Raw genomic sequence first — 57,671 nt, 5'->3', positions numbered from 1 at the left:
CGACAGAGGCGAAAAAGGGAATCTTTGAGCTGGCGAATGATGGGATATTATTTTTAGATGAGATTGCTGAAATGCCACTCGCCCTGCAGGCAAAACTGTTGCGGGTGATTGATCATAATGAAGTAAGGCGAATCGGCGGTGTCCAAAATGTGCCAATCAATTGCCGAATTATTACGGCAACGAATAAAGACTTGTGGAAGCTTGTAAAAAAAGGGGTGTTCCGTGAGGATTTATATTATCGCATCAATGTTATTCCCATTCATATCCCGCCTCTCCGTGATCGAAAGCTCGATCTTATCGGTTTAATTTCCTATTTTCTCGCAGAATTCAATGGAAAATATGGGGAAAGGCTCGTCTTAAGTGCAGATGAATTTCAAAAGATGCTGAAAAATGACTGGCCGGGAAATGCAAGAGAACTGAGAAATTATATTGAGAGATTAGTCGTGACCTCCCAGAATGAACCAGACACATCAAAAGAGGATGCGGCGACCGACTGGTTCACACTCGATCATTTTATTAAAAACAATTTGTGTAAACTGAACAACTTAAAAGACTTTGCTGCCGTTGCTGAAGGCCGATATATTACAAACGTGCTTGAAACCTGCAATGGGAAAGGAATCGAAGCCGCCAAAAAGCTAGGCGTAGACCGGTCCGTCATCTACCGAAAATTAAAAAAAATGGACGAAGTCCTCGGGAACTGAGGGAGTGGGACAGGCACCTTGTTTCAGTGCTCTTAACCAATTGATTGCTATCTAGATTTGTAGAGTATTCGTTTAGGATAATCATGGGAAATAACATTCGTAGAGAAAATCAGCTAATCGTTTAACAAAGCGAGCCCCTATTCGGGCTCGCTTTTTCCGTGGTTAGTGGAAGGAATGCTCCTTCTCCTCTCTCCGTTTCACGGGACATTTTCATGGTGAACTGCGCATATAATCCAATGGTCACATTTTCTTAGACCTGTAATAGGTAAAAAGGAGGATACCAGATGAGCGATTTGCAATCAAAGTTAGGTGGAGGGTTAAATAGAATTCAAGATTCTCTGCAACAAGGGAAACAGAAATTACATACGGCCCAGGAAATGAATCAGTATAAACGGGTCATTCAGGAAAATAGTGAAAAGCGGGCGGAAATCATTCAAAAACTGGGAGAAGCCGTTTATAAAAAAGTACGGAGCGGTGAATATGAGGATGCTGACCTAATAACCATTACTCAAGATGTAATCAAGCTTGACCAGCTGGTCTATCGTGCAGAGGTAGAATTAGAAAAATTACAGAAGAAATCCATTCATAACCTTTCGTGCCCAAGTTGCAATACCCCCATTCTTCCAGGCGATAAGTTTTGCGGAGCATGTGGTTCGAAGGTCGAAGAGGCAAAAGGGGAGGAGAACGTAGAAAAGGCTCCCTGTCCGACCTGTGAAGAACATGTACCTGTTCATGCAACATTTTGCGGATGCTGTGGGAATGTATTAGCTGGGTAAGGGAGGTGGTGAATACATGTTTTGTAAAACATGCGGTGAAAAATGTCCATCCCTAGGGAATTACTGTCTAAATGATGGAACGTACTTTTCGCAGGAACGTGTGGACTTTAAATTAAATGGAAAACGAAAATTTTGCCAGGATTGTGGAACAGAAGGAGGTTCGGGGCAAAATTACTGCTTATCCTGTGGGGCCGATTTGAAGCTGTATACAAAGAAGGCAAAGCATGCATATCAAGAACCATCAAACAAAGAGCAGGCTACTAAAAGGAAAAGCCCAACAACACCGGTAGCTTTACCAAAATTCTCGCTTGAAAATTTGAAACTGGCAATCATTCCAGCCTTTATTTCCATCGTAATTTTAACAGTGATTTCATTTGGCGTGTTAAGCATGTCGCAAAGCTATGTGACAGATCTCTTACTCACCGGAGATTCAGAACTAAGTGAAATAACAGAGTTCCTTGGGGTGATGGGAGAAGAAACCGACGCGAACGTACCTGATTTATCAAACATCATTGGGTTGACCGATATTATGATGTATTCAACTCTGCAAGGTTCAACTTTTGAATTCGAAGCAACGAGTAGCGACGGAGTAGATGGGTCAACTCGAGCGAGTATTGACCTTCCAAATGGAACTTTCCTCTATATCCTCATTCCGTTTGTTTCTCTGTTTATTGGTGGCACGGTCCTTGGTGCTCGTAACCGTGACAAACAAGGGAGTTTGCTAGGGTTAAATCTTTCAATGGCAGTGATCGTTGCGGTCATTCTAGCGATTGTTTCCATTTTCGCGGGGTTTTCTTATAAAGCGAAAATGGCCAGTGAGTTTTTCAATGTGAACATTCAAATGGCGAATAACTATTCTTTTATAGGTACGCTTCTAATCAGTTTTCTTTTTGCCTTGGTTTTTGGCGGATTAGGGGTTTTATTTTCACGGAATTACCGTAAAATCACTGGGCACTTACCAGACCTAATGCCTTATGGTGTAGCCGTGCACCAGGCATTCTCGACGATGGTACGCGGAATGACTTTGTTGTTTGTTGTGTTTACGGTTTACTTTGCAACCAAGGTTCATGAGTTGAAAGACAGCCTGGGGATGTTTTTAGCTGGCAGTGGGATCGAAACATTGCTAGAAAAAAGTTCTTTGTTTGTGGTGTCCCTATCCGCCCAGTTAAGTAATTATGTGTGGAACTTGTTGCATGGGGCTCCATTCCACTTAACGGCAAAAGATGACGGTGAAGAGATGTCCCTTGGCTATTCCATTTTTAAAGGTCTGACTAGCAGTGGAGAACAAGAAAGTGAGATTTTCTTCCTCCAACAAATGCTTGAAGGAAGCAGTCTCGGCTTATCTCTCAAAATCGCGTTGCTTTTACCAATTTTATTATTTGTCTGGGCTGGCTATCAGATGGCAAAAGGGCATGAAAATCAGCTGAAACAAGTGGCGGTCTTTAGTCTGGTGTATTCGATATGTATGGGTGGTTTGGCTCACTTCACTGATCTTAGCTTTGCTGTGAAAATCAGCGAAACTGGTTATGGCAGTGAAGAGGTGAGCGCTTCGCTAGGGTTTAGCGGTGTGGGTGTTCTGATTCGGAGCTTCATAGTTGCGTTTTTCTTCTCCTACGCAGGGACATGGGTACGCAAACTTAAATCATAAATTTATTCCTATTTTTTCGGTTAAAAGAATAAAGGAGTGATGGGATGGATTTCTGTCGAGAGTGTGGAGCGAAGCTAGATCATAACCAAGATTTTTGTCCGCAATGTGGGGGAAAAGTGGAGCGGACCCAAGCGGCAGTATCTTCTAAAAGCGAAAATACCAGAACCTCCAGCAACCCTAGGCAGCCTATTTTTAAAAATAAAAAATCAAAGCTTTTCGCATTAGTAGGGGTCCTTGTATTAGCGTTATTGGTCTCGGGTTATTTTATCGGCAGGCATATGACTGCACCAATGACTGTTGCCGATGCCTTTATTGAAGCAGTTAAAACAAAAGATAGCGCTACCGTTGCCAAGATAGTCAATAGTGGCCAGGGTGAATACGAAGAAGTTGACGAAACTCAAATAAAAACGTTTTTAACTTATGTGGATGAACATCCCCGTGTCCTAGCATCGATTTCAGAAGGATTAAGAAAAGATGCGAAGAAGGTAGAAGGAAATGTCTTTTCTAAAAAAGAGTCAGAAACGCCCCCAATAGTCGAGCTAATGGAAAATGGGTCAAAGTGGGTTGTTTTTGATGACTATGCTGTGAAAATCCAAACCTTTTATCTAGATGTAGCATCAGATTTAGACCAAACAAATATATATATTAATAATGAACAAGCAGGAACCATTGAGGATGAGGAAACGTTCGGTCCGCTTTTGCCGGGTGAATACACGATAAAAGCTGTGTATGCGGGGGATTATGGAAAAGTGGAGCAGCAGGAAAAAATCGATACCGCGGATTTCGAGAACGAATCCGCTAGCCTTGATTTTCAGTGGGGAGATTACTTTATTCCAGTTGCTTCGAATTATGAGGATGCCATTTTGTATGTGAATAATCAGAGCACCAAGATGCAAATAGGTGAATTAGCTGAAATTGGACCTGTTCCGCTAGACGGGTCTGTCAAAGTTTCGGTACAGAAGAAGTTTAACGATAAAGTGAGAAAGAGTGATGAAATTCAGTTAACAGAGAAGGTGACCCAAGCCAATTTGGCGATTGATTATCAAGAACCAGAACCGGAGCCAGAGTCAAAGCCGGATCCTAAGCCAGAACCAAAGCCAGCACAAGAACCAGTCAAGGTCGTGATTAACAATCATTCCTCGCAAAATAGTGGGTGGAGTGAAGGAACGTATCCTACTGATGACTATGCCATTCAAGAGGCTATTTTAAGTCATTACAACAGTATTTCGGAAGATAATTATCGCGCAGCTTATGAGTTGTTTTCATCCGAGCGCAAGTCCAAAGTAACCTATGCGGGCTGGGAAAAGGGGTTGAAAAATAATATTCAAGACGTTGTGACCATGTTGAATGTAACGGATATGAATGGAGGTAGCGCAAAGGCATACATGGAGATGACATCTTATGATCATCAATCTGATGGAAGTATATTGGTTCAAGAATGGAAGGGAAGTTGGAAACTGATAAAGGAGAGCGATGGCTGGAAGCTTCATAGTGCAGATATCAAGAAAACAGCATCCTGGACTGAATGATGCAAATAAACCGAAGAACCTTTTTATATTTTATTCTAGGTCTGGTCATGGTGGTTTTGCTGGGAGGATGTGTGGCATCCCAGCAGCCAGACTTTGTTGAAGAAAATCATCATGAGTCAGAGCAGAGTGTAAAGGAACCTGAAACCCAACCCCCTTCGCAATCAAAACCTGAAGAGAATCAAGAAGTGGAGGAGGAGGTCGAGACTGAGGAAGAACCTGAGGAGGCGGAATCAACCTTTTTACCAAAGGAAGACGTAATTGAGAAACTCGTTGCAAAGATGACGCTTGAAGAAAAAATTGGTCAGCTTCTAGTCGTTGGGTTTCACAGCAAACAGGTAAATCCCCATATTCGTAGCATGATTCAGGAATATAAGGTGGGCGGGGTGATTTTATATGACCGCAATATGGAGTCAAAAGAGCAGGTATCGCAATTAACGGAGGACCTGCAGCAGTTGGCGTCTGAAAATGACCAGCCTATTCCGCTCATGATTACGATTGACCAAGAAGGCGGGCAGATTGTCCGAATGAGAGATCAAGTTGCCGTTAAACCGTCCCAGCAGGAGCTCGGTATGCGGGGGGACGCAAGTGCAGTTTACGATACCAATTTCCAAACGGGCGAAGAACTAGTAGAGATGGGAATTGATGTCAACCATGCCCCGGTCCTCGATTTATCTGCGACCGACAGCCGCTCGTTTGGAGAAGACCCAAAGAAAGCTGAAGCACTTGGGACGCAAGCGATTCAGGGGCTGAATGATGCCGGGGTTGCGGCGACAATCAAGCACTTTCCAGGGAATGGCCGTAGCAATATCGATCCGCATTACGAAACATCCTCCGTCGACGCGAATCAATTAGACCTGGAAAACAAGGACATCTATCCTTTTAAAAAGATCATTGAGACCATGGACCACGAACAGCTTTTTGTCATGGTCACACATCTGAAATACCCAGCTTATGACGAGGATAACCCAGCAAGCATTTCACCTGTTATTATCCAAGACCTTTTACGGGGAAAACTTGGTTACAATGGGATTGTCGTCACTGATGACCTCGAAATGGGCGCCGTGAACAAATATTTTACCTATAAGGATTTAGGCTATAGCGCCGTCCATGCAGGAAATGATCTTCTCTTAGTTTGTCATACCTTTGAAAGCCAGAAGCAAGTCATTCAAGGCATCCGCGAAGCGGTTGAAACAAACAAACTATCTGAGGAACGAATCGATGAATCTGTGAAGCGCATCTTGAGGTATAAGATGAGGTGAGACAAGGTTACTTGCTCACGTTTCAGTTGGGGTAGACAGAGACACTGTCCCGTAAAGGGTGAATCGAGAGAACCAAGATGTTTCACTACCTAAATAGAGAGTTTAGATGAAAGGCCTGGCAAGCCAACCACTTGCCAGGCCTTTCATTTTGGAATGACGGGGGAGAAAGGGCGCAGTGTCCAATAGTTTCATAGAATGTTTGAGCCTTACAAGCTCGATAAAACTGGGACAGTGAACCTGTCCCCTTGTCTCAACCATTTATTGTAATCGAGCTGTAGGTTTTATATGATGGATAAAGAGAGTTTACTAGACTTAATGATTCAAGGGAGGATTTTCGAATGAAGTACCGTAGAGTAGGCAATAGTGGCTTGAAAGTAAGTGAAATTGCATTAGGCAGCTGGTTAACCTATGGAAAGACTGTTCAAGACCAAACAGCCTATGATTGTATTAAGAGAGCGTATGAATTAGGGATTAACTTTTTTGATACAGCCAATGCCTATGAACGAGGCAAAGCGGAGGAAGTTCTTGGGGAAGGTTTGAAAGCGTATCCAAGGAGTAGTTATGTTGTGGCGACAAAGGTTTTCTTTCCAATGGGGGAAGGTCCAAATGATCGCGGGCTCTCCAGAAAACATATCATTGAACAATGTGATGCTAGTTTAAAACGATTAGGAATGGATTATATCGATTTATATCAATGTCACCGTTTTGACCCTGAGGTACCGATGGAAGAAACGTTGTATGCACTAGATGACCTGGTCAGGCAAGGGAAGGTCTTGTATACCGGTGTAAGTGAATGGAGTGCTGCGCAGATTGAACAGGCCGCTGGAATTCGTAAAGAACATAAATTAAGACCGCTTATCTCGAACCAGCCGATCTACAATATGCTTGAGCGTTACATAGAAGATGAGATTATCGATGTTTCCCATAAAAATGGGATGAGTCAAATTGTGTTCTCTCCATTAGCTCAAGGAGTGTTAACAGGTAAATACAAACCGAACAGTGAAAAACCTGTGGACAGCAGAGCAGCAAATGATACAACAAATTTTGTGATAAACAGTTATTTTCAAAATGACGTATTAGAGTGTGTTCAAAGATTAAATACGTTAGCGAGTGAGATGGATCTTACATTAAGTCAATTATCTTTAGCATGGATATTAAGTCACCAAGAAATCAGCTCTGCCATTATCGGAGCGAGCAGGCCATCACAGGTTGAAGAAAACGTAAAGGCAGTCGATGTGGTTCTGACAGATGACGTTTTATCTGAAATTGAGGTAATTCTTGAAGAGGTGAAAGACTTTTCACCTGCAAGGTAGTGGATTGGAAGAGAAAACAGCTGGAGTTAGGGATAGCATCAAGAAGAATCTATCCTTTTCCTAGTATAGTAAAGTAAATGCCGGTGGGTAGCCTCACCGGTTTTATTTTTACTTAGGTCGAAAGTATCGAAGGGGTGATTAGATTAGGTCATAATAACCATACGTTTTGTTTAGTAGGTTCTGTGAAAGGGGTTCATCCAACAATTCATAGTCATATGTCCTTCTCTTTACAGGGAAAAAAGTTGTACGAACTAGTTAAGATCAAAAGTGTAAGAAACCATATCTAGACATGCGCATTTTAAAAGTAAGGTAGACAAATGCTGCACCACCCCAGTCATTATATAGTTTCAGTACTTGTTATAAAAAAAGATGAAATATGATATTATACTTGTACGAACAAATTTATTCCTGTGGATGGATGGAGTGTTTTTTTGTGAATGGAACAAAATACAGCAAGGTTAAAAATTGGATAAAGTCCGAAATATTATGCGGTACTTTTGAGTCAAAACAGAAGATACCATCAGAAACTGAGTTGATGGAGCGGTTCAATTATAGCAGACATACAATTAGGCTAGCCTTAGGAGAATTAGTAAGTGAAGGATGGCTTTATAAAGAGCAAGGAGCAGGTACGTATGTCTCTGAGCGAACAGAAACTGAAATCAAGGCTCCCACTACACCCAATAAAAGAAATATTGCCATCATTGTGACCTATATTTCAGATTATATCTTCCCTTCTATTATCCGTGGAGCAGAGAGTGTATTAAGTCAAGAAGGCTACCAGGTGAGTCTATTTAGTACAAATAACGATCATGAAAACGAAAGAAAGATATTAGAAACCATTATCGCCCAACGATTTGATGGCGTAATTGTTGAGCCGACAAAAAGTGCAATCTCTAATCCTAATATTATTTATTATTTACAATTAGAAGCCTTAAAGATTCCTTATGTCATGATTAATGCTGCTTATGATGAGTTAGAACCAGTAAGTGTTTTATTAGATGATGTAAAGGGAGGATATATTCAGGCTAACCATTTAATAGGTTTAGGTCATAGAAATATAATAGGTTTCTTTAAAACAGACGATTTACAAGGGTTAAAAAGGATGAAAGGTTATTTAAAGGCTATGCGTGAAAATGGAGTTCCGATTAATCCGAAACATATTGTAACGTATTCAACAGGCGAAAAAATGAGTAAACCTATTAAAGGATTAGAAACTATTATTAAAAAGTCATCAGAGGTTCCGACTGGCATTGTTTGTTATAACGATGAACTTGCGTTGAAATTAATCGATGTGCTAAGACAAAATAATCTACGTGTACCCGAGGATCTATCCATTATAGGGTTTGATGATTCGTTTTTTGCTGATATTTCAGAGGTGAAATTAACAACTGTAAGGCATCCCAAGAATGAACTAGGTGAGATGGCAGCTACAAAAATCATTCAATTAGTTGAAGGGAAATCCAATCAAAAAGCGGTCGGTACAATGGATGAATCCTTTCATTTTGAGCCTACCATTGTTCATCGAAATTCGATAAAAGAAATGACGAAGAACCTTCAGTTGCCCCTTAGTTACTCTAATTAACTTACGCATGAACATATAAACGAACTCTTAGGCTTAGATGAAAAGGCCCCAATAGAAGATCTTATTGTACAATATCTTGTACGTACAAAACTATCATACTTATTCGTGATTTATAATTTCACGTTCATATTACCTATTTATAGTTGACATGTACGTATATGTTATTTAAAATATCAGTAAAGGTGAATGCGTTTTCATAATAATATCTGAAGATTGCATTTATACATAAAGTGAAGGAGTGATTCTGCAGTTTAATTATTTGGTAGATTGTTAGTTTTTTCACTGAACGAAAAAAGTAAAGGTGGGAATGATCATGAATAGAAAAGGTCTTTCAATTTTTAGTGCCCTGCTATTATCCTTAGTGCTTGTACTTTCTGCATGTAGTGGCGGAGGGAACAGCTCGGAACCTGCAACAACTTCTGATGATACAAAAACTGCTGGTGAAGATATTGAGAATGCAACAGAATTAAGTTTTTGGACGTTTGCTGGAACACACGCTGATTTTTATGTAAATGCAGCTGAAAGATGGAATGAACAACATAAGGATAAGCCAATCAAATTAAAGGTTGAAAATTATCCGTTTGATCAAATGCATAATAATCTATTGATGGCATTACAATCTGGATCTGGCGCACCCGATTTAGTAGATATCGAGTTAGCTAAATTTCCAAACTTCTTAAAAGGGGATATTCAGTTAGAACCTCTTAATGATTTGATTGAGCCTGAATTAGATAAGTTTACTGAAAGAATCAATATCTATCAAAAAGATGGAAACTTCTACGGAGCTCCAACGCACTTAGGTGCTTCAGTCGTGTACTATAATACTGAAATCATGGATCAAGCTGGTGTAGATATTGACTCGATTATTACTTGGGATGATTATGTAGAAGCTGGTAAAAAGGTAGTTGAAGCAACAGGTAAGCCAATGACAACAATCGCTACAAACTGGTACGGAATTTGGCCATATGTTGCACAAAGAGGCTCTGATTTCTTTGATGAAAATGGAAAAATCACATTAGATAGCGAAAAAAATATCGAAACTTTAGAATTTATTAATGACATGGTGAACAAACATAAAATTGCGGAACTTACTCCAGGAGGAAATTATCATACTGAAGAATTCTATGGAGCTATGAATCAAGGTTCCCAAGCATCATTAGTAATTCCAATGTACTACATGAAGGATTTCACAACATACATGCCTGACCTTAAGGGCAAAATGCAAATCCGTCCTATGCCAAAATGGTCTGATTCTGATTACCAATCTGTAACGATGGGTGGAACAGGTACTGCTGTAACAAATCAATCAGAACACGTTGAATTAGCGAAAGAGTTTTTATACTTTGCAAAATTGTCTAAAGAAGGGAATATCCAGTTGTGGAAAGAATTAGGATTTGACCCTCCACGTTGGGATGTTTGGGAAGATCCACAAATGAGAGAAGATAACGTATTCTATCAGTACTTCCACGATGATATTTTTGATATCTTACTAGATATTAGGGAAAATATCGCTCCTATTCAATTAAACGAGTTTACACCTGACATTTTAACAGAAATTGACTCTAATGTTATGCATAGCGTACTTAGAGAACAAAATCTAACTCCAGAAGAAGCATTGAAACAGTCAGCAGATACTGTACGGCAGAAAGCTGGGGAGTAATATTAAAGAATAATAAAGATGATTATGGACAGGTTTATCCTGTCCATAATATCTAATTTACAATGTAAGAAGGGATAAAATGGCCGAATTAAAAGCGAATAACAGGAATAACACTGTGCCTTTAGGAAAAGAAAAAAAGCCGAATAAAGTACTGGGATTTTTGAATTCCAAAAAGGTAGTGCCCTATGTTTTTGTGTTACCGTTTATTGTCTCCTTTGCAGTCCTGACGTTATATCCTACAATACAAGCGATTATTATGAGCTTTCAGAGGATTTTACCAGGGCAAATTGAATTTATTGGCTTGCAAAACTATCAAAGGATCTTAAATCCGGCTTTTTACAAGGCATTAACGAATTCTACCGTCTATATGCTTCTTACTGTTTTGATTCTAGTCACGATACCTATTATTCTAGCAATCCTGTTAGATTCTAAGTTAGTTCGATTCAAAACATTCTTTCGTTCTGCATTATTTATTCCGGCATTAACTTCAATCGTCGTTGCTGGTGTTATTTTTCGATTGGTTTCTGGGGAATCAGAGTTTGCAGTTTTGAACCAAATCATCGGGTTCTTTGGTTTTGAACCGATAAGCTGGCAATTCAACGCATGGTCTGGGATGCTTTTGATGGTTTTCATGGCTTCTTGGAGATGGATGGGAGTCAATGTCTTATACTTTTTAGCCGGTTTACAGAGCATTCCTAAGGAATTATATGAATCAGCTGAAATGGATGGGGCAAACATGTTCCACAAGTTTAGACACGTTACTCTCCCATTTTTAAAACCAATTATTATTTTCGTTACGACAATTAGTATCATTGGTGGTTTCCGAGTGTTTGAAGAAAGTTATGTGATTTGGGAAGGGAACTCACCAGGAAATATTGGTTTGACACTTGTTGGATTATTATATCAGCAGGGGATTCAGCAAAATGATATGGGATTTGGTGCTGCGATTGGGGTCGTGCTTCTACTTCTAATCTTTATCGTAAGTATTATTTATTTGTTGCTGACAGGTGCATTTAAAAGAGGTGACGAGTAGTATGAAAAAAAACACAACCTTAACAAAATGGATAGTAAATATATTTTTTGTAGTGGTATCTCTCATTGCCTTATTTCCACTATTAAGCTTAATCATCTCCTCGTTCCGTCCATCATCAGAGCTAATGAGAAACGGGATTACTTTTTCAATCAATTGGAGTGAACTCTCTCTATACAATTACATTCATATCTTTACACAATCACCTGCCTACTGGGAATGGTACGGAAATAGTTTGATTATTTCCACATTAACCATTGTATTATCCTTGTTTTTCTCTTCTATGGTTGGCTATGCAATGGCGTTGTATGATTTTAAAGGGAGAAATTTCCTTTTCCTATGTGTTCTGGTTATCATAATGATCCCGTTTGAAGTCTTAATGTTGCCACTTTATCAATTAATGATTAATGTGAATTTAATCAATACGTATACCGGTGTGATGTTACCGTTAATTGTTGCACCAACGGCTGTATTTTTCTTTAGACAATATGCAATGGGGCTTCCTGCAGAATTGATGGACGCTGCAAGAATTGATGGATGTACAGAATATGGGATTTATTTTAAAATCATGGCGCCATTGATGTTGCCTTCTTTCTCAGCAATGGCCATCCTACAGGGGCTAAACAGTTGGAATAACTTCTTATGGCCATTACTTGTTATCCGTTCGAATGATTTATTTACATTACCAATCGGATTGGCAACATTGTTAACACCATATGGAAATAACTATGATACCTTGATTGCCGGGTCGGTCATGACCATCATTCCGATCATTGTTCTCTTTATTTTCTTCCAACGATATTTTGTTGCAGGTTTAGCTTCGGGTAGCGTAAAAGGATAATTTAAGCGAGAAATAGAAAGGTGAAAAAAGATGAAGAGCCAGCAGATTGTTACAACTCTAGACAGAATCTTTACATGGATCACGCGGTTGGTCGTCTTAAATGTATTGTGGTTTTTTTATACATTGATGGGTCTAATTGTTGGGGGGATTTTCCCCGCAACGCTGACTGTACTAAAAATTTCTAGAAAGTGGATCATGGGAGAGGATCAATTTCCGATTTGGGGTACCTTTAAGCAAGAATACCGTAAAGAATTTGTTAAATCGAACCTAGTTGGTTGGATTCTAACGATTGCAGGAGTGATTCTTTATTTGAATTACCTGGTCCTTAAAGGGATGGGCGATATGAACATTGTTTTTTACGTTGCTTTCTATCTTATCATTCTATTCTATTTGAATTTAGTCATATGGTCATTCCCGCAATTAGCCCATTATAATGGAAAGGTTAAACATTTTTTTAAGAATGCAATCATTTTAGGCTTCGGGCGATTCCACTTTACGATCGCGATCATGGTTTATATTTTTATCGTATTGTATATTTCGTTAAGGTTTCCTGGTGTTCTTCCTTTTTTCACAATAAGTATAGCTACATATGGTTGGATATGGATGTCAATGAAAGTGTTTCAGAAGGTGAATATCAAATTAATTGACTAAAAGCTAGTTAGAAAGGTGAACGAAATGACTTTGAATACTACTTCCAAGGCAAAGATGATTATCGATAAATCTTTTAAAATATCTGAAGTGAACCCAAGGATCTATGGGTCTTTTATCGAGCAGTTAGGTCGTGCGGTTTATGGGGGAATCTTTGAACCTACTCATGCTACTGCTGATGAGGATGGTTTCCGTCAAGATGTAATCAACCTAGTAAAAGAATTAAACGTCCCGATTATTCGTTATCCTGGTGGCAACATGGTATCCGCATACAACTGGGAAGATGGAGTTGGACCAAAAGAATCTAGACCTAAGCGCTTAGATTTGGCCTGGAATTCATTAGAAACGAATGAAGTCGGCACAAATGAGTTTGTTTCATGGGCAAAAAAAGTGGATGCTGAAGTCATGATGGCGGTGAACTTAGGTACACGTGGCATTGATGCTGCACGAAATTTAGTCGAATATAGTAATCATCCAGGAGGAACGTACTGGAGTGATTTAAGAAAGTCGCATGGCTATCAAGATCCTCATAATATAAAAGTCTGGTGTTTAGGAAATGAAATGGACGGTCCTTGGCAAATCGGCATGAAAACGGCCTATGAATATGGCCGACTAGCTGCTGAAACGGCAAAAGCAATGAGATTGGTTGATCCTACAATTGAACTCGTTAGTTGCGGAAGTTCAGGTTCAGGGATGGAAACGTTCCCTCAGTGGGAAGCAGAAACGCTGGAGCATACGTATGAATATGCTGATTATATTTCTCTCCATCAATATTATGGAAATAGAGACAATGATACAGCGAACTACATCGCGAACACGTTAGATATGGATAATTTCATTAAAACAGTCATTGCGACTTGTGATTATATGAAAGCCAAGAAACGTAGTAAGAAAACAATGAATTTAAGTTTTGATGAATGGAATGTATGGTTCCACTCAAATGATCAAGATAAGCAAGTTGAGCCTTGGTCTGTCGCTCCACCGTTATTAGAGGATATTTACACATTTGAAGATGCCATTCTTGTAGGGAGCATGCTAAATACATTGCTCAAACACTCAGATCGAGTGAAAATGGCTTGTATGGCACAGTTAGTCAATGTTATCGCTCCAATTATGACTGAAACAGGTGGTGGGATTTGGAAGCAAACAATCTTCTATCCATACTACTATACTTCTGTATATGGACGCGGGACTGCGCTTCATTCGATTGTGGATTCTCCAAAGTATGATAGTAAAGACTATACAGATGTACCATATTTGGACCAATCTGTTGTTTATAATGAAGAAACTGAAGAATTGGTTATTTTTGCAGTCAATCGTAATCTAGAAAATCAATTGTTGGTAGATGTTGATATTCGTTCATTTGAAGGATACGGATTAGTCGAACATGTTGTTCTTGAAAATGAAGATCCAAAAGCGATTAACACAATTACAAATGAACAAGTAAAACCACACACGAATTCTAAGTCTTATATCGAAAACGGTACTTTAACGGCGGTATTGCCTAAGTTGTCATGGAATATGTTGCGTCTTAAGAAAAATGAAGAGAAATAAATCTGAACGTCATAAAATAACCCACTTTACATTTCTTTAGAGTTTTGTAGAGTGGGTTATTTTTATTGTGGTGTAGCTACTAAAAAATGGTCGGTACCCTTAGAGGACCGACCATTTATTAATATCTCCATTGTAACTAGTTTTCAATTATAGGCTTTTTCATTTCGGTTGTTGAACTTCTAATTACTAGTTCTGGTTCGTAGACAATAGGCGCTGGAACATCATTGGATGGCCCGTTTTCGATTGCGTTCACGATCCATTTTGCTGCTGCAATCCCCATGTCTTCTTTAGGATGCTTTACGCTCGTCAGTTTAATTTCGGAAGCCTCTGCTAAAAAGGAATCATCAAATCCAACGATGGATATTTCTTCAGGGATTTTGATGTCTAAGTCCCGTAATAAATTGATGATGTTTAAGGCAATCTGGTCATTGTAGCACACAATTGCGGTCGGTTTCTCTCCGAGAGGGGTGAAGAGATGTCTTATTTGCTGTAAAGTACTTTCTTTATTTTCTGTTGAAAATGTAAAAATCATATCTGGAAAAATGGGTGTGTGATTTTCACGGAAGGCGCGAATAAACCCCTGCATTCGGTTGAACCCTTGCAAATCATCGTTTTTAAAAATCCCAATGATTTTCTCGTGCCCTAGTTTAATTAAATGATCGGTGGCAATAAACCCGCCTTTTTCATCATCCATAATAAGATGAGGAGGATTTAATTGAGGGTAATATTGGTTAATCATTAAATAGGGAATCTCATCCTTCTCTAACTCTAAATAGTAGTTAATGTTTGGATTGAAGCTACCGCTTCTAGTAGGTTCCACGATCAGCCCATCAATTTTTCTATTTAACATACTTTGCAAACATTGTTTTTCTGTTTCCACATCGTTATTGGTACTGGCAAAAGTAAGGGTATATCCCTTTTCGGTCAAATAAGATTCAATTCCTCTAATAATAGAGGGGAAAATATAATCGGATATATAGGTAGTAATGACACCGATGTTTTTGCTATTGGTTTTCACTTCTTGCTTTATTGGCTCCGATTGCTGAATGGTTTTCGAACAAAAGGTACCAGCGCCTTGTTCTCGATACAGCCAACCTTCATGAACGAGCTCTCCAATTGCTTGTCGAATGGTATGTCGACTTACCTGAAAAAGTTTTACCAACTCATTTTCGGAGCGTACCTTTTCCCCTGGTTGAACTTCTCCAGTAGTAATCCACTCTTTAATCTTTTCTTTTACCATTATATATTTGGCTTGTCCCGCCATAATTCCACCACTTTCAATTTGTATAACAAGTCTATACGTACAACTTTTGATTCTAATTAGTATGGTATCAAATTCGTACCATTTCTCCAACTTTAAAATTCCTGCTTTTAATATTTTTTCAGGAAGATAGCGCAAGCGAGAAGCCTTGTACGAGTACTTTCGTTCGAACAGTTGGGTATCTGAAATGATTGAGGCCGATAGAAAGGTAAATCATTTTCTTCATGATATGATCCATTCTCTTTCTAGTTTAATAGAGAAAGAGATAGAAAGAAATATAATTCTATTACACTTGTACGATTGTGTAAGGTTTTTTATTGACAAATGTACGTACAAGTAAATATACTTAAGTTGTAAATAACATTTAGATAAAAGCACTTCCTTACCATTCAGAGTAGAAAAAAATCACTAATTAAGAGGGGATTAAATGAAAACGGATACAGTAGGGATGAAACAGGCTATTACCAGCGGAGAGACTTCACTTGGTATTGAATTCGGGTCCACACGCATTAAAGCCATTTTAATTAATAAGGATTTCCAAACGATCGCATCTGGGAGTTATGAGTGGGAGAACCGTTTGGAAGATGGCTTTTGGACGTACAACTTAGTAGATATTATCACTGGCTTACAAACGGCTTATCGTGAATTAAAAAATGAAGTGGAACGACAATATGGCGTCACCATCCGAACAATTGGTTCAATTGGAGTCTCTGCGATGATGCATGGCTATTTGGCTTTTGACAACACAGGGGAGTTACTGGTTCCGTTTCGAACCTGGCGTAACTCAACAACCGGTGAATCTGCTAAAAAATTAACAGAGCTATTCCAATTCAATATTCCTGAACGTTGGAGCGTTGCCCACCTGTATCAAGCGATTTTGAACAAAGAGTATCATCTACCGCGGATTGACTTTATTACCACTTTATCTGGGTTCATTCATTGGTTATTAACAGGCAAGAAAGCCATTGGGATTGGCGATGCTTCAGGGATGTTCCCAATTGATGAATCCACTGGAGACTACAATGAATCTATGGTGAAGCAGTTTGATGAATTAATCGGTGACGAAGGTTTTCTTTGGAAGATAAAAGACATCCTGCCTAAAGTCTACGTTTCGGGCGAGCAAGCAGGAGAGTTAACGGAGGTTGGGGCAAGAATTCTTGACCAATCTAGGAATCTACAAGCGGGTATTCCAGTTTGTCCTCCAGAAGGCGATGCTGGTACAGGGATGGTTGCGACAAATAGTGTAAGGAAACGTACTGGAAATGTTTCAGTTGGAACTTCCGTTTTTGCGATGATTGTTTTAGAGAATGAACTGTCAAAAGTATATCCAGAGATTGATATGGTCACGACGCCAACTGGTAGTCCTGTTGCGATGGTTCATGCGAATAACTGCTCAAGTGATCTCAATGCATGGCTTGGGTTGTTCCGTGAATTTTATGAGGCAATGGGGGAAAAGGCGGATAACAATAAATTATTTGAAGTATTGCTAAACAAAGCTTTGGAAGCGGATCCAGATGGTGGTGGTTTGCTAAGTTACGGCTATTACTCTGGTGAAAATATTACAGGCTTGGAAAACGGCCGACCGTTATTTGTCCGCTCCCCTGAAAGTCGTTTCAATTTAGCAAACTTCATGAGGGCCCACCTTTTCACCGCTTTTGGTGCGTTGAAAATTGGGATGGATATCCTGACAAAAGAAGAGCATGTTGCCATTGATAGCATTTTAGCTCACGGAGGGTTATTTAAAACGCCTCTTGTTGGACAGAAAATGGTTGCAGCGGCGATGAACACGCCAGTATCGGTGATGTCAACAGCCGGAGAAGGCGGGGCGTGGGGAATGGCGATTTTAGCTTCTTATATGCTGAACAAAGATCCACAAGAAGGGTTAGAAGACTTCCTTGATGACAAGGTGTTTGCAGAGGTTGATGGGCAAGAAATTTTCCCGGATGCCGTTGATGTAAAAGGGTTTGAAACATTTATTGAACGTTATAAAAAAGGGTTAGTGATTGAGCAGTCTGCAGTAGATCATTTGGTTTTATAGGTGAAAAACGGGAGGGATTTACGTGTTAGAACAGCTAAAGGAAGATGTCTATCAAGCAAATTTAGACTTACCTAAATATGGACTCGTGAAATATACATGGGGAAATGCAAGCGCCATTGACCGTGAGAGTGGTTTATTCGTGATTAAGCCGAGCGGTGTTGATTATGAAAGAATGCAGCCTAGTGATATGGTCGTGGTTGATTTAGATGGCAATGTTGTTGAGGGAGAGATGAGGCCTTCATCCGATACAGCCACACATGCCGTTCTATACAAGCATTACCAAGAAATTGGGGGCATTGTTCATACACATTCCACATGGGCCACCATTTGGGCTCAAGCCGGACTTGATGTACCCGCAATGGGAACGACGCATGCGGATACCTTCTATGGTTCTGTTCCATGTGCCCGCTACTTGACCCAAGAGGAGATTGATCGTGGGTACGAGGTCGAAACGGGAAATGTGATTATCGAAACATTTGAAGAGCGTGGGTTGGATGTCTTAGCTGTTCCTGGAGTCTTACTTCATGGACATGGACCTTTTACATGGGGCAAAGACGTAAAGTCCGCAGTATTAAACAGTGTGGTGTTGGATGAAGTTGCAAAAATGAATTATTACACACGAGATTTAAATTCATTTGCCAAGGAGTTACCACAAGGGATTTTAGATAAACATTATCTTCGAAAGCATGGTAAATACGCTTATTACGGTCAGAAGTAAAATCAAACTATCAGACAAGGGGACGGTTCCCTTGTCCCGAGGAAAAGAGGATGAATATGTTAACTACTGGAAGAAAAGAATTTTGGTTTGTCGTAGGTTCACAACATCTTTATGGGGAAGAAGCATTAGCGGAGGTCAAGGCGCATGCGCAAGCCATGACGGATGCATTAAATGAAAGCGGTGTTTTGGCTTATCCGATCGTATTGCAAGATTTAGCTGTGACTGCAGATAAAATTACAACGATTATGAAAGAAGTCAACTATCGTGACGAAGTTGCTGGTGTCATTACGTGGATGCATACATTCTCACCTGCAAAAATGTGGATTCGTGGAACAAAATTACTACAAAAACCATTGCTCCATTTAGCCACACAATACAATGAAAGCATTCCTTGGGCAACGATTGATATGGACTTTATGAACCTAAACCAAGCGGCTCATGGAGATCGTGAGTATGGGTTTATCAATGCCCGTTTGAAAAAGCAAAATAAAATTGTTGTTGGCTATTGGGAGCGACCTGAAGTGCAAAAGCAGATTGCAGATTGGATGGACGTAGCGGTTGCTTACAACGAAAGCTTCAACCTTAAGGTTGCTCGCTTTGGTGACAACATGCGTAACGTTGCCGTAACTGAAGGCGATAAGGTAGAGGCACAAATTCAATTTGGTTGGACGGTTGACTATTTCGGAATTGGCGACCTTGTTCAATACGTAAACGCTGTTACGGACGAGGAAATCAATGACCTTTTAGCAGAATACGCAGATCTTTATGATTTCGAGTATGGTACATACAGTCAGGAAGATTGGGAGAAGAGTGTAAAAGTTCAAGCAAGCTATGAAATTGCGATCAAGCGTTTCCTAGATGATGGTGGATACACAGCCTTCACTTCAAACTTCGAAGACTTATATGGGATGAAACAGCTCCCAGGTCTTGCAGTTCAACGTTTGATGGCACAAGGGTATGGCTTTGCGGGTGAAGGAGATTGGAAGACGGCAGCACTTGATCGCTTGTTAAAAGTGATGAGCCATAATCAATCAACTGGTTTTATGGAAGATTACACGTATGAATTAGCTGCCGGCCAAGAATCGATCCTTCAGTCACATATGCTTGAAGTCGACCCATCTTTAGCTAGCTCAAAACCGAAAATTGTGGTATCTCCTTTAGGGATTGGCGACCGTGAAGACCCAGCGCGTCTAGTGTTTGACGGAAAAGCAGGCGACGGTGTGGTTGTGTCCATGGCTGACTTTGGCGCCAACTTCAAACTATTAATCAACGAAATTTCGGCATTTGAGCCAACTGTTCCAGCACCAAACCTTCCAGTGGCCCGTGTGCTATGGGAAGTGAAGCCAAACTTCCAAGACGGAGTTCGCGCTTGGATTGAGAATGGCGGCGGTCACCATACTGTCGTTTCGTTGAACTTAACAACTGATCAAATCATTACCTATGCAAAATTAGTTGGCTTAGAGTATGTAGTGATTAGATAAAGTTTCAATCTCATGAGGTGTGGTGGGACACAGGGACAGGCACCTTGTCCCAAAAGTTGTCTATGAGAGTATTTTTCTATAATTTCAATTGAAGAAACTGAGAGGTCCGGCAGCGTTGCCGGGCCTTTTTTAGCTTGCAAACAAATTGGAACCCCTAATTAGCAGTACTCCTTTACGGAAACAGCCTCTACAATTTGAATAGATTAAATGGTAGGATGTGTAAAAAGGTGTCTAGAGTGGCGGCACAAGGTGCAAATACCACTCAGACCCATTAAAAATGAGTAGGGAATGAAGTCGATGAAATTATTGAACATCCACCACGTAGCAATCATTTGCTCAGACTACGAAAAATCTAAAGATTTTTATGTGAGAATCCTCGGGTTGGTCCCGATTCGCGAGGTTTATCGCGAGGAGAGGGATTCTTACAAGCTTGACTTAGAAGTCAACGGCCAGTATCAGATTGAGCTATTTTCCTTTCGTAATCCACCAGCGCGTCCAAGTTATCCTGAGGCAGCTGGTTTAAGGCATTTGGCGTTTGCAGTTGAAAACGTGGAGGAAGCGGTACGTTATTTATCGGAGCAAGGCGTCGAGGTAGAGGACATACGTGTTGACCCTTATACGGATAAAAAATTTACGTTCTTTGCGGACCCAGATGGGTTGCCTATTGAGATTTATAATAGTTGAACTAATGATCAAGCACTTTAGATAAGAAAAGAAATCTAGGTGATTCCATGAAGAAAGGTTATACGGTTTATTCTATTGCTAGAAAACCACATACTGCTGGAAGTGGGCATGAGGTGCTTTCGTTTGAAGGTACAAAAGAGGACTTTTTAGATTTAATGTGCACCTTCATTCTTTCTGAGTATGGGTGTTATCAGGTGAAAGTTTTACAAGATAAGAAAAACAGTATGCATCTTGTGGGGATTAAAAGGCGAGGCAGAAGAAAGGAGTTTAGGGTTTTTAATAAAAACGCTCAGAAAAAATTCTGAGCGACTTAACCTGCTAGTTAGCTTTTAATTTGTAATCTCAATAGGTTGCTATTAACCAGTTTTAGGGCCCCAATGGCCGTGCTCCTCTTTTACTTTGCCTCTGATTTAGGTTCGCGACGCTCCGGGAAACAGACAATATTTCTTCGCTCTAACTCTCGTGCTAATAACTTCAGGAAGTCCTCTTCTAAGTTCATCTCTATTGCCTTCTTGTAGGCGCTGATCAATTCATGGTCTATTAGAAGTAACATCGATTTCCTCCTGTTGTTTTCCATACCCTTCATCTTGTTTTGTATTCAAAAGCAACAGAATTTTATGAAGTTAAGCTTGCCATTCTTGTTGCAATCTTCCATCGGTAATGCGGTACACCTTTCACAATAATCAATCAAGCGTGTGTCATGGGTGACCACAATAGTTGTTTTATTGTTTTCAGTGGTTACTTTTCGCAGCATTTCCATCACTTCAAAGGCACGCTCGGAATCGAGTGATGCGGTCGGTTCATCTTCTAAAATAGTGCTCGGGTCCGAGTACAAAGCTTTGGCAATTGCCACTCGTTGGCGTTGTCCACCAGATAACTCTGACGGGAAGCTGTTCATTAACTCTTGGATACCCAAGGAATGATAAACCTGTTCCCGCTTTTGAGGGGAGAGATTGTTCTTTTTCACTTTGTCTAGTAAGTTCATTTGCTGTTGAACAGATAAAAATGGAACCAGATTAGAAGATGGGAATAGGGAGATTTTCTGAGACGGTTCTGGGGCAGTTTAAACCGCCCCTAAAAAATGGAGAATGATCTTAACCCAACCTAGAAATGCAATCCATAATGGTATACTCAAAGAAGTTCCCCATAATAGTCCAACTAAGAAATGATCTTGTTTCTCCATTTGAACAACTCCTTTCCTATTCCATGCATTTCTAGAAAGTATATGTTCTTACTAACATACCAAACGATGATGAAGAAATAAGAAGAAGTTTGTCCGGAATGAAATGATTTATTTCGACAAAGGCAGATGTTTAGGTTGGGTTCCTGTGGCCACCCAATTCTACCAAAAGCGGTGAAGGGTCTATAGGGTCATTATGGATTTAAAACTACTATTGAAGGAACCGTGCCACGCGTGAATACTAGCCTTCTACCTCGCCCAAGTCGATTACGCTTCTTTGCATTCTTTTATTTTTAAAATAGCCAAAGCAAGTCGTCATAAATAGTATTCCTACAACCATGATGATGATACTGCTCATTAAATAGGATGAATCAATCCTTAGTAATACATTATTTCTAAACCAAGATTGGAATGGCAATCCTAAGCCGAGTAAAACACCGAAGAACAAAACTTTGCTCTTCCAGCCTTTTCCTTTCATCTTTTTAATTGAGCGGTTGACGAACAACCGTAATAATCCTAACCCCATACCAACGGCAAAGAAAATAAGTAAAAATACTTTAGCCTCTTCATTGAGAATGAACGCCTTCGCAAGCATTCCAACAGCGATTAATAATGTGATAACCATGATACTAGTTGATTTTTTCATTATGATCACCTTTTGTTCGATTTTTTACCACCCAACATGGTGTTGAGTGGTATGTATATCATTCTATTTTGTTGATACAATCTAAGCAATAAACAAAAAACATGATGTTGTTCAGTGGTATGGAGGGAATGACATGGCGTCTATCTATGATGAAATGAATGAAAAGACGAAAGAAAATATTCAGAAAAGCTTTTTGCAGTTGCTAAAGGAAAAGCCTTTCGTGAAAGTATCTGTTCGGGATATTACAACCATTGCAGCGATTAATAGAGGGACTTTTTACTTGCATTATGAGGACAAATACGATCTTCTTCATCAAATGGAGGATACCTTGCTTAGGGGACTCGAAGTGCACTTGCAGCGTCTGAAACCGGATGTCTTACTTTTAGAAGCAGAAAAGGGGAACATATCAAGGTTTTCCGTTGAAGTATTCCGTTACATACAAGAGAATGTGGAACTCTTCCAAGTGCTATTAGGGGAACATAATCAGTTTGGTTTCCATAAGCGGCTCAAACACTTCTTCGGCAATCACTTTATTGAAAAAATCGTACAGAACCAGCACTTCTTTCAAGACTTAACCATCCCAAAGGATTATTTGTCATCGTTTGCAATTTCGGCTTTTTTAGGATTGGTCGAGCAGTGGCTTGATAATTCGTTAGCTGAATCTCCAGAAGAAATGGCCGATATGTATATTCAGATTATCTTTTTTATAAGGAAGATGTGATCTCTCTATAAGGGTTTCATCTGGATTTATTTTAGAGAATAGTGAGATCATTTGATCTTCACAACTGAACGAGAAGAGGATGTTCAAAAAGGTAGGGCTACCTTGTTTGAACATCCTCTTCTTTATCATTGGGAATGCACGTTGAACCTTAAAAATCTGGCAGAAATAAGTTGGTGAACATGTCCCTAAGTTCTGCTTTAATCGTGTGATTATTTGTATAATTATGGTATTATTAAAGGATAGAACTAGATTTCCAAACAAGTAGATTTGAATTCTTAGTGGGGAAGAGAGACAGCTTGTCTCACTAGATCAAACCAGGTGTAAAACAAGTGTTTATAGTAGAAATCTACAGCTAAATAATTACATAAGGAGAGTTTCCGGTGGATAAAATTCGATGGGGTATTCTAAGTACAGCACATATTGCAAGAACACAGTTGATTCCTGCAATTTGGAGGGCTGACAACGCGGAGGTTGTAGCAATTGCGAGTCGGGGCAGTAAAGTTCATGAGGTTGCCGCAGAGCTTCAGATTGCCAAAGCATATGAAAGCTATGAGGAATTGTTAAATGATGCTGAGATCGATGCAGTGTACATTCCACTTCCAAATCATCTACATAAAGAATGGGTTCTAAAGGCAGCGCAAAAAGGAAAGCATGTTCTATGTGAAAAGCCAATCGCGTTGACAGCTCAAGAAGCGGAGGAAATCGTTCAAGCTTGTGAGGAGCATGGAGTGAAATTTATGGAAGCGTTTATGTATCAGCTTCATCCTCAACATCAACGTGTGCGCGAAATCATGGAATCTGGTGAAATTGGCGAAATTAAATTGTTTAAATCAAGCCACTCCTTCTTTTTACAAAACCGTGAAGGAGATATCCGGATGAAGAAAGAGATGGGCGGAGGCGCACTTTATGATGTAGGATGTTATTCTCTTCATGTGCTTCGTACCGTTCTCCAATCCGAGCCAGTTCAAGTCAGAGGCGTGGGTCAACTAGATTCCAAAACGGCAGTGGATCTTTCCTCCTTCTTGTATCTAGAAATGGAAAATGGGATTCCCGCTGTGATTGACTCCAGCTTTGATATGGTTAGCCGCAATGAGTATGAAGTGGTTGGGACGAAGGGAAGCATTAAAGTACCATACGCGTTTCGCCCTGATGTAAATGGGGGAATTGGCAAAGTTGTGGTCAAGCATAACGGGATGACTCGTGAAGAAAGCATTCCTGGGGATATTTATCGATTGGAAGTAGAACATTTCTCACAAGCTATCTTAAATGACCATCAACCTGTTCAGACCGGTGCTTCATCGATTCAAAATATGCGCGTCATCGATGCCTGTTACAAAGCCATTCAGACCGGGGAGATTGTTACCCTTTAAGGCTCAGCAGGAACTCCTAGATAGGGGAGTGCAGCTTAATCCTTTTAAGCTCATTACAATGCTTTTTAATCTAGAGAAAATAAACCGGTTGGGTCCCCAACCGGTTTCTTCTTTCGTTAAAGGCTGCTTCTATCAATAACAACCAATTAATAGATTTGTGAATAAGCTCAGGTGCGGGGCAGGGAATCAGTTCCGTTGTCCCTCTCCATATTTTTATACTCTTCCTCTAAATCAGTTAAAGATAATTCGTATAAATGTTTATTCCCCTTTTTAAAGATCCCTGATTGGATCATCTTATTAATCAATTTTTCCTTTTTTATTTGAACTGTATATCGTAGTGTGTGATTCATTTGTGACACCTCGTTTATTGTGTTATTGAGAATTTATTATGTAGGAGTTGGTTTAGAAGCTTTAGAGGAACTCCTTTATACAACTCCTTACCCTTTCACTTGGCTAGTATAAACAAGGTTATTAAATAAAGCTGTCGATTGAAATCGAAAATAAAATTCTTAACGAAAACGTTACCTTTTTATTATGAAAGTAAAGAATGAAATAAATGAGACAGGGGGACAGATACTTAATCACTTTTGTCCCGGTAGGATAGGTAGACAGCCACGTAGAAGATTGGTTTTATAATAAAATAGCAAAAACGAAGCGATAACCTCATTGGTGATGATTAATACTTAGGGACAAAGTCCTGTAAGGCTTGATAAATTAAGTTGGTTTTGATCAAACGTTTGATTAATAGAGTTGGAAAAAGGTATGCCGAGAAAATAGTGGAACAAATGAATCATCCCGAGACTCCTAAAATGCAAATCATACGAAGACCGATGTGGGCTATTAAGAAGAAAAGGGTGGGGCTTCCAAGGACAGATGAAGCCGAGATCAAGGTAGGAATCACCAAGAAATCCTCTTCATAAGGTCGATGAAGACGGAATAAAGCTAGGAATTGCTAAGAAACCTGCTTCATAAGGTCGATGAAGCTGAAATCTTGTAAGGTATCGAAAAGAACCCAGATTCAAAAACCGATGACCCACGAAATCTATACGAAGTGACTTTTACAGTGGTTTTGGACCATTTCCAGCTTCCCTAGATGCAAAGTGCCTGTCCCCTTGTCTCACCGTTATAGTTTTTAGCTATAACAACTTACAGCTTTTATCAGTTACGCTATAACTCTTTTTTCATGGTAGTATACAACAATAGTATTACATAAGAGAAAGAGGGATTTGAATGAAAACAGCTAGTCAATCAATTTTCCGTGCGGATCAGGTTGGAAGTCTATTACGATCCGATGCAATTAAAAATGCGCGCTTGCAAAGAGTGGAAGGGAAAATCTCTGCAGAACAACTTCGTCAGGTTGAGGATACTGAGATTGCAAGAATTGTGGAGAAACAGAAAGAAGTGGGTCTAGAAGCGGTGACCGACGGTGAATTCCGCAGAGCTTGGTGGCATTTTGATTTCCTTGAAAACTTAGTCGGTGTGGATGGCTATTGGGCAGGGAACGGAATTCAGTTCCAGCAAAAGCAAACAAAGTCTCGGGCAATTAAAGTTACTAGTAAACTAGATTTTGGACATCATCCAATGCTGGAAGATTTTAAGTTTCTCCATCAAGCAGCTGGAGATCATACAGCGAAGTTTACGATTCCAAGTCCGAGCATGCTTCATTTCCGTGGTGAAGTTGATCGATCCGTTTATCCGGATGAAGCGGAATTCTTCGATGATTTAGCTCAAACGTATAAAAAAGGGATTCAAGCATTTTACGATGCTGGCTGCCGTTACCTACAGCTTGATGATACAGCCTGGGCTTATTTATGTTCTGAGGAACAAAAACAACAGCTTCGCGCTAAAGGATTGGATCCTGATTATTTAATCAAAATGTACCTAGAGACACTGAACAAAGCGGTTGCGGACCGTCCAGATGATTTGAAGATCACAATGCATATCTGCCGCGGGAATTTCCGCTCTACTTGGATTTCTTCAGGCGGATACGAACCGATAGCGGAGCAATTATTTGGACACTTAAATATCGATGGCTTCTTCCTCGAATATGACAATGATCGCTCAGGTGGATTTGAACCACTTCGTTTTGTTAACAGACCAGATTTGAGCATTGTTTTAGGCCTTGTTACTTCAAAATTTGGCGAACTGGAAGATAAAGATGTCATTAAAAAGAGAATTGAAGAAGCAGCACAATATGTTGATTTAAATCAACTTGCGCTTAGTCCACAATGCGGATTTGCTTCTACTGAAGAAGGAAACTTGCTAACAGAGGAACAGCAATGGGCGAAGCTTCAGCACGTTGTAGAAATTTCAAAGGATGTCTGGAAATAAAAATGTAAGAGAATACAAGCAAGATGAGGAGGAAGCCAATGCGTATCGTTCAGACCTCTCAGGTGATCGCTGAAAGCAAGTTTAATAAGTTTCATCTAGTCGTTTTTCTATGGTGCTTTTACGCCATTGCTTTTGATGGCTATGATATTGCCTTGTACGGCATCGGCTTGCCGATGATGGTGGAGGATTTTCAACTAACTCTTGTAGAAGCGGGCGCAATTGGAAGTTACACGCTGGTTGGGATGATGATTGGTTCCTTCCTCCTTGGTTCGCTAGCAGATGTAATTGGTCGAAAAAGAATTCTTGCCATTTGCATGGGAATATTTAGCGTCTTTTCTCTTTTAGCAGGGTTCGCACCCAATGCACTTATTTTTACAATTATGCGTTTTATTGCCGCTTTAGGGATGGGTGGTTTGATGCCCGCTGTTATTGCGGTCATGACCGAATACTCTCCTAAGAAAAACCGGGCACTGATTGTCGCATCCATGTATACTGGCTACTCAATCGGGGCGATTCTGGCTTCACTCATCGGAATGTACCTAATGGAAAGCCTGGGATGGAGATTTTTATATTGGATCGGGATTATCCCGCTCTTTACACTTCCATTTTTCCTAAAATTCTTTCCTGAATCGATGTCCTTTCATATTTTACGGAATCAAGGGGATAAGATTGCTGGGATCCTAAATAAAGTCAATCCGAAAGGGAAGTATCAGGCTACAGACGATTTTGAATATGCTAGTGTGAAGGAGCGCACAAAAGGTTTTCCCGCCAAAAAGCTGTTTTCCGACAATCGGGCCGTTAGTACGCTAGCGTTTTGGGCGGTTGTATTGAGTTGCCTTCTCATGATCTATGGCCTTAATACATGGCTTCCGAAAATCATGCAGAGCTCAGGATATGGGATATCTTCCAGCTTATCCTTCAGCCTTGTACTGGGAGTTGGCCAAATCGGCGGATCCTTGCTGGGCGGTTATTTAGTGGAACGATTGGGGCATCGAAAAGTGTTGATGTTCATGTTTCTAATCGGGGCAATCTGCTTTGTGTCTTTAAGTGTTACGACCCATGCGCTGTTGTTATACGTGTTAATCGCGATTGGCGGGGCGTGCACAGGCGGGACGCAAAACCTGGTGAACCCCTATATATCAGAATTCTACCCGCGGGAAATCCGCACAACAGGACTTAGCGTCACAGTTGGGATTGGTCGAATTGGAGCCATCATGGCTCCTCTCATCATTGGACTCCTGCTCGCAACAAATCTGGAGCCACAGCAGGCGTTCATGGCATTCGCCATCCCTAGCATAATCGGCGGCCTAGCCCTTATGCTCGTCCAAGAAAAACATGGAAGCTTCGACAGAGTTGGGACAGAGGGACAGGCACCTAGTCCCGGTAAGGGGATTATGAATTATTCCGAGAGGGCAGGGGGATCCTTGTAAAAGAATCCTCGCAGTTAAGCTCCACCTGTTAAAGTAATACGCAGCTACGCAGCCTACCAATTTATAGAAAAAATAACAAAACCGGTTGGGTTCCCCAACCGGTTTTGTCATAACTTTTATTTAAATTGTTAACGAGTTTGTCTTATAAACGTTATGCTTTATAGTAGATGCTTGAAAGAGATTTAAGAGCAGGGGGACAGGACACGGTGCCTGTCCCCTTGTCTCAAAAGTTAATTTAATATTTACGCCTTATAATTCAGAATGTAAACTATAGGAGTTGCCTATTGTTTGTTCTTTTTGATTATGTCGGAACTTAAAAGATTAGGAGCCAATATTATGGGGTTTGTTTATATTAATCACCATGTTTTAGATAATCTTTTTTATATTTTAGTAGGTTTGTTTGCTTATTTTATCTTAATCGATCATTCAAAAAGATTGAAACGGTATAAAAGGACGCTGATAACTGCGTGTATGAGCGTTCCAATTATTCTATGTATGAGATTTTCCATTTATATTGATGAATATTGTGTTCACGATTTAAGGCAGATTCCTCTTTTCATCGGAACCCTTTATGGCGGATGGCCTGTAGGGGCCGTTTTGTTAGTCATCACATTAATAGGAAGGTTTTATCTATATGGATTCAATTTTCTTACACTGATTGTTTATCTTGTGATTTTTGTCGCAACGGCCCTTTTTGCCAATCAGTTCAATGGGTTCAAACGTAAGGGGAAAGTGCTGGGATCCTCCCTGCTTGCTTTCGTGGTTGGAGTCCTGACCACGCTTATAGCAGTTTCATTCTCTGACTTCTTTCAAGTAACAGAGGCTTATTTATTTTATTTTGTCCTTATGCCTCCATTCGTTATGTTTACTTTCGTCTATTTGGCTGAAATCATGCAAGACGCCATTAGTATTAAGCCCAAAATGGTAAAGTTAGAAAAAATGGAAGTGGTCAGCCAGCTTGCTGCAAGTATTTCCCATGAAGTTAGAAACCCATTAACAGTAGTGAAGGGATTTATTGATTTATTAAAGGACCCAAATCTGTCTCAAGATAAGCGGGACGAGTATATTGAACATATCAACCGAGAGGTCCAAAGTGCTGAATCGATTATTAGTGATTATTTAGCATTTGCGAAGCCCGCTACTGAACAAAAGGATCCTATTTTCGTCGACCGTGAAATAAGTAGTATTCTTCAAATGATTAAACCTTGGGCGAATATGAAATCGGTCCGCATATCAGATGAGTTGTCTCCTGGAGTGATCTACGGGAATACACAGCATTTTAAGCAATGCTTTTTAAACTTAATTAAAAACGGGATAGAAGCGATGCCTGAAGGTGGAGAGCTTCGAGTCATTACTTCTACAAGTAAAAACCATATAACGATTAAAATAGAAGATTCCGGGGTTGGAATGACAAAAGAACAGCTTACCCGCTTTGGTGAACCTTATTACAGCAGTAAAGAAAAGGGGACAGGCTTAGGCTCTATGGTCGTCGTCCGCACGATACAGACCATGAACGGGACTCTTGATATCAACAGTGTCCTTCATAAAGGAACCACCATTACAGTAAAACTACCAGAAATGGCAATCAGACGTCCGCTGAGTTGAATGGGACAAGGTGGTACCTATTCCCGACGTAAAGGAATGAACACCCATATGAATTGTGAGGGAAATCGTTTAAACCGGCAGAGAGGTATAGAGGGGGAGCGATGATTTATATCTTTTTTGAATCATCCTTTTCGGTTAAGATACAATATTATCTCTGAAAGATAGTGTTGTAGCATCGGTTATTAATAATAGAATTCTAAAAATCACAAACCGGTTGGATTCCCCAACCGGTTTGTGATTTCAATAAGGTAAAAGATTGAAGGGATAAAATTCTTATCCAAGACAAGCCTTAAACCGTAGAGTCCTAAATAAGCATAGGTGCGGGGCAGGGTGACAGGGTGCCTGTCCCCTTGTCCCACTAATTTTTTACCTTCTCCCGCTTTTTCTTCATCTGTTTTTCATGTGCACGTTGGTGAGCGCGATGGCGGTCTTCTTCTACCTCATTGGATATTTGGATCCCCATTGGGACTGTTGAAGTAGCGATTTCTTGTATTCCTTTTTGGTTCTTTTCATAAATAAAGGAAGCTCGAGTGGATATATCCGCTCCTGGCTGTTTGACGTAAGGAAGTACACGGTAGTCAGCACGCCACTGTTGCGGAGTGACCCGGCAGCGTACATAGCCCCGGAAATTGTTAAAGAACTTGATATTTTGATTTTGCGCTAACGTTTTCTCTGTATCAGCTCGCCAGTCGGACCCATCTGCCCCAGAAGAAATTGAGGTACCCACAAATTCTGCTCCGAAGATTGGCGCATCTGGATTATTATAATCGGTCATGAGATTGGAGGCCCAGCTTGCATGAACATCGCCTGTCAAGACAATCAGGTTGTTCATGTCTTTCTCGGTGACGAAATTGGTGATTCGTTCACGGGCAGCTGGGTAACCATCCCAAGAATCCATGCTGAATGTTGGAGCATCGCTTGTCCCAAAGTTCCGCTGGGCAAAGAAAATTTGCTGTGCGAGCACATTCCACTGGGCGGAAGAGCCTCCAAGATGATTGAGTAGCCATTTCTCTTGTTCTGTACCTAGGAGTGTCCGTTTAGGATCTAATGATTCAGGAGAATGGGGTTTGCTTCCATCGCCATTTGCTTGATCATCGCGGTATTGGCGCGTATCTAAAACATAGAAGGAAGCTAAATTCCCATAATTGAAATCCCGATATAATTGCATGCCGCCTTCATGTGGAAGGGAGGACTTGCGAAGCGGCATATGCTCGTAGTATGCCTGGTAGGCTGCGGCTCGGCGTTTGACGAATTCCTCCACAGACTGCCCTTTTTCAGGAGTCACATTGGCATAGTTGTTTTCAACCTCATGGTCATCCCACGTCACAATCCATGGAAATGCCGCATGTGCCGCTCTCAAGTCTGCATCTGAGCGGTATTGTGCATATCGGTTGCGGTAATCTTCAATACTGATGATTTCTTCGCCATTATGAGTGCGGACATTGCCGCCGGATGCTACATATTCATTTGCCCCATATTCATAAATATAATCGCCAAGATGGAACACTAGGTCTAAGTCTTCATTGGCCATATGTTTATAAGCTGTAAAATAGCCATGTTCAAACTGCTGGCAGGATGCAAACGCAAAGGTCAGGCTTGAGACAGGGTCGCCTTTGGCTGGAAGAGTTTTAGTTCTTCCAACGGGGCTGAGTTCGTTTCCACTTTTAAAACGATAATAATAAACTGTTTTCGGCTTCAAGCCGGTGACTTCAACGTGAACGGAATGGGCAAGAGCTGGAGAGGCTTGTTCGGTCCCACGCTTGATTACATTGCGGAAGTTTTCATCCGTTGCAAGCTCCCATTGAACAGGAACCACATGAGATGGCATCCCGCCGCCATTCAGCGGATCTGGAGCCAATCTTGTCCATAACACAACGCTGTCAGAAAGTGGGTCACCGGAAGCCACACCTAAGGTAAACGGGTATTGGCTGAACTTCGGTGCCGCATCAACGGAAAACCCACCTAACGACTGAGCAATCGTTAGACCGAGGGAAAGCCCCGCAATCTTCCCGGTCGTTTCGAGAAACCTACGGCGGTCCATATTCTTGCTTAACGTTCCTTCATTCAATTTCTTCATCATTTCTTCTAAAGTGCGATCATTTGTCATTTGGTATCCCTCCTTGAAATTCACTAACTGGTAAACAGTATAGAGGGGAAATGTTAATGGGATGTAAATATATGTAAAGAGGAATACGAGACTTTAAGAGAAAGGAGAGAAAATAGAATTAGTACATAAGTAGCGAATGAATCAATTTCAACATTTCGTTTAAAAAATACCCACATTCCCAGCCCAATGGCACACGACAAAATAAGTCTTTATTATTGTCATTCTTCATAAAATCTTAAAAAAACATTAAAACTTGGGACAAGGGGACAGGCACCTTGTCCCAAAAGGGATTTAATCGTTTACGAGATATAAACGTTTTCTCCCATTTTTCCTGACTGCTATTTATCTATCTCCCTCAGCTAAGCGCCAAATCAGACCTAAAGATAGAGTTGAAGCACTTCGAAACCTTTCGATCATAGAAAATCAAAAACCGGTTGGATTCCCCAACCGGTTTTGTTTATTGCTTTAAAAGAATTTTATTAGAACAGGCGACACGCTGTGCCTATCCCCTTAAGATTTCTTCTTATTGATAATATCAAACGCAACTGCTGCTAGTAGTACTAAGCCTTTAATGGCTTGTTGCCAGTCGATTCCTAGACCAAGGATGGACATCCCGTTGTTCATGACACCCATTACTAGACCACCGATGACGGCGCCAACGACTGTACCTACACCGCCGTATGCAGATGCCCCACCGATGAATACAGCTGCGATTGCATCAAGTTCAAAAAGGTTACCAGCTCTTGGAGTTGCTGCATTTAGACGAGCTGCGAAGATTAAACCAGATAAAGCAGCGAGCACACCCATGTTTACGAAAACACCGAAGGTTACTTTTTTCGTTTGAACACCAGATAGGGAGGCAGCTTTTAGATTTCCACCAACAGCGTAAACATGACGACCAATAATGGTCTTTTTCATTACAAACGTATACGCGACAATGATTGCAAAGAGGATAACTAAAATGTTTGGAAGCCCTTTATACGTTGCTAATACGTATGTGAACGTATTGACTACTGCAAAGATTGCGACAAGCTTTGCATAAAATAACCCTTTTGAACCTACTTCGAAGTTATATCTCAATTGGTTGTTACGACCTTTGATCTCTAATCCAATCAAGATGAGGGAAACGGCCACACCAATGATGATCGAAAGGATATGAATGTCAGTTCCACCGAAAAAGTCAGGAAGGAAACCGTTACTGATTTTTTGGAATGACTCTGGATATGGCGCAATGGATTGACCTTGTAAGACAACTAATGTTAAACCTCTAAATAGTAACATCCCCGCAAGGGTTACGATAAAGGCTGGGATCCCAACATAAGCAATCCAGAAACCTTGCCATGCACCGATTAAGGCACCAACAGCAAGACAGATGATTGTAGCAAGAAACGGGTTCATTTCCATGTTAATCATTAGAATCGCTGATATCGCACCAACAAAGGCAGCAACCGAACCAACGGATAAATCAATATGACCGGTGATGATGACGAGCACCATTCCAACTGCTAGGATGAGAATGTAACTGTTTTGTAGAATAAGGTTGGTAATGTTTAAGGGCTTTAATAGCGTTCCGTCCGTTAAAACTTGGAACAATAAGGTAATTAAGACTAAAGCAATGACCATACTAGATTGCTTTAGGTTCTTTTTTAATAAACTAGTAATTGAATTCATTATGAGTTACCCCCTACTATTTGTCATATACTTCATGAGAACTTCTTGTGTTGCGTTAGCTTTCTCCACTTCACCAGTGATCTGTCCTTCACTCATGACGTAGATTCTGTCACACATCCCGATTATTTCTGGGAGTTCGGATGAAATTACGAGAATTCCTTTTCCTTGACTCGCTAACTCATTCATAATCGTATAAATTTCATATTTTGCGCCAACGTCAATTCCTCTTGTTGGTTCATCTAAAATCAGAAGGTCTGGTTCAGAGAACATCCATTTACTTAAAACAACCTTTTGCTGATTCCCACCACTTAAATTCCCGACTGTTTGGTTTACACTAGGGGTCTTAATATTCATTTTCGTACGGTATTCTTCAGCTACGACATACTCTTTGCTATCATTGATTACATTTTTACTAGCAATCTTGTTTAAGCTTGCGAGAGAGATATTTTCTTTTATATCATTCATTAAAATTAATCCGTATTCTTTGCGATCCTCGCTCACATAGGCAATTCCTTCTTTAATGGCTTTCGAAACAGTAGATAAATCTAATTGTTTGCCATCTTTATAGACTTCGCCAGTTGTCTTTTTGCCATAGGATTTCCCAAAGATACTCATCGCAAGTTCGGTTCTTCCTGAGCCCATTAACCCAGCAATCCCAACAATTTCGCCCTTTTTAATATGGAGATTGACGTCTTTTACGATTTGTCGTTCACTTTGGATTGGGTGGTACGTATTCCAATGTTTCACTTCAAAGAAGGTTTCACCTATGTTTGGTTGTCTTTCTGGATAACGGTTTGTTAAGCTACGGCCAACCATCCCGTTAATAATTCGATCTTCTGTAATATCTGCTGTCGCGATCGTTTCAATGGATTGACCATCGCGGATGATGGTAACAGAATTCGCTACTTTTTTAATTTCATTTAATTTGTGAGAAATAATAATCGATGTCATCCCTTGAGTTCGTAATTCCATCAAGAGGTTTAAGAGATTCTCACTATCATTTTCGTTAAGTGCAGCTGTTGGTTCATCTAGAATGAGGAGCTTTACATTTTTCGACAAAGCTTTCGCAATTTCAACTAATTGCTGCTTTCCAACACCAATATCTTTGATTAACGTATTAGGTGATTCCTGCAAGCCAACTTTGATTAGTAATTCTCTAGCTTTGCTAATGGTTTCATTCCAGTTAATTACACCTTTACTCGCTTGTTCATTGCCAAGAAAGATATTTTCAGCAATGGATAGCTCAGGAATCAGTGCTAATTCTTGGTGGATAATAACGATCCCTAAATCTTCACTTTGTTTAATATCCTTAAATTCACATAGTTGGTCTTTAAAGAGAATCTCTCCCTCATATGTTCCGTAAGGATAGACCCCACTTAGTACTTTCATTAAAGTGGATTTACCTGCACCATTTTCCCCGCAGATGGCATGAATTTCCGCTTCGACAACTTTTAAATTCACGTTATCTAAAGCCTTTACACCAGGGAATTCTTTTGTGATGCTTTTCATTTCTAAAATGGTTGATTCCGATTTCATATCATCACACCCTCTTGTTTTTCAGAAATAGTAGTCTATATCGCAACTAGTAAGATCGAACAGTTACCAGTGGAAATTCCTAATTTATTGAATCATTTAGCATTCGGTTGAAATGCGTTCAAGTATTTATAAAAATAAAGAATGATAGTAAAAAAAGTTCTTTATTAATTTGGGACTGTGTTAAAGAACATGTTGATTGGAGCGGAAGGCACGAAGACTCCTGCGGGAGTACGGGGCAGGGGAGACCCACAGGCGCTTATAGCGCCGAGGAGGCTCCACGGGCACGCCCTAAGGTGCGCGAAGTGCCTGGAGCGGAAATCAACATACTCATCTAACACAGCCAACCTATTATCGATTCTTTTCAATTGAGTATTTAGTTACCTAATAACATTTCTTCATAGTCCTTATCTAAAAAAGGAGTAATCACCACCAGGTTAATTACTCCAGCATATCCTTTTGTTCAATGATCAATTATTGAAGCTGATCTTCTGTATAATATCCGCTGTCAATGATGACTTCTTTATAGTTTTCAGCATCTACGTATACTGGCTCTAATAGGAATGAAGGAACTACTTTTTTACCGTTATCGTATGTTTTCGTATCATTCACTTCAGCTTCTTCTCCAGCAACAATCGCTTGAACCATTTCTACTACTTTTTCTGCTAGTTTACGAGTGTCTTTAAATACTGTCATAGACTGGTCACCAGAGATGATTGCTTTCAATGATTGAAGCTCAGCATCTTGTCCAGTGATGTATGGCAGGTCAGTGTAGCCAATGTTCTTAAGTGCAGAGATGATTCCAATTGCTAGTCCATCATTTGGAGATAATACAGCGTCTACTTTATCGTCTGTGTAGTATGTGCTTAAAAGGTTATCCATTCTTGATTGTGCGTTTGCAGCACTCCAAGTCATCGTGGAAACCTTATCCATGCCAACTTGTCCACTCTTCACCACTAATTTACCTTCGTCAATGTAAGGCTGTAATACAGACATTGCACCATCATAGAAGAAGTATGCATTGTTATCGTCCGGAGATCCGCCGAATAATTCGATGTTGAATGGACCTGCTTGGTTTTCTAAATCTAACGCTTCAACAAGGTAATTCCCTTGTGTTACACCAACTTTGAAGTTATCAAATGTTGCATAATAAGAAACGTGCTCAGAACCTTTGATTAAACGGTCGTAAGCGATTACAGGAATTTCCGAATCAGCAGCCATTTGAAGGACGTTTGTTAATGCCTCACCATCGATGGCAGCAACGACAAGAACGTCAACGCCTTTTGTAATCATGTTTTCAATTTGTGATACTTGCGTTTCAACCACATCTTCTGCATATTGCAAATCGACTTTATAACCAGTTTTTTCTAATTCCTTTACCATGTTGTCTCCGTCGTGTACCCATCTTTCAAGAGACTTAGAAGGCATTGATACACCGATGAATCCAGCTTCCTCTTTTGAACCAGAAGCTTTGTCGCCTCCGCCACAAGCTGTTAAGACCGTAGCGATTACAACTGCGATCAATAATAGACTTAGTTTCTTCATGTTATTTCCCCCTCTTTATAGGTTTAATGAAATCGCTTACAGTCTTCATTTTATGGTACAAAGGTCATTAATAAAATCTAAAAGTATAGCAAATTAATATGTCTTTCTTGAAAATATTAGATTTGCAGAATGTTAATTGTGCTAATCTTCAATATTTATAGGACTATTTTAATGATGTAGCATTTTTTTAATCAAACCTTGGCGGTAAACATAAAAAAGTTCTAGCCAAATGCTAGAACTTTACTCTGCAATGATGAAAAACTTTTACTCTAGTAAACGGATTGTCGAAAATCACTTGGGGTAACTCCTGTGTATTTTTTAAACACTCGACTAAAGTAATTAGGGTCTTTATAGCCAACATGAAAACAGACTTCTTTTACACTTTTTTGCATTGAACGAATGAGTTCTTTTGCGTGTTCAACCCTTAATTCTGTTAAATAATCAATAAATGAACATCCTGAACGCTCTTTAAAGGTTTTACTAAAATACTGAGGGCTGAGATTCACAGCCTCGGCTACTTCTTCTAGCGTGATGGCCTTGTCAAAGTGATCTGCAATAAATTCCTTTGCCTGGACCATGATATCCCGAGATTGTGAGTAATACATCGAATGAATGTGATTCGCGATACTCAATAGTTCTTCCTGAAGTTTAAACACACTGTTTCCTTCTAATAAATGTCGGTTAACGGCAATCGAAATGCCTGAGTCCATAATTTGGCGGCTTAATAGAACTAAAAACTCAGAGATTTTCTCTTCCATTTCTTTTGTATTTTTCGTATAGGCAACAAGGGAGTCGAGATATTTTTTAAAATGAGTAGGTACGTCATCGACATGCCCCGAAGTAACACCATCCAATAATTTCTTCTCCAAATCGTAAGGGTAGGTATTCTCTTGCTGATTCTCTTGATCTGCTAGTAGTTGACTATAGAAATGAACTTGATAGGGACGTTTGAGAGAAGAAAGAGTATAGAGTGCTTCATGGTAGGATTGTACAAACTTTTCAACTTCATCATATATACGCCCAATCCCAATCGAGAACTTGAAGTCTGGAAAGGCTTGTCTCATCTTAGAAATCAGTTCCCTTCCAGACGCCGTCGCCAACTCCTTCAACTTTGGTTTCTGACCTATATTTTTTTCATCTACCTGAATCAAGATCGGGATTTTATTCATCGTTTCCTCTCCCAAGAAATAGCTTGGAAAGTAGTGGTTCAATCCTGATTGGATATAAGAGATAAATTCACTAGGTTCATGTTGGGTGAGCGTTTCATTCTTTTTCAGCCATTCTACGACCATCACAAAGCTTTCCTTCTGGAATGTTTCCTCTAAATCTAGTGCGATGACATTTTGTTTGTTCGAAGCTTGCATGAACATTGATGTGATGACGCGTGACTGGACAATCGATAACGCACGGCGATAATTATCCTTTAACGTGAGTTCTTCCGTTCTTTTAGCTTTTTCCTGTTCAATTTCCTGTATGGCTTTCTGAAAGGGCTCGATAATTTCTTCACGGTTATAGGGTTTAAGGATATAGTCCTGTACGCCAATTTTCATCAACTGTCGCGCGTATTCGAATTTGTCAAACGCGGTTAACATAAAAATGTTAACGGAACGATTCATCTTCTTCATTTCTTTTGCCGCTTCTACGCCATCAATACCAGGCATTTTTATATCTAAAAAGATGATATCTGGTCGAAATTCTTCTGCTTTTAAAATAGCGGAACGGCCGCTGTCTGCTTCCTCAATTTCAATGGAGGGGAAGTTTCCCTTAAGAATCATTTCCAGTCCTTTTCGCTCGATTGCTTCATCATCCACGATTAATACCCTATACATGGTTAGTCAACCTCCAACGTAAAATTTTTAGGAAATACTAACTCAATGGTGGTCCCTCTTCCAATCTCCGATTCAATGGAAATTCGTTCTTTTGATTGATAAAATAATTCTAATCGTCTAAATACATTTTTCACTCCTAAACCTGTGGAATGCCCAGTTGACCGTGACGTACTCGTAGATTTATCTAAAAGCATACGGTTGGTTTCAGGATCCATTCCAATTCCATTGTCCCTTATTTTCAACACAACATTATCCTCACGTGCGTACCCTTCGATTTCGATCACTCCTTTTTGCTCATACGGTTCAATTCCGTGAATAAACGCATTTTCTACCAAAGGTTGTAGGGTAAGAATCGGTAGCTTTAGAGATAAGCATTCATCGGAAACGTTTACAACAAAATCCACTCGGTCCTGGAACCTTGTTTTTTGAATGTAAAAGTACTCTTGAACCACACTAATCTCGTCTGCTAGAGTGACAGGTTTGTCCATTGATCCAAGATTATATCGTAGTAATTTTGAAATTGAGTTAATAAGTTTATAGATTTGTTCTGACCCATGAATCAGGGCATACTTTGAAATGGTATTCAGCGTATTAAATAAGAAATGAGGGTTGATTTGACTTTGTAGACTTTTCAATTCCATTTCTTTCAAAAGTTTTTCTTGTTCTGACTTTTCCTTTAGTTGACGTACATTATGTTCTAAATCTCGGCGCATTTTATTAAAGGTTTTCGATAAAAAGCCAATCTCATCGTTTGATTCAGGAAGGGTGGGGCCGTCTAATTTTCCCCGAGCTACTTCTCGAGCAGCATGTGTTAATCGATAAATGGGACGAGTAATATTTTGACTGAACAAATAAGTGATGATTAAACCAAAAGACAACGCGGCAATCGTCATAAACACCAAGGTAAGCTGCACATAGTCATTTCTTTTGTTAATCGCATTATAATAAGTCTGAAACATCGATAGGTCTTCATTTAATAGAGTTAAGGTCTGATCCTGAATAAAACCAATTAGCATGAAGGCTTCTTTTTGGCTTGCAGAATAAGCTTCGATGTCCCCCTCTAATAAAGAATAGACAGCAGAATCACTTTCTTCTATAAAGCTATCAATGATATTTTGGTAATTTTTCGTTTCGATAAAGTTGAGTTCATTTTGAAAGTTCGTTTCTAATCTGCTCTTTGCAGTGTTAAGTTCTTTACGGCTAGCTTGGTATTGGTCTAAATCGGTTGGAAGCTGCCTGATCAAAAAGGTTTCCATCGCTTCATACGTTTGTGCAGACTTTTGCGAAACATCGTTTAGCAAAAAAAAGCGTTCCTGAATGGTTGTATATTGCTGGATGGTTTGATTGTTATTGTAAACGACAAACAAGGAAAAGCTAATCATGATTAAAAATAAGATAATGAAAAAGAAGATGAATTTCGTTCTGACGGAAATGGATAGGTTAGGAAACGGTTTCATTCTCAACATCTTCTTTCGTTAAAATGCTTATTGGAGTATAAATATTGTCCTCAATTTCTTTCCCTTGAATAGTGTCCAGCAGTAAATTTACACCTGTGTATCCCATTTGGTAGGGTTCCTGCTTAAGAGCAGAATGAATTTCCCCTGTTTTTAATAGATCAATCGTTTCTTCAAGGACATCAAATGCGTAAACTCGTACCTCTGAGGCGTGGTTCGCTTTTTTAATCCCCTCAACAATGCCAAAGCTATCTAATGCGCTAGTCCCAAACATGATGGAAATATCCGGGTGGCTCTTCAACATACGATACGTTTTTTCAGCTCCCTGAATTTTACTTAAATTGGAACTTTCAATCGCGACCACTTGCATTCGATCTTCTGTCCCTATGGCATCAAGGAAGCCTTGTACTCGTTCTTCTAAATTGCTATTAATTAAATTTCCGTTCAAAATTCCAACCTTTGTTTTACCAGAGGTTTCCTCAAGCACGGTTACCCCCATCTCATAACCAGCCTGGTAATTGTCGGTACCAACATAAGTACGCTTATCATTATTCTCTATATCAGAATCCACATAGATAACCGGTATCCCACTTTCCACAGCTTTATTAATAACAGGCTCAAACTCGTGAGTGAGACCTTGCGTTAAAATTCCATCCACCTTCGAAGCGATAGCCATTTCAATTAGCTTAATATGATCATCCACATTCGTTTGTGCTGTACCCCAGAACTCAATTGTCACATCCTTCTCCCCAGCCGCAGCCTTTGCACCTGCATAAAGTTCCTGCAAATAAGGATTTTCTAACTCTTGTATGATCAGAACAAAATGCTTATCTCCCTCGCTCGCCACACCCTTTCCGTTCATAGGTGTCTCAATATGAATCGTCTCTTTAAAGAAATAGAAAGTCAGAATCACAGAAATAAACAAAACGATGATGAGGGAAGGGACAAGGGCCCCTTGAGGGACAAGAGTTCGATGGCTCAAGTTATAAAAGTGCTTTCGTGACTTCATCAGAAAAATCTCCTTCGATGTATGTGTTCCATAAGGGTCTTGGCAGAAAACGCTTTCCGTTCACCGCTTCCTCTAGTATAGAGGGGAGAAGGAGGTGGGACAAGGGGACAGGCACCATGTCCCAGAATTTTTTTTGATCTCAAGTTCCTAGGAAAAGTCAGACACTGTATTGCTCTGCTCTAAAATAGTTTTAATTGAAGGGAGGTACCAATAAAAAAACCTTCATCATCTCAATGAAGGACAATAGAGGGTAATTGGTAACTTAGTTAGGTGCTTATGACTACTACTACAACCAAGAAAAATCCCTAGCAAGAGTGTGGAGAGTACAAGTTTGAAAGATTCACATCTAAAATGAGCTAATTCCTAAAGAATTGTTTGGGCGTTTTGTCCCTAAGTCCTTGAAGAACTGGTACAAGGCACAACTCCCTCAATTTATGACTATCCCGCTTCTAACAAACCTGCCATATATTGTATCAATCGATTTATTTAAATGAGGTGGGCTATGTGAACGCAATTCCAGATGATATCCGATCTGTACAATTCGCTTTTTGTAAACATTCAAAAGGGAGGAGGCTTGTTACCTGCGCCTTTCTCGCATGTATGGCTACTATTCTTCAAGCAGCAGGTGGCTTTTTACCGGGAATCGGCTATATGATTAGCCCATTTGCCACTCTGCCAATTCTTATTGGCGCAATGTTTGCCTTACGGATGGGAGTGTTGTCTTACTCTCTTACCACCTTATTGCTTCTGATTCTGGTTCCAAGTGAATTATTTATTTTTCCTTTTACAACAGGGCTGTTAGGGATTGGAATCGGCGCGGCTTTTTCCCTTTTTAATAAAAAATCAAGCATTATTGTGACGGGAGCCAGCTTTTTAACGGTTGGGATAATGAGTCTGCTCTATCTATTCCATTATCCCGTTCTTGGTCCAGTATTATCTGGATCCTTTTCCTTCCGAGCTTCAGTTGGGATCTTTTTATTTTCCTTTTTTTATAGTTGGATTTGGGTAGAGATAGGATTATTCTTTTTTATAAAATTAAAGTCCATTTTCGCATAAGGAATCGGCCGAGTAAAAAAACTGGACTTACTGATAATATTTCAGGGAACAATCTCAAAAACTGTACCTTTGTAGGAATCTGTTACTCTCATTGATTCATAGACCCCTAAAAATAGCCTTGTTTGATGTTGATTCGCTCCCAAGCTAACATAATAGGCAGATTTAGTTCCATAATCATAATCGGTTTGGATTACTCGATAATCGTTTGGTCTGCCATCAGCTCTTATGGTGGTAAATGCCAAAGCCCCTCGCTGAGGGTGAGCATCTTTCCGAGCAAGATCGGTAAACACAAGTTTTCCGCTAAGAGCAGAAATGCTATTCCCGCTATAGGCTTGCACTCCGGTCAGAGCAGTTCCAGCAAACTTATCCGATCTAGGATCCTTATGAAAATAACTGGTTAAAGGGTGAAGACGACTTCCGGAAAGAGAGATTGCTTCATTGTAAAAAACCATTGTTTTCTCATCTAAATCTGAGGTTTCACTGCAACCTCTTACCAGAGCAGTTGGTAAATCACCTTCCCATCCTCGCCACCCAAGGTTGATCAATCCACTTTGGTCGGAATGAACATTCATTGCAGCCGCTTGAACAAGCTGAGTAACCAGTAGCGGTTTATAAGTTCTAAATGAAAAAATGGACTCGACCAACTCCTGACCAACATTGCCAACATATTTTCTATACTGCTGATGAAACCTTTGATAGGAAATACCAGGGATGTTGCGAACTCCTTTGACCATAACAGAGAGCGTTTCCTGGATAGGAATGGGAAGTTCATTAAAACGTGTCACAACCGGTGTTTGAAGGTCGGAGGGGTAGTTGTTAACATCGATTTCAATGATTTTACCGGCAATCTCTACATCATTCTGAGCTAGGTTAAAGGGATCAAAGCCAGAACCACCATCTCCGGTCGTTAACACTAGTTTTCCTGTCTCAGGTGAGAAGGTTAAGCTATTGACCCCGTTATGGTTTGAAAACGGGCGTCTCAAGTTAAGAAGTGCCCGGCGCTTTTGCGGTTGGCCATTTCTTTGAATCGTCCATTCTTCTACAGTATCAATATGATCAAAGTCCCTTTCTCGATTTTGCCAATGTAGGTTTAACGTATCAGGATCACACGGGTTCGGTTCAAAACCATCAGAAAGTGCACCAGGACCTTGTGTTCCAGCTACAGAATAATGAAGATAAAATAGACCATTTGAATAAAATTTAGGATGAAACGCAAGCCCCAGCAACCCCCGTTCATCATAGCCGCCTGAAGCACCTAATTTAATAATCCGCGAGGAAAGATCAACAAACGTTCTTACACTTCCGTTTCGTATGTAGAAAATTTCCCCCACCTGTGTAGCGACAAATATGCTTTCAATCGAATCACCCGGAAGAAAGGCTGTTTTGATCACAGTAGGCAAATTAAGCCTACTCACAACTGGCCGCAACCGAACCCTAACGTTCATCAATCCCATTCCACCCCTTCATAGCCTTTTTACAAAAAAGATATGTTTAAAGGAGGCCTATTAGTACGGGGACAAGGGGACAGGCACCTTGTCCCGTGCTTTGTAATTTTATTGTAAAGAATAGATGAACCTTATCGTTTCAACAAAAATTGGTTGTATGATTGTTGTAAAATTGATTAATTTTGCAGCGTATAGGGGATGGTGTAGTGAGTGTTTAGGCAAATATTCATTGTGATGTTGATGGTTCAGCTTTTGTTTTATGGAGGTTTTTCTAATTCTGTTCTGGCTCAGACTTCGAGCGCAATAGACGTTGAAAATCAGGAAGAGGGTCAGATTGGTAACGTTGCGATTGGCCAAGATCAGAAGATGGAAACAGGTAATCATACAGATTATATTGTTCAAAATCAAGACGTCACAGGTGAGGACGAACAGCATGTGTATGATGGTAATGAAGAATGGTCTCAAGAAAATAAGGATAATCACCCAATTAAACAAGAGCAATCCATTGAATTGGCTGTAGAACAAGGGCAAACAGTATCAGATGTTGACCAGGTAGAGGCAGAACAGGAACAGAACGTAACGGTAGAATCCAATCAGTTGTTGAAGGTTGAGCAGAAGAAAGCTCAAAGTCAGCATACAAAGATTGTGACAGACCAAAATCAATCTTTTAGCACAGAACATAAGACTGATTATCTTGAGCAAACGGTAGAAGCAGAAATACATACAGAACAAGAAAATCGGACCGATAAAATAGGAGACTCAAATGATTCTAGTCAAGACTCAACAATTCACGTTCGGCAGAGTCATCAATCTGAAACTTCAGGACAAGCTACGGTCCAGCAAAACCAAAGTGTGGAAGTACAAGCGGATTATGATCAAACAGAAGAGGAAGAGGGAAGGGTAACAGCAGCAACTTCAAATGGGTTAAAGGTTATTAAGGAAGTAACGCATTTTGTGGTGAGAATTTTTCAATCTATCATGGTCAATGATGAAGAAGTAGATTCCTTTGAGGAAGAACTGGTGGTTGACCATAATGAGGTCGAAAAAGAACAAAAGTATTCTCGCACTTTTGATTGGGGTTCTCTATCAATCTTAAACAAAGTTCGGGTTAATCAAAACAATGATTCTGATTTGCAATCGTCGTTAGAAAGTATTATTGATCTAAATTTCTTTGCTCATTACAACAAAAACGATGATGACGAAGATATTCCGGGTAAAGAGAGCCCAGAACGGCCCGAGGATGAAGGACCGAAGGAGGAAGTTCCAGCTGCACCTGGAAAAGAAGGGTTAAATGAGGAAGCTCCAGGAACATCTGGAGAAGAAGGACCGAATGAAGAAGTTCCGACAACTGGAGAAGGAAGCTCATCAGAAAATAACCCCCAATCATCAGAGAAATATTCAAAAAGTATAAACCTTTCTAAAGGAGATACTCCAATCGTTCGAAATAAGTCTATCAACCATGATTGGGACAACGATGGTGTACCCAATCAATTAGAGATTCATAAGTTTAAAACAAACCCTTACAAAGCGGATACTGATGGAGATGGGTTAAGTGACCATTTTGAAATCGTCTTTCATTCTGAAATTAGTTTCCTATTTACTTTAGAATGCATGGAATATGATTGGAAACACTTTGTCTCTGACAGTGGTGATAACATAAGTGAAGAAGAGAAAGAGAAACAAAAGCATATTAAGTTAAATCCATTAATTTCCGATACAAATAACAATGGGATCCTTGATCATGAAGAAGACTTTGATCAAGATGGGCTGAACCATGAGAAGGAACAAGAGAAAGAAACCAATCCATATATAAACAATGAGAATGGACAGTATTATGGTCCATCGGGGGTTGAATTCTATATATCCGCTTTAAATGGGGAACTAATTAGTGAATGCTGAACAAGCTAGTGATGAAACGATAATATGATATATAGAAGAAAGAGGTAAACATTCTTTTTATATCTTGAATGTTTACCTCTTTTTAATAGGGAGTATATGGTGAAATATTCAATTCATCCATTGTTTATGTATTAATTCTAGCAAGCTTTCATCTATTAATAGAAACACAGTTGCTTATGAGGAAGGTATCATATTCCGACTGAGCCAGGATAGCGTCCCAACTTCATCTCTCTTCTGCAGGTATAAAAGTGAGATATCCTGTGTCGGTTTATCACGGCTTGCTAAAGTGGTAATTGTTGGTTTTCATTTAAAAGCCCACGACGTCATCTTTCCTCCTACATAGGTATGAGATAGAAGGAGTCGATGCTAATATGGTGAAAATTTTTATTGACCCTGGCCACGGCGGTACAGATTCAGGTGCTGTGGGGAATGGGCTACAGGAAAAGAATTTGACGTTGCAGATTGCAAAAAGGATGCAACAACTGTTGCTAACATATGAAAATGTCCAAGTGAAGTTAAGTCGTGAAACAGACAAACCGTTGTCTCTTCGGCAACGGACAGATATGGCGAATAATTGGAATGCTGACTACCTGATATCGGTACACATCAACGCTGGAGGAGGAAATGGATTTGAGACATTTATTTTTCCCGGCATTGGTGGGATGACCAAAAGAAACCAAGATATCCTCCATGCGGAAGTAATGAAGGAATTAGATGGTGTGCGTGATCGTGGAAAGAAAACTGCTGACTTTCATATGCTACGTGAAAGTAGAATGGATGCAATTTTAACGGAAAACTTGTTCATAGACAACTCAGGCGATGCTGCGAAGCTTAAAATGAGTTCCATTATTAATAAGATTGCTCAGGGGCATGTAAATGGGGTGGTCAAATCATATGGTTTGAGAAAAAAGGAAGTAGCTAAACCAGCGCCAGCAAAACCGGCACCAACGCCAACGCCGAAACCAGCACCAGCAAAACCGGCACCAATCCCAACGCCGAAACCGGCGCCAGCAAAACCGGCACCAACGCCAACGCCGAAACCAGCGCCAGCAAAACCGGCACCAACCCCAGTGCCGAAACCAGTGCCTGCTAAGCCAACGCCAACACAATCTAACGGAGGATCGGCTTTGTTGGATAAGGCAATTGTGATAGGTAGTTATCCAGATTTTGCGTCAGCTGAACTGTTAGCCGCCAGTTTAAAAGCACCAATTTATACAAGAGCGGCACTGCCAAACGGCAAGGTTGCCAAAGAATTGTATGTGGTTGGCGGTTCAACTAGTGGTTTGCAAGCAGATAAGATTATTTCCTTAACCGGAAAAGACCGTTTTGAAGTGGCAGCGGCCGTAGCAGAGTTTTTGAATCGGTAAGTGGTTTGGTTCGGTTACCTATGCGTTGTGATTCTAAAAAGGTGAAGACAGGTCCCTGGGACAAGGGACCTGTCCCTTTGTCCCTTAATACTTCTTCTCCAAGTAAGAAAGGGAAACTTGCAGATTGGCATTGCGTTCGCGGATTCTATCTAGCAAATCTTTATCCTTTGTTTCTTCTTTACTACGAATATCAAATGTATAGCGAATCATGGTTCCGAGGTTGGTGGTTTCTACTTGGCGAAGAATATAACTATTCGTATGGGATACAAGAATGTCATCAAACAAATTTTCGTGATTCAAATTTTCAGGGACCGTTACTTTTAACACTTGAGTATCTCGGCCTTTCCCATAATCGAATTTATAAAGTAGGTAAAAAACCAAACTTGCCATAACAGTTAACATGATGGCCAGGCTGATTTGAAACAAACCACAAGTCATCCCGACACATAAACCAAAGAAGATATAGGCAATGTCTTTCGCGTCAGTCACGGCACTACGGAAGCGAATCAGTGAAAAGACGGCAAATAAACCGAATGCGACGCCTGCGTTTCCACTTACAACATTCATCACGACAGAAACAACCACACTCATCATCACAATCGTGTGTACAAAGGACTGGGAATAATGTTCCCCTGTAAAAGTGATTTGGTATACCTTCGTAATAATCAAGCTTAATCCTGTGGCTGCAATCATCGCTAAAAAACTCATCCATATCGTTTGTTCCCCAGCGGAACCAAATGTTAGTAATTCATTCATGGTTATCTTCCTCCTACTAATACGGCTTCTTTTATAGCTTCATTTAGAACCGGGAGTGTTTCCCCCTTTAATAGTTCCAAGCTTGTGCAGAATTTTGAGGCACTACGTTGCTCGCATTCTAGTGATTGCAGAATACGTGCCAACCATAACGGAACACTGTGTGTTACTTTCACCTCAAGGACGACAAGATCTGGATCAATAAAGTTCTGACCGTATGACCCATTTTCAATCCTCAGGTCCTCGTTCCGGCAACGCAAATTCAAGTCAAAGGTCACCCGTAAATCGGGATCCGTTATGCAATGAAAGGCGTGACGATCATAGCTAACGACCATCTCGGGTCTTAAATCATAGTATTTTCGAAAATAATCAATCTCCTTCATGATTTGCGGATTGGAGACATCGTAATAAACTGGTGACGCATGTTCATAGGGCGAGTTTAGATAGTGATAAGCCTGGACTAGCGGAATCCCTGTGCGTCTTTTGTTGACGACCTTATTATGCTTTTGCTTGATTTCAAAAAAAGCAGTTCCATTTAAGTCGGTATCGTTATAGATTCGTAGTCTCAACTTTTGGCGAAACTTTAATTTATTCTTTACCTCATAATAAATTTTGTTCTCTGGATTCTCAAAATACAGACTTGTCACCGTATACCTTCCTTGGTCGCCAAACTTATCGTAGCGCATATACGGTCCCATCATTTCGACCAGCAATTCATATTGCTTGCGTGTAATCAAATACTTCTGCTCTCTGCGACTAAACACTTCTAAAGCCATCTCGTTGTTCCTCCCACTCTTTCTTTTTTCTAAGTTCATATCCTTAAGTTCATATCCTTAAGTTCATATCCTTATATTACCGGTTGACAATGAGTATATATGGTGAAGGAAATGAGAAGTTGATGAGAAGTGGGGAACGGTAACTTTCACCATCCAAGTGTTGTCACAGAGCTGGAAAAAAGGTTTAGCAATTAGTAATGAATTGAGGAGACCGAAAGCAAAAGGAGGAAGGTTCTTGGATTTTTACCTAATTGGTAGGAGATCGCTTTTTTTGCGGGCCAACTGTAGAGGAATATAGAAGGAAAATGATCATTTATTTTTTTAGGGTATTAGCCCCTTAAACCTACACTCCAATTGTTAGATCATGTTGTCTAACAATTGGGTGCAGTTCAAACCATATCCCGAGGTTTTATCTTAAGTATTCATTACTGAGACAATGAACCTCTGTCTCTATCAAAAACGGAGGAAAATTGAAACGAATGAACCTGAACCATTTGATTTTGAAGGGATGGTCCGCCTTCAATGGAGGCTTGAAAGTGGTATACGCTAGTTGTGTTGCTTTGGGATTGTATGAGAGTAGCAGCATCTTCCGTCTTCGTACTTTGTTCCATCAAGCCTGAACCTTTGGTTTCTTGTTTTAGTTCCGTTGAGTCGGTCGTTAGTTTGCTGTCTACATCCATGTTCAGTTCACTACTTTGTGTGGCAGTCGCTTCACCTTTAGATTGTCCATTTTGAAGTTGGTGGCTTCTCATATTGACGGAGTGTCTTTGCAGAGAGCTAGCGGCACCTTTGAATTCATTCTTGAACGTGTCCATTTTATTTCTTTTTATCTCCATCATTTTTTCCCAACCTTCATTTGATTGAACAAGGAAGCTCAAACAGCGTTACACAGGTTCAATTAGGATCTAATGATGATCAAAATCAAAATTCAGAAGTGATCACTAGCCAAACATCTAATTCTACTGGTGATAACAATGCAGTGGCACAAACAAGTACGAATGATACAACTCAAATGCAAAATGTTGCGGAAGGAATTGACGCCGCGCAAAACCAGAGCTCTGATGTCACAACAACACAATCTGCGATTTCAGTAGGCGATGACGTAAACCAAAATCAATCTTCCAGCTTTACCATCGTTCAAGGTCAATCTGCAAACTAAGGTGATTTCACTTATTTCAGCTCCATCTAGTTTTTTATTGGATGGAGCTTTCTACATTCAAATGAAAAACACATTAAGGGGGAAACGATCATTGTTTAAAAAAGTAATTGGGGCATTTATCGTTGCTTCAGTCTTAAGCATTAGTTTCAGCAGTGTTGCAAGTGAGGCAAGTGAGTGGAATCAGTCTTCTATCAAAAAGGAGCACTAGCACCTTGTCCATTCATAGTAGAAGAACCTTGGTTTTGAACCGTTTCATTTAGGCCCAATTGGTTTTGGTCTAAGCCGTTATAAACATATTGATCGTGATGAATCTCATCACCGGCTACTACTCCACTTTGTTCGGTTGCATTTGAAGAACCTTGTGATTGATAAGCACCAGAATATCCTGCTTGCGTTTGAGTTGTATCTGTTTCACCATATTCAATCAAGTAGTTTCCATTGCCAGTTACATCCGCACCTTGACCTGTAAGGTTTGTTGAAGCTTGGTCTTGATGAACATTTCCGACTTCTCCAGTTTGATTTTGATGATTAAAATTGTAAGAAGATTGGTCAGCATCGTTCTGATTGCCAGCAACAGTCGTTATTTGTTCTGACACATTATCTGCTAGTTGATCTTGTGTCATTTCACTTCCAGACGCTTCTTGCCCTTGAATTGTTCCATTGTAGATATCTTGGAAAGGATAGTTCCCGTTCCCTGTAGTTTGTTGATTTTGGATGTGGGTGTCATATGCGCCTTGAAGTTGATGAATAAGATCCCCATCTGCACTTTGGCTCGCATCCGAATCATTGTAGGCGAATTGATCTTGTGTATTTCCATTTCCAGTATTACTTTGGTTTTGGGTATTGGATTTAAGCGAGTCTTGAATTTGACTAAGGCGAGAACCGAAACCTGCCTTTAGTTGATCAATTTCACTTAAAATATCTTGTGTCTGGCTATTGTTTGTCCCAATTGTATATTGGGTTTGAGCATTTTCATTAAAGGATAATTGATCTTGAATCAACTCATTTCCATCACCTGTTTGGTCTTGAAGTTCGACAATATCCGTCGCTTGATCTTGTTCATTCTCTTCGCTCTGACCAGCTTGTTCTAGTGTGGAGAAGCTATCAGATGCTTGTGTTTGCATGATTTGATTTCCTTTTGCAGTTGACATTTGTTCTGCCCAAAGAGCTAAACGTTGTTTTTGAACGGCCTTTTTTGACTGGATATTTTGTAAGACATTTGCAAAGTCGTTATCAGTTTGATCTTGATAAATCAATTGACCTTTGTTCACCCGATCCTGAAAACCATATTTAGTTGTTTCTTGATCTTGGTCAACTGCCGCAAATGCAGAAGTAGTACTGAACAGCGAGCCTGCGATCACGCTAACACCAACAATCTTCTTCCAATTGAGTACGTTTTTCATCTCAGTCATTTTCTTGTTCATCGCTCTTGTAATACCTCCAATAAAAATAGTAGTAAAAGCATTTGTAGTATAAGTCTTCAAAGCTAGAATAAAAAAATAGGATTGATCCGCATTAACTCGTTATTAAACTCTTTTTCCTCTGAAATGCTAGATTATTCTCCATTTTCCATAGATACCATATATTTACAAAACCTTATCAATCTTTACACCAGCTCAATTATTTTTACAAACGATCAACACAAAGGTGGGACAAGGGGACAGGCACTGTGTCTTACTAGGTAGGGGATGACAATTTATCATCCAATATGTTGAGGGCTCTTCTGTTTAATAGAGTACGAATTAGAGAAAGAACAAATCACTGAAAGAAATTGATAGGGTAACTTTAATGCATCATAACCGCTATGCCAAAACAGGTGTGGTGAGGTTACACCGGTAAGAAGTGTTATGGGGGAAATGAGAATTAGTCAATCTTTTTATTTCATCTTAAGAGACAGATAGAGTCAATACACTCTATACGAATTACAACCTATTACGTTAAAAACCTTTTAGTAAAATAACCTGTTTATTACCGCGGTTAATTTACTAAAATATTTAGTTAAAATTTTAGTAAAAAATATTGACTGTTCTACATGTATATACTATTATTACGTTGAAGGCGCTTTCACATTCATGTGTGTTGAAAGTAACAATGGGATAATAGAAAGGGGAACCACAGCATGAAAAAAATATCAAAGTGGCTCGCACTAGTAGTAACTGTATTTTTAGTATTAGCTGGTTGTTCAGGAGGCGGAGATTCCTCTGAAAAGTCAGGAAAAGGCGAAAATGGAAAAGTTCAGATTTCCTTCATCAATGGCTTTACTGGTGGCGACGGAGCTTATATGAAAAAGATTACCGACGCTTTCAACGCTTCACAAGATAAGTATGAAGTAGTGGAATTACAAGAAAAAGACCATTATACAAAATTCAAATCCGGCAATTATGACCTTGTAGTGATCCACGGTAATAATCTTGAAACATATAAACAAGATGGGTTAATTCAAGACATCACACCAGTTCTTGAAAAGGCTGGTATTAGTGAAGCTGACTTTCATCAAGCAGGGATCGATGCGGTAAAACTAGACGATGCGATGTATGCTGTTCCGCTTGATATCCATCCTTTAACAATGTTCTACAACAAAGAATTTGTAAAAGAAGCACCAAAAACATATGAAGATTTAGTAAAACTTAACGGTGAGCTACAAGCTCAAAGTAAGGATCTTTATGCTTTAGGCGTCCCTTCAAGTGGCTTAGTTGAATTCTATATGCTTATGATTGCTGCCCAAAATGGAATTGATATCGACAAAGATGGGTACATGAATTTTGCTCAACCAGAGTATGCAGACGCGTTAATGCAATTCCATGACATGATTTGGAAAGATAAAGTTTCACCAGCTGGTCTTGGTTTAGATGGTGAGTTCCAAACGTTTATGAAAGAAGCACAAGAAGGAAAAGCATATCAAACTGCTGTAGCCCTTACAGGACCTTGGTTCTACGGTGGTGCAAAAGAAAAGTATGCTGATAACCTAGGAGTTGCGCCAATTCCACAAATTGGTTCACAGGCTGGTGCCTATGGAAACTCCCACACAATCGCTCTTCCTACAAATGTAAAAGATGAAGAAAAACTAGCTGGTATTGCAGAATACTTGAAGTTTATGTATACACCTGAAAACTTAATTAACTGGGCAGATGGTGGACAAGCTCCAGTACATTTAGCAACATTAGAAAAAATCAGCGCAGATCAAGATACGTACCAAATTGCGTACCAGAACTCTCAACAGTTCGATGATTATGTAAGTGCTCCGCAAGTGTACCAATTCGGAGAGCAAATGCGTTATATGAATGAATCTGTATTTAGTAAATTGGTTACGACTGAAAAGATCACAAAAGACGATTTAATGAAAGAATTAGAGCAAGCAACCGAAATGGCGAAACAAATTGCTGCTACTGCTCCACAGCAGTAAGGATAAACAGGGAGAATGGCTCACTGGCCATTCCTTCCTCTATATAAGCAAGGGTATAAGTTAAACATAGAGAATTGTCTTGCTCCAGCGCCCTAGCGGCTAGTGTCCTTCGCTCTCCGCCCTACGATAAGTCAAGCACGAATGCGCTAACGCTCTTCGTGTTTCCTTTATCTCAGTTGGAGGGCTCCAGGCCATACGCTGCTGAACAGGGCGATTGCGCATTTCTCATAACTTTGAAGACAAGGAAAGAGTGGTGATGTCTTGAGACAGAATCCACTCTTTATTTTCTAATAGAGAAAGATAATTGAAACAAAAGGGAAAGGACGAAGTGTTCTTTCGAATGGAGGACAAACGATGTATAAAGGAGCTTCCTATAAAATCTGGTCGGTACTGATGGTTTCCCCATTTGTCATTTTCTTCTTGCTATTTTGGGCGCTACCATTAGGGTTGGGCATATGGATCAGTTTCCACAACTGGAACGTTTCTGCGGGGAATTTAGGCTTTGTTGGCCTTGATAACTATAAGATGATTCTCACGTCCGGCACAATTTACAATAATTTATTTATCACTGGTTTAAAAAATACACTGTATTTCGTTGTGATTAGTGTTCCGCCCTTGGTGCTCATTGCCTTAGGTTTAGCATTAATTATTGACAATCTTCCTGATAAGTTCAAAACCATTTATCGAACGATCTTCTTTATTTCTTATTCCATATCCGTAACAGCTGTATCTGCCATTTTCCTTTGGCTCTTTAACAATAACGGTGGATTTGTCAATAATGTCTTGATGTCTCTAGGGATGAAGGATGCGGTAAACTGGCTCGGTGAACAACCTTATGCCTGGTTAACGATTTTAATTGCAACCGTTTGGTGGACCATTGGTTTTAACATGATGCTGTTTATTAATGCATTGAATGAAGTGGACAGCTCCTTATATGAGGCCGCTGATCTAGATGGAGCAGGTGCATGGGCGAAGTTTCGATATGTCACGTATCCTCAGATTAAAAATGTAGGCTTCTTCATTGTCATTATGACGGTGATTGCTTCCTTTAACCTCTATGGACAAACCCGTTTGATTACCAATGGTGGTCCGGAACAATCAACGAACTCTCTCATCATGAATATTCAAACATCCGTATTTGGGATGAATCAGCTTGGTATTGGTTCTGCTATGGCCCTGTTAATGGGTATTATTATGACCGTCATTCTCGGTTTTCAATACTGGTTGAACTACCGAAAGAAAGACTAAAAGGAAGTGATGAAGATGAAAAGATCAACGCGTAAAGCGATCCCGCTCTTAACCTTGGCGACTATCATTGCAATATTATTCCTCTTGCCGCTCATCTGGATGGTGTTTACTTCTTTTAAAACATTGAGTGAGTCAATGGCGAGTTCAAGTATTTTACCGCAAGTTTGGACGTTGGAAAATTATACCGGCATATTCTCTTCTGTGACAGAAGCACCGATTTTCCGCTGGTTATTTAATACAACTTTCATCACAGCAATTGGAACGATTATCGTAGTAGTTGTCGACATTCTAGCTGCTTACGCATTAGCACGATTAAATGTTCCTGGTAAAAAAGTGATTTTAGGAATGATTTTCGCGGCATTGGCGGTTCCTGGTATCGTTACCTTGTTCCCAGCCTTCTACATGTTTAAAGAGGTAGGACTATTAGATAGTTATATTCCGCTCATTATGCCTTATACGGCAAGTACAATGGGGGTTTTCTTGGTTTACAATTTCCTATTGTCGTTCCCGAAAGACTTGGAGGAAGCAGCCTATCTAGATGGAGCTTCTCAATGGCAAATTCTATACCATGTTATTTTTCCGGCGATTAAACCAGTTGCGATGACACTGGCTGTTATTACCTTCCTAGCAATCTATAATGACTACCTATGGCCATCTCTTGTCACCAATTCAAATGAGATGAAGACGATTACGCTAGGGATTGCGACGTTGATTCAAGGCTCCAATTTCGTCAACCCAGCAAAAATGATGGCTTCAACCGTGATTGCGACGATTCCAGCCGTTGTTATCTTCTTATTGGCCAATAAACATATTGTGAAAAGTGTAACCAATACCGGAATCAAATAGGATTGGACGGAAGCGCTAGCTACCCTATAAAATAGAAGGTGAGTAAGATGGAAGTAGGATTCAGAAGTGTTAAAAAGGTAAAAAGAGACCAGATTCATATGAGAGATCCCTTTATTTTTACCTCTCATGAAGAACAAAAATATTATCTGTTTGGAACAACCTTCGCCGATGGGTGTGGCGACAAGGACCCAATCTTTGAAGTGTATGTAGGCGATAATCTTGAAGAGTGGGAAGGACCTTATGTTGCTTTTGACCCACCGAAAGGGTTCTGGGGAGTACGGCATTACTGGGCGCCAGAAGTGTTCGAAATCGATGGTCGTTTTTATATGTTCGCTTCGTTTAAAGGTGGAATTGGTGAACATCGCGGAACCGGAATTCTCGCTGCGGATCATCCAGCGGGTCCATATGTTCCTCATAGTGAAGGGTCCATTACACCAAACGGGTGGGAATGCCTAGACGGGACTTATTATCAAGATGAAAATGGAGAGCGATGGATGGTCTTTTGCCATGAATGGACGCAACTTCATGAGGGCAGGATCAAGGCAATTCGTTTATCAAAAGACCTGAAAACAGCAGTTGGCGAGCCGATTGAAATTTTAAATGCAGCGGACATGCCATGGATTCGGAAATTTGGTGATCCGCGTATTGAGAAAACTGGATATCTAACAGATGCACCATTTTTATATAAAGCGAAGAATGGTGAGTTAATTCTCCTGTGGTCTAGCTATTCAGTCCCGAACTACGGAGACGAAGGCCTTGGCGGTTATACCGTTGCCATTGCAAGGTCGAAGAATGGGGATATGACCGGGGAGTGGGAGCATGATGAGAAGTTATTGATGGATCGAAATGCAGGGCACTCAAGTCTATTCCGTGACCTAAAGATGCAACTTCATCTTTGCACCCATTATCCAGATACCCCTCATGGTAGTGAACGACCGTTCTTTATTAAAGTAGAGGAAATTGAGAACGGATTAAAGTTAACGGAAGGCCTATAATGCTTATCAAGCCTCTCCTTTATTGAGAGGTTCCGTTTTTTATAAAAATCAGAAGGAGAGTACGATGGCGACAATTAAAGATATTGCCGAAAAAGTTGGCGTCTCGATTGCAACTGTGTCAAGGGTACTCAATCATGATGCCAGTTTATCGGTTGGAGAAGAAACAAAGCAACGTGTGTTTGAAGTAGCGGAAGCGTTGAACTATCGGAAAAAAGCAGCCAAGAAACCAACTTCCTATAAAGTGGCGATTGTCACCTGGTACACCGAAGAGGAAGAACTAGATGATATGTATTACCACTCCATCCGTTTAGGTGTTGAAAACCGCTGCGAGGCCTTAAACATACAGACAACGAAATTGTTGATGGAGAATTTAAAAGTAACAGAAGAAATTCAGGGCATTATCGCTATTGGAAAATTTAGTTTGAAACAAGCGCTTGAATTGCGGAAGCAGTCGGAGAATATTGTGTTTGTTGATTCTTCACCGGATGAAGACCAATTCGATGCTGTTTTAAGTAATTTTTATCGTGCAACAGAAAATGTTCTGCAATACTTTCTAGACCATGGTCATAAAAAAATCGGGTATATTGGCGGAAGAGAAACGTTTAAAGACCAGACAGCGGTGATTGAGGATCCGCGTAGGATTAGCTTTGAACGGTTTCTGATGAATAAAGACCTTTATGATCCATCGCTAGTTTACATGGGTAGTTTCTCGGTCAACGATGGCTATGGGTTGATGAAGCAAGCGATCGCTGAACATGAAAATCAACTGCCATCTGCCTTCTTCTTGGGGAATGATTCGATGGCGATCGGTGCACTTAAAGCGCTTCATGAAGCTCAGGTGTCTGTCCCAGACCAAGTAAGTGTTATTGGTGTCAATGATATTAGTGTTTCGAAATATCTTCACCCACCACTCAGCACCGTAAAAATCTTCACAGAAGTCATGGGTGAAACTGCAGTTGACTTGCTACTAGAAAAGCTTGACGATCGAAAAATTACTAAGCAAGTCATTCTTTCAACCAAGTTAGAAATACGCGAGAGCAGTAAGTAAAAAAGAGGCGATTCTCAAGATTATTGGGAAAGGCCTCTTTTTTTGTTTGAGTGACTGAACCGAAGGATGCGTTGACTGGTTTAATGTGCCTGGAATTTTATTGAGATTAGAGAATCGGATGCCTTCAGACAGAGCAGGCGAGAAAAAGGAGGACTGAGTCCGAATAGAGGTTGCCTTCGGACAGGAGAGGCAGGGAAAGGGAGGACTGAGTCCGAATAGAGGTTGCCTTCGGACAGGAGAGGAGAGAAAAAGGAGGACTGAGTCCGAATAGAGATTGCCTTCGGACAGAGCAGGCGAGAAAAAGGAGGACTGAGTCCGAATAGAGATTGCCTTCGGACAGGAGAGGCAGGGAAAGGGAGGTTTGAGTCTGAATAGAGGTTGCCTTCGGACAGAGCAGGCGAGAAAAAGGCGGGCTGAGTCCGAATAGAAGTTGCCTTCGGACAGAGTAGGCAAGAAAAAGGAGGACTGAGTCCGAATAGAGGTTGCCTTCTATAAATGTCAATGTAATCATGTACATTTTTG

At 40.2% G+C, this 57,671-nt stretch carries 48 protein-coding genes (1 of these 48 running past the window's edge); 31 read left to right on the top strand and 17 right to left on the bottom strand.

Features of this window, described 5'->3' with window-relative positions; translation table 11 throughout:
- From H0185_RS10720 to arfA, 12 genes are all read left to right on the top strand, one after another.
- On the top strand, window positions 1-701 hold the 3' portion of the coding sequence (locus tag H0185_RS10720) for a sigma-54 interaction domain-containing protein (protein WP_221873488.1). 679 nt of this gene lie to the left of the window's left edge; only the last 701 of its 1,380 coding nucleotides appear in the window; the start codon falls outside the window, past its left edge; its stop codon occupies window positions 699-701.
- Window positions 702-985: 284 nt separating this feature from the next.
- Entirely contained in the window at window positions 986-1,477 is a 492-nt protein-coding gene (locus H0185_RS10715) for a zinc ribbon domain-containing protein (RefSeq protein WP_221873487.1), read from the top strand.
- Window positions 1,478-1,493: 16 nt separating this feature from the next.
- Entirely contained in the window at window positions 1,494-3,125 is a 1,632-nt protein-coding gene (locus tag H0185_RS10710; protein WP_221873486.1) for a zinc ribbon domain-containing protein, read from the top strand.
- Window positions 3,126-3,169: 44 nt separating this feature from the next.
- Window positions 3,170-4,654, top strand: coding sequence for a zinc ribbon domain-containing protein (locus H0185_RS10705; RefSeq protein ID WP_221873485.1), 1,485 nt, complete (start codon window positions 3,170-3,172; stop codon window positions 4,652-4,654).
- A gap of 71 nt (window positions 4,655-4,725) precedes the next feature.
- The gene (gene nagZ / locus H0185_RS10700; protein WP_343223130.1) at window positions 4,726-5,913 is read left to right on the top strand and encodes a beta-N-acetylhexosaminidase; all 1,188 of its coding nucleotides are present in this window, start codon (window positions 4,726-4,728) and stop codon (window positions 5,911-5,913) included.
- Window positions 5,914-6,251: 338 nt separating this feature from the next.
- Window positions 6,252-7,226, top strand: coding sequence for an aldo/keto reductase family protein (locus H0185_RS10695; protein WP_221873483.1), 975 nt, complete (start codon window positions 6,252-6,254; stop codon window positions 7,224-7,226).
- A 433-nt stretch (window positions 7,227-7,659) separates the two neighbouring features.
- A complete protein-coding gene (locus H0185_RS10690; protein ID WP_343223129.1) occupies window positions 7,660-8,808 on the top strand; it encodes a GntR family transcriptional regulator in 1,149 nt (382 codons plus the stop codon).
- 313 nt (window positions 8,809-9,121) lie between these two features.
- Window positions 9,122-10,468 (top strand): ABC transporter substrate-binding protein, encoded by a 1,347-nt coding sequence (locus H0185_RS10685; protein ID WP_221873481.1) that lies wholly within the window; start codon window positions 9,122-9,124, stop codon window positions 10,466-10,468.
- Window positions 10,469-10,547: 79 nt separating this feature from the next.
- Window positions 10,548-11,501, top strand: coding sequence for a carbohydrate ABC transporter permease (locus tag H0185_RS10680; protein WP_221873480.1), 954 nt, complete (start codon window positions 10,548-10,550; stop codon window positions 11,499-11,501).
- Between the two features lies 1 nt (window position 11,502).
- The gene (locus tag H0185_RS10675; RefSeq protein ID WP_221873479.1) at window positions 11,503-12,339 is read left to right on the top strand and encodes a carbohydrate ABC transporter permease; all 837 of its coding nucleotides are present in this window, start codon (window positions 11,503-11,505) and stop codon (window positions 12,337-12,339) included.
- Window positions 12,340-12,369: 30 nt separating this feature from the next.
- A complete protein-coding gene (locus H0185_RS10670) occupies window positions 12,370-12,990 on the top strand; it encodes a YesL family protein (protein ID WP_221873478.1) in 621 nt (206 codons plus the stop codon).
- A gap of 24 nt (window positions 12,991-13,014) precedes the next feature.
- Window positions 13,015-14,541, top strand: coding sequence for an arabinosylfuranosidase ArfA (gene arfA, locus H0185_RS10665; protein WP_221873477.1), 1,527 nt, complete (start codon window positions 13,015-13,017; stop codon window positions 14,539-14,541).
- Between the two features lie 136 nt (window positions 14,542-14,677).
- Here the strand turns inward: arfA and H0185_RS10660 are convergent, their stop codons facing one another.
- Window positions 14,678-15,805, bottom strand: coding sequence for a GntR family transcriptional regulator (locus tag H0185_RS10660; RefSeq protein ID WP_221873786.1), 1,128 nt, complete (start codon window positions 15,803-15,805; stop codon window positions 14,678-14,680).
- A 424-nt stretch (window positions 15,806-16,229) separates the two neighbouring features.
- Between H0185_RS10660 and H0185_RS10655 the strand changes: the two genes are divergently transcribed.
- From H0185_RS10655 to H0185_RS10635, 5 genes are all read left to right on the top strand, one after another.
- The gene (locus H0185_RS10655; protein ID WP_221873476.1) at window positions 16,230-17,840 is read left to right on the top strand and encodes a xylulokinase; all 1,611 of its coding nucleotides are present in this window, start codon (window positions 16,230-16,232) and stop codon (window positions 17,838-17,840) included.
- Between the two features lie 22 nt (window positions 17,841-17,862).
- Window positions 17,863-18,558: an L-ribulose-5-phosphate 4-epimerase gene (locus tag H0185_RS10650; protein WP_221873475.1), complete on the top strand. Its 696-nt coding sequence runs from the start codon at window positions 17,863-17,865 to the stop codon at window positions 18,556-18,558.
- Between the two features lie 56 nt (window positions 18,559-18,614).
- On the top strand, window positions 18,615-20,039 hold the full coding sequence (gene araA / locus H0185_RS10645; protein ID WP_221873785.1) for an L-arabinose isomerase: 1,425 nt from the start codon (window positions 18,615-18,617) through the stop codon (window positions 20,037-20,039).
- A gap of 297 nt (window positions 20,040-20,336) precedes the next feature.
- Entirely contained in the window at window positions 20,337-20,723 is a 387-nt protein-coding gene (gloA2, locus tag H0185_RS10640; protein WP_221873474.1) for an SMU1112c/YaeR family gloxylase I-like metalloprotein, read from the top strand.
- 47 nt (window positions 20,724-20,770) lie between these two features.
- Window positions 20,771-21,028, top strand: coding sequence for a hypothetical protein (locus H0185_RS10635; RefSeq protein WP_221873473.1), 258 nt, complete (start codon window positions 20,771-20,773; stop codon window positions 21,026-21,028).
- A gap of 89 nt (window positions 21,029-21,117) precedes the next feature.
- Here H0185_RS10635 and sda read toward each other — a convergent pair whose 3' ends face one another.
- From sda to H0185_RS10620, 3 genes are all read right to left on the bottom strand, one after another.
- A complete protein-coding gene (gene sda, locus H0185_RS10630; protein WP_221873472.1) occupies window positions 21,118-21,276 on the bottom strand; it encodes a sporulation histidine kinase inhibitor Sda in 159 nt (52 codons plus the stop codon).
- 45 nt (window positions 21,277-21,321) lie between these two features.
- Window positions 21,322-21,738 (bottom strand): ATP-binding cassette domain-containing protein, encoded by a 417-nt coding sequence (locus tag H0185_RS10625; protein ID WP_425515824.1) that lies wholly within the window; start codon window positions 21,736-21,738, stop codon window positions 21,322-21,324.
- A 406-nt stretch (window positions 21,739-22,144) separates the two neighbouring features.
- On the bottom strand, window positions 22,145-22,549 hold the full coding sequence (locus H0185_RS10620) for an MFS transporter permease (RefSeq protein WP_221873470.1): 405 nt from the start codon (window positions 22,547-22,549) through the stop codon (window positions 22,145-22,147).
- Window positions 22,550-22,682: 133 nt separating this feature from the next.
- Between H0185_RS10620 and H0185_RS10615 the strand changes: the two genes are divergently transcribed.
- Both H0185_RS10615 and H0185_RS10610 read left to right on the top strand, forming a co-directional pair.
- A complete protein-coding gene (locus H0185_RS10615; RefSeq protein WP_221873469.1) occupies window positions 22,683-23,270 on the top strand; it encodes a TetR/AcrR family transcriptional regulator in 588 nt (195 codons plus the stop codon).
- A 380-nt stretch (window positions 23,271-23,650) separates the two neighbouring features.
- A complete protein-coding gene (locus H0185_RS10610; protein WP_221873468.1) occupies window positions 23,651-24,640 on the top strand; it encodes a Gfo/Idh/MocA family protein in 990 nt (329 codons plus the stop codon).
- A gap of 167 nt (window positions 24,641-24,807) precedes the next feature.
- Here H0185_RS10610 and H0185_RS10605 read toward each other — a convergent pair whose 3' ends face one another.
- Entirely contained in the window at window positions 24,808-24,990 is a 183-nt protein-coding gene (locus tag H0185_RS10605; protein ID WP_221873467.1) for a Fur-regulated basic protein FbpA, read from the bottom strand.
- Between the two features lie 880 nt (window positions 24,991-25,870).
- Here H0185_RS10605 and H0185_RS10600 point away from each other — a divergent pair.
- The 3 genes from H0185_RS10600 (at window position 25,871) to H0185_RS10590 (ending at window position 30,006) form a co-directional block, all read left to right on the top strand.
- A complete protein-coding gene (locus H0185_RS10600) occupies window positions 25,871-26,971 on the top strand; it encodes a 5-methyltetrahydropteroyltriglutamate--homocysteine S-methyltransferase (RefSeq protein ID WP_221873466.1) in 1,101 nt (366 codons plus the stop codon).
- Window positions 26,972-27,009: 38 nt separating this feature from the next.
- The gene (locus H0185_RS10595; RefSeq protein WP_221873465.1) at window positions 27,010-28,401 is read left to right on the top strand and encodes an MFS transporter; all 1,392 of its coding nucleotides are present in this window, start codon (window positions 27,010-27,012) and stop codon (window positions 28,399-28,401) included.
- 336 nt (window positions 28,402-28,737) lie between these two features.
- Window positions 28,738-30,006: a sensor histidine kinase gene (locus tag H0185_RS10590; protein WP_221873464.1), complete on the top strand. Its 1,269-nt coding sequence runs from the start codon at window positions 28,738-28,740 to the stop codon at window positions 30,004-30,006.
- A 358-nt stretch (window positions 30,007-30,364) separates the two neighbouring features.
- On the opposite strand, the gene H0185_RS10585 is transcribed toward H0185_RS10590, so the two are convergent.
- The 7 genes from H0185_RS10585 to H0185_RS10555 form a co-directional block, all read right to left on the bottom strand.
- On the bottom strand, window positions 30,365-32,113 hold the full coding sequence (locus H0185_RS10585) for an alkaline phosphatase D family protein (protein ID WP_221873463.1): 1,749 nt from the start codon (window positions 32,111-32,113) through the stop codon (window positions 30,365-30,367).
- A 510-nt stretch (window positions 32,114-32,623) separates the two neighbouring features.
- Window positions 32,624-33,784 carry a multiple monosaccharide ABC transporter permease gene (gene mmsB, locus H0185_RS10580; protein WP_221873462.1) on the bottom strand — a complete coding sequence of 387 codons (1,161 nt, stop codon included), beginning with the start codon at window positions 33,782-33,784 and terminating at the stop codon, window positions 32,624-32,626.
- Between the two features lie 6 nt (window positions 33,785-33,790).
- Window positions 33,791-35,320 (bottom strand): multiple monosaccharide ABC transporter ATP-binding protein, encoded by a 1,530-nt coding sequence (mmsA, locus tag H0185_RS10575; RefSeq protein WP_221873461.1) that lies wholly within the window; start codon window positions 35,318-35,320, stop codon window positions 33,791-33,793.
- 471 nt (window positions 35,321-35,791) lie between these two features.
- Window positions 35,792-36,862 carry a multiple monosaccharide ABC transporter substrate-binding protein gene (gene chvE, locus H0185_RS10570; protein WP_221873460.1) on the bottom strand — a complete coding sequence of 357 codons (1,071 nt, stop codon included), beginning with the start codon at window positions 36,860-36,862 and terminating at the stop codon, window positions 35,792-35,794.
- A 269-nt stretch (window positions 36,863-37,131) separates the two neighbouring features.
- The gene (locus H0185_RS10565) at window positions 37,132-38,691 is read right to left on the bottom strand and encodes a response regulator (protein WP_221873459.1); all 1,560 of its coding nucleotides are present in this window, start codon (window positions 38,689-38,691) and stop codon (window positions 37,132-37,134) included.
- Window positions 38,692-38,693: 2 nt separating this feature from the next.
- Window positions 38,694-40,148, bottom strand: coding sequence for a sensor histidine kinase (locus tag H0185_RS10560; protein ID WP_221873458.1), 1,455 nt, complete (start codon window positions 40,146-40,148; stop codon window positions 38,694-38,696).
- Entirely contained in the window at window positions 40,132-41,154 is a 1,023-nt protein-coding gene (locus tag H0185_RS10555) for a sugar-binding protein (RefSeq protein WP_221873457.1), read from the bottom strand. Before H0185_RS10555 ends, H0185_RS10560 begins: the two co-directional genes overlap by 17 nt.
- 504 nt (window positions 41,155-41,658) lie before the next feature.
- On the opposite strand from H0185_RS10555, the gene H0185_RS10550 reads away from it, so the two are divergent.
- Window positions 41,659-42,210, top strand: a complete 552-nt coding sequence (locus tag H0185_RS10550; protein ID WP_343223128.1) for a hypothetical protein — start codon at window positions 41,659-41,661, stop codon at window positions 42,208-42,210.
- Between the two features lie 41 nt (window positions 42,211-42,251).
- On the opposite strand, the gene H0185_RS10545 is transcribed toward H0185_RS10550, so the two are convergent.
- Window positions 42,252-43,658, bottom strand: coding sequence for a PQQ-dependent sugar dehydrogenase (locus H0185_RS10545; RefSeq protein ID WP_221873456.1), 1,407 nt, complete (start codon window positions 43,656-43,658; stop codon window positions 42,252-42,254).
- Between the two features lie 207 nt (window positions 43,659-43,865).
- On the opposite strand from H0185_RS10545, the gene H0185_RS24445 reads away from it, so the two are divergent.
- Window positions 43,866-45,554 (top strand): hypothetical protein, encoded by a 1,689-nt coding sequence (locus H0185_RS24445; protein ID WP_221873455.1) that lies wholly within the window; start codon window positions 43,866-43,868, stop codon window positions 45,552-45,554.
- 371 nt (window positions 45,555-45,925) lie between these two features.
- Window positions 45,926-46,921, top strand: a complete 996-nt coding sequence (locus H0185_RS10535) for an N-acetylmuramoyl-L-alanine amidase (RefSeq protein ID WP_221873454.1) — start codon at window positions 45,926-45,928, stop codon at window positions 46,919-46,921.
- Window positions 46,922-47,005: 84 nt separating this feature from the next.
- On the opposite strand, the gene H0185_RS10530 is transcribed toward H0185_RS10535, so the two are convergent.
- The 3 genes from H0185_RS10530 to H0185_RS10520 form a co-directional block, all read right to left on the bottom strand.
- Entirely contained in the window at window positions 47,006-47,677 is a 672-nt protein-coding gene (locus H0185_RS10530) for a DUF4956 domain-containing protein (RefSeq protein WP_221873453.1), read from the bottom strand.
- A 2-nt stretch (window positions 47,678-47,679) separates the two neighbouring features.
- Complete coding sequence (locus H0185_RS10525; protein WP_221873452.1) at window positions 47,680-48,450, bottom strand: polyphosphate polymerase domain-containing protein; 771 nt, start codon at window positions 48,448-48,450, stop codon at window positions 47,680-47,682.
- Window positions 48,451-48,875: 425 nt separating this feature from the next.
- Window positions 48,876-49,289, bottom strand: a complete 414-nt coding sequence (locus H0185_RS10520) for a hypothetical protein (RefSeq protein WP_221873451.1) — start codon at window positions 49,287-49,289, stop codon at window positions 48,876-48,878.
- 140 nt (window positions 49,290-49,429) lie between these two features.
- Between H0185_RS10520 and H0185_RS10515 the strand changes: the two genes are divergently transcribed.
- A complete protein-coding gene (locus H0185_RS10515) occupies window positions 49,430-49,609 on the top strand; it encodes a hypothetical protein (RefSeq protein ID WP_221873450.1) in 180 nt (59 codons plus the stop codon).
- 191 nt (window positions 49,610-49,800) lie between these two features.
- Here H0185_RS10515 and H0185_RS10510 read toward each other — a convergent pair whose 3' ends face one another.
- Entirely contained in the window at window positions 49,801-51,033 is a 1,233-nt protein-coding gene (locus H0185_RS10510) for a hypothetical protein (protein WP_221873449.1), read from the bottom strand.
- 695 nt (window positions 51,034-51,728) lie between these two features.
- On the opposite strand from H0185_RS10510, the gene H0185_RS10505 reads away from it, so the two are divergent.
- The 5 genes from H0185_RS10505 (at window position 51,729) to H0185_RS10485 (ending at window position 57,149) form a co-directional block, all read left to right on the top strand.
- Window positions 51,729-53,012 (top strand): ABC transporter substrate-binding protein, encoded by a 1,284-nt coding sequence (locus H0185_RS10505; RefSeq protein WP_221873448.1) that lies wholly within the window; start codon window positions 51,729-51,731, stop codon window positions 53,010-53,012.
- A 354-nt stretch (window positions 53,013-53,366) separates the two neighbouring features.
- Window positions 53,367-54,260: a carbohydrate ABC transporter permease gene (locus tag H0185_RS10500; RefSeq protein WP_221873447.1), complete on the top strand. Its 894-nt coding sequence runs from the start codon at window positions 53,367-53,369 to the stop codon at window positions 54,258-54,260.
- A gap of 15 nt (window positions 54,261-54,275) precedes the next feature.
- The gene (locus H0185_RS10495; RefSeq protein WP_221873446.1) at window positions 54,276-55,106 is read left to right on the top strand and encodes a carbohydrate ABC transporter permease; all 831 of its coding nucleotides are present in this window, start codon (window positions 54,276-54,278) and stop codon (window positions 55,104-55,106) included.
- Between the two features lie 47 nt (window positions 55,107-55,153).
- Complete coding sequence (locus H0185_RS10490) at window positions 55,154-56,101, top strand: glycoside hydrolase family 43 protein (protein WP_221873445.1); 948 nt, start codon at window positions 55,154-55,156, stop codon at window positions 56,099-56,101.
- A 64-nt stretch (window positions 56,102-56,165) separates the two neighbouring features.
- A complete protein-coding gene (locus H0185_RS10485) occupies window positions 56,166-57,149 on the top strand; it encodes a LacI family DNA-binding transcriptional regulator (RefSeq protein WP_221873444.1) in 984 nt (327 codons plus the stop codon).
- The last annotated feature ends 522 nt before the right edge of the window (window positions 57,150-57,671 follow it).

It is taken from the genome of Mesobacillus maritimus, assembly GCF_019749255.1.
Classification (GTDB): Bacteria; Bacillota; Bacilli; order Bacillales; family Cytobacillaceae; genus Mesobacillus_B; species Mesobacillus_B maritimus_A.
Note: the sequence above shows the minus strand (reverse complement) of the source record. Positions and strands in the feature narration are given on the sequence as shown.

Coding starts and splice junctions, on each gene's coding strand:
- H0185_RS10715 (WP_221873487.1), top strand. CDS start 986: ATGAGCGATTTGCAATCAAAGTTAGGTGGAGGGTTAAATAGAATTCAA.
- H0185_RS10710 (WP_221873486.1), top strand. CDS start 1,494: ATGTTTTGTAAAACATGCGGTGAAAAATGTCCATCCCTAGGGAATTAC.
- H0185_RS10705 (WP_221873485.1), top strand. CDS start 3,170: ATGGATTTCTGTCGAGAGTGTGGAGCGAAGCTAGATCATAACCAAGAT.
- H0185_RS10695 (WP_221873483.1), top strand. CDS start 6,252: ATGAAGTACCGTAGAGTAGGCAATAGTGGCTTGAAAGTAAGTGAAATT.
- H0185_RS10685 (WP_221873481.1), top strand. CDS start 9,122: ATGAATAGAAAAGGTCTTTCAATTTTTAGTGCCCTGCTATTATCCTTA.
- H0185_RS10680 (WP_221873480.1), top strand. CDS start 10,548: ATGGCCGAATTAAAAGCGAATAACAGGAATAACACTGTGCCTTTAGGA.
- H0185_RS10675 (WP_221873479.1), top strand. CDS start 11,503: ATGAAAAAAAACACAACCTTAACAAAATGGATAGTAAATATATTTTTT.
- H0185_RS10670 (WP_221873478.1), top strand. CDS start 12,370: ATGAAGAGCCAGCAGATTGTTACAACTCTAGACAGAATCTTTACATGG.
- arfA (WP_221873477.1), top strand. CDS start 13,015: ATGACTTTGAATACTACTTCCAAGGCAAAGATGATTATCGATAAATCT.
- H0185_RS10660 (WP_221873786.1), bottom strand. CDS start 15,805: ATGGCGGGACAAGCCAAATATATAATGGTAAAAGAAAAGATTAAAGAG.
- H0185_RS10655 (WP_221873476.1), top strand. CDS start 16,230: ATGAAAACGGATACAGTAGGGATGAAACAGGCTATTACCAGCGGAGAG.
- araA (WP_221873785.1), top strand. CDS start 18,615: ATGTTAACTACTGGAAGAAAAGAATTTTGGTTTGTCGTAGGTTCACAA.
- gloA2 (WP_221873474.1), top strand. CDS start 20,337: ATGAAATTATTGAACATCCACCACGTAGCAATCATTTGCTCAGACTAC.
- H0185_RS10635 (WP_221873473.1), top strand. CDS start 20,771: ATGAAGAAAGGTTATACGGTTTATTCTATTGCTAGAAAACCACATACT.
- sda (WP_221873472.1), bottom strand. CDS start 21,276: ATGTTACTTCTAATAGACCATGAATTGATCAGCGCCTACAAGAAGGCA.
- H0185_RS10620 (WP_221873470.1), bottom strand. CDS start 22,549: ATGAAAAAATCAACTAGTATCATGGTTATCACATTATTAATCGCTGTT.
- H0185_RS10615 (WP_221873469.1), top strand. CDS start 22,683: ATGGCGTCTATCTATGATGAAATGAATGAAAAGACGAAAGAAAATATT.
- H0185_RS10605 (WP_221873467.1), bottom strand. CDS start 24,990: ATGAATCACACACTACGATATACAGTTCAAATAAAAAAGGAAAAATTG.
- H0185_RS10600 (WP_221873466.1), top strand. CDS start 25,871: ATGAAAACAGCTAGTCAATCAATTTTCCGTGCGGATCAGGTTGGAAGT.
- H0185_RS10595 (WP_221873465.1), top strand. CDS start 27,010: ATGCGTATCGTTCAGACCTCTCAGGTGATCGCTGAAAGCAAGTTTAAT.
- H0185_RS10590 (WP_221873464.1), top strand. CDS start 28,738: ATGGGGTTTGTTTATATTAATCACCATGTTTTAGATAATCTTTTTTAT.
- H0185_RS10585 (WP_221873463.1), bottom strand. CDS start 32,113: ATGACAAATGATCGCACTTTAGAAGAAATGATGAAGAAATTGAATGAA.
- mmsB (WP_221873462.1), bottom strand. CDS start 33,784: ATGAATTCAATTACTAGTTTATTAAAAAAGAACCTAAAGCAATCTAGT.
- mmsA (WP_221873461.1), bottom strand. CDS start 35,320: ATGAAATCGGAATCAACCATTTTAGAAATGAAAAGCATCACAAAAGAA.
- chvE (WP_221873460.1), bottom strand. CDS start 36,862: ATGAAGAAACTAAGTCTATTATTGATCGCAGTTGTAATCGCTACGGTC.
- H0185_RS10565 (WP_221873459.1), bottom strand. CDS start 38,691: ATGTATAGGGTATTAATCGTGGATGATGAAGCAATCGAGCGAAAAGGA.
- H0185_RS10560 (WP_221873458.1), bottom strand. CDS start 40,148: ATGAAACCGTTTCCTAACCTATCCATTTCCGTCAGAACGAAATTCATC.
- H0185_RS10555 (WP_221873457.1), bottom strand. CDS start 41,154: ATGAAGTCACGAAAGCACTTTTATAACTTGAGCCATCGAACTCTTGTC.
- H0185_RS10535 (WP_221873454.1), top strand. CDS start 45,926: ATGGTGAAAATTTTTATTGACCCTGGCCACGGCGGTACAGATTCAGGT.
- H0185_RS10530 (WP_221873453.1), bottom strand. CDS start 47,677: ATGAATGAATTACTAACATTTGGTTCCGCTGGGGAACAAACGATATGG.
- H0185_RS10525 (WP_221873452.1), bottom strand. CDS start 48,450: ATGGCTTTAGAAGTGTTTAGTCGCAGAGAGCAGAAGTATTTGATTACA.
- H0185_RS10520 (WP_221873451.1), bottom strand. CDS start 49,289: ATGATGGAGATAAAAAGAAATAAAATGGACACGTTCAAGAATGAATTC.
- H0185_RS10510 (WP_221873449.1), bottom strand. CDS start 51,033: ATGAACAAGAAAATGACTGAGATGAAAAACGTACTCAATTGGAAGAAG.
- H0185_RS10505 (WP_221873448.1), top strand. CDS start 51,729: ATGAAAAAAATATCAAAGTGGCTCGCACTAGTAGTAACTGTATTTTTA.
- H0185_RS10500 (WP_221873447.1), top strand. CDS start 53,367: ATGTATAAAGGAGCTTCCTATAAAATCTGGTCGGTACTGATGGTTTCC.
- H0185_RS10495 (WP_221873446.1), top strand. CDS start 54,276: ATGAAAAGATCAACGCGTAAAGCGATCCCGCTCTTAACCTTGGCGACT.
- H0185_RS10490 (WP_221873445.1), top strand. CDS start 55,154: ATGGAAGTAGGATTCAGAAGTGTTAAAAAGGTAAAAAGAGACCAGATT.
- H0185_RS10485 (WP_221873444.1), top strand. CDS start 56,166: ATGGCGACAATTAAAGATATTGCCGAAAAAGTTGGCGTCTCGATTGCA.